Below are 57671 nucleotides of genomic sequence, written 5' to 3'. Positions count from 1 at the left end.
GACATCGCCGACGCCGCGGAGCTCACCGTCCGCGGGGTGCAGCTCGCGTTCCAGCGCGCCTTCGCGCAGACGCCGCGGCACTACCTGCGGGGCGTCCGCCTCGATCGCGCGCGCGAGGAGCTGCTCGCCGGCAGCCCCGGCACACTCGTCGTGAGTGACGTCGCCGCGCGCTGGGGCTTCGTCAGCGGCGGCCGCTTCGCCCAGCACTACGCGCGCCGCTTCGGCGAGCTCCCCCGCCAGACGCTGCGCGCCTGACGCCCGCCGCGGCGCAAGGGGGTGCCGCGAGGTCCGGCCCGGCGTAGGGTCCGAGGACGGCCTGCGGAACGACCTGCAGGCTCGCGTCGATGGAGCCGCGATGTTCGAACCCGAAGGATCCGTGCGCCCTGTGGCACGGATCAGCTATGTCACTGCCGCCCTGCTGGTCGGCGCGATCCTGGTCGGCGGTGCCGTGGGCGCCGCAGTGGCCCTCGTCCTCTACCTCCCCGGCGCACTGCGCGCGGGCGAGCTCGATCCGTCCGCCCTGGTGAGCTTCGGGATGCTGATGGGCATCGCCTCCGGAGCCGGGATCGGCGTGGCAGGAGGCGCCGGCGCCGTCGCCGGAATGGTCTCGGCCCGCGCCGTCAGCCGCAGCGACCGCGCCTTCGTCCTCGGCACCAGCCTGGGATCCGCGGCCGGCGTGCTGACCGCCTCCGCGAACCTGCTGGTCAGTCGCGACGCCTCGACGTGGCTGGCCGCCCTGCTCGCCACCGCGACCGCGTTCGTGCTGTGCCTGCTCGGGGCGCGACTGCTGACCCGCCACGAGCACTCGTGGGAGCGCGAGCACGCGACCCGGAGCCGCTCGGCCTGACCTCCGGCCCGCAGGAACGGGTTCGGCTCGCAGGAACACGCGATTCCCGCGAGCCGAACGCGATTCCACGAGCCGGAGCTCGACACTCAGCCCGCGTAGGACCCGACCAGGCGCACCGCGCCGCCGTCGACGCCCTTCGCGCCCTGCTCGAAGCCGTCGAGCCCGCGCTCGCCGACCGTCACGCGCCCCGAGACCCAGGAGGGGACGCCCGCGCGCTCGAAGCTCGCGATCACCGCGGGCGCCGAGTCGGCGTCGACGACCGCGAACATGCCGATGCCGAGGTTCCACGTGCCCTCGGTGCTCTCGAGCGACGCCCCCGACATCGCCGCGAGCGCGCGGAACACGTCGGCCGGGCTCCACGACGCGCGGTCGACCTCGACCCACGATCCCCGGGGCAGCACCCGCGCGAGGTTCGCCGCGATGCCGCCTCCGGTGACGTGGCTGATCGAGTGGATGCTCGCCCCGAGCGTCTCGTCGTCGAGCACGGTCAGCAGCGGCGCCGTGTAGAGGCGGGTCGGCTCGAGGAGCACCTCGCCGACGACCCCGCCCAGCTCCGCGGAGCGATCGGTGAAGCCGACGCCGCGATCGGCGAGGATGCGGCGCACGAGCGAGAAGCCGTTCGAGTGCAGTCCGGAGGAGGCCATCGCGATCACGAGGTCGCCGTCGCGCACCCGGTCGGCGCCGCGCACCGCGTCGGCCTCGACCGCGCCGACCGCGGCACCGGCCACGTCGTAGTCGTCGGGTCCGAGCAGCCCCGGGTGCTCGGCGGTCTCGCCGCCGACGAGGGCCGTGCCCGTGGCGGAGCAGGCGCGTGCGATCCCGGCGACGATGTCGGCGATGCGCGTGGGCACCACCTTGCCGCAGGCGATGTAGTCGGTCATGAAGAGCGGGCGCGCGCCGACCACGACGATGTCGTCGACGACCATGCCGACGAGGTCCTGGCCGATCGTGTCGTGCTTGTCGATCGCCTGCGCGATGGCGACCTTCGTCCCCACTCCGTCGGTCGACGTGGCGAGCAGCGGCGCTCGGAAGTCCTTGAGGAACGACACGTCGTACAGCCCCGCGAACCCGCCGACTCCGCCGAGCACGTTGCGGTCGTGGGTCGCCGACACCGCCGCCTTCATCAACTCGACCGCGAGATCTCCCGCCGCCGTGTCGACTCCGGCGCGGGCGTAGCTGCTCGTCTCATCACTCACGCGACGACCCTATCCAAGGGCCGCGCTGTGGAGGCGACGGTTCCCGCCGGGCTCCTGCCGCGACCGCGCTCGACGACAGACTGGTCGCCGTGCCTCTTGTCGCTGTCACCCCCGCCGACATCCACTCCCTCCGCGCCTTCCTCACCGAGGCCGATCTCACTCTCGCCGGACTGGACGACCCCGCGGTCCGCCTCTGGACGGACCGGGGCGCGGACGGTGCGATCGTCGGCAGCACGGGGTTCGAGCTCAGCGCCGACGGAGCGCACGCGCTGATCCGCAGCGTGGCGGTCGCCGGTGGTCGACGGGAGGCCGGCACCGGGTCCCGCCTGGCGACCCACGCCCTGGAGGCGGCGGCGGCCTCCGGAGCGACTCGAGCGTGGCTCTTCTCCCGCCGCTCGGGCCCCTTCTGGCAGAAGCTCGGCTTCGAGGCGGCCGATCGCGAAGCGCTGGCCGCCGCACTTCCCGACGCGCATCAGGTGCGCCTCTTCAGAGCGACCGGCCAGCTCGATCGCGAAGTCGCCTGGTCGCGGGGCTTGGACACCGCGATGGGCGACAACCCTGGGCTTGTACAACCCCTGACTGATACTATGCACTCGTGACCTGGCGGGTCCTGCAGAGCGACCAGGTCTCGGAGTGGCTGGACGGGCTGGACGACTCGACCTACGAGCAGGTCATCGCCGCCCTCCTCCTGCTCGCGCAGGAGGGTCCGCAGCTGGGCCGACCTCTGGTCGACACGATCACGGGCTCCGCTCTGAAGAACATGAAGGAGCTGCGTCCGGGATCGAGCGGACGCAGCGAGATCCGGATCCTCTTCGCCTTCGACCACCGGAGACAGGCGATCCTCCTCCTCGCTGGAGACAAGGCCGGCAATTGGAAGAAGTGGTACCGCACGAACATCCCGCTCGCCGAAGCGGAGTTCGACCGACACAGTGAAGGAGACATGCCGTGATGCGCACCCTCGAAGAACAGCTGCAGCGCCGACCGGTCGATCGCGAGCGGGTCGAGGGACTCGTCGACGACCTACGCCAGCGGGTACGCGCCGCGCGTCTCCGAGAACTCCGCGAGCGCCTCGACCTGACGCAGGTCGAGCTCGCGTCAGAGCTCCACATCTCCCAGAATCGCGTGTCGCAGATCGAACGGGGCGACATCGACAAGTCCCAGGTCGAGACTCTCCGTCGCTATGTCGAGGCTCTCGGAGGTTCTCTTGCCATCGAGGTCTCGTTCGGCGACGAGCGCTACATCCTTGCGTGAGCGCGACACCTGATCGCAGAAGAGTGGCGCGCTGGCCGATCCGCCCGCACATCGCACACCGGCGCCCCGCGGCCCGGCCGATCCGCCGACAGCGAACCATTAGGGCCAGCGTCGCACCCATGTCAGGATGGACCGTCATCCCCCCTCCATCCCCTTGGGAGCCCATCCGGCATGTGCGGAATCGTTGGAATCGTCTCCTCGGGACCCGTCAACCAGTCCATCTACGACAGCCTCTCGCTCCTGCAGCACCGCGGCCAGGACTCGACCGGCATCGCGACGGCCGACGGCAGCACGCTGCACATCAAGAAGGCGGCGGGGCAGGTCAGGGAGGCGTTCCGCACCCGCGACATGCGCTCGCTGCTCGGCACGATGGGCCTCGGCCACGTCCGCTACGCCACCAAGGGCAACGCGGAGCGCGAGGAGGAGGCGCAGCCGTTCTACGTGAACGCGCCGTACGGCATCATCCTCATCCACAACGGCAACCTGACGAACACGCGCGAGCTCACCGAGGAGCTTTTCCGCATCGATCGTCGCCACCTCAACACCACGTCCGACACCGAGCTGCTCGTCAACGTGCTCGCGAACGAGCTCCAGGCCTCCATGTCGGGCCGCGACCTCGACGCGGACGAGGTGTTCGACGCGGTCGCCCGCGTGCACGAGCGCGTCGAGGGCTCCTACGCGACCATCGCGCTCATCGCCGGCGTCGGGCTGCTCGCCTTCCGCGACCCGTTCGGCATCCGCCCGCTGATCGTCGGACGCAGGTCCACGGCGAACGGACCGGACGACTGGGTCGTCGCCTCCGAGTCGCTCGTGCTCGAGGCCCAGGGCTTCGAGATCGTGCGCGACGTCGCCCCCGGCGAGGCGATCTTCATCACCCCCGACGGCCGGATGACCAGCCGCCAGTGCGCGAAGGACCCGCGCCTCATCCCGTGCTCGTTCGAGTACGTCTACCTCGCCCGCCCCGACTCCGTGCTGTCGGGCATCTCGGTCTACGAGGCGCGCCTGCGCCTGGGCGACCGCCTCGCCGACACCATCGCGGCCTACACGCCGGGCGGAGCGATCGACGTCGTCATGCCGATCCCCGACTCCTCGCGCCCCGCCGCGATGCAGGTCGCGCAGAAGCTGGGCATCCCGTACCGCGAGGGCTTCTACAAGAACCGCTACGTCGGCCGGACGTTCATCATGCCCGGCCAGGCGGTCCGCAAGAAGTCGGTGCGGCAGAAGCTCAACGCGATGTCGAGCGAGTTCAAGGGCAAGAACGTGCTCATCGTCGACGACTCGATCGTGCGCGGCACGACCTCGAAGGAGATCGTCGAGATGGCCCGCACGGCCGGAGCGAACAGCGTCACCTTCGCCTCCGCCGCCCCGCCCGTGCGCTACCCGCACGTCTACGGCATCAACATGCCGTCGCGGAAGGAGCTCGTCGCCCACGACCGGCGCATCCCCGAGATCTCGGAGGCGATCGGCGCCGACTACCTGATCTACCAGGAGGTCGCCGACATGAAGGCCGCGATCCTCGAGGGATCCGACGTCACCGACCTCGAGACGAGCTGCTTCACCGGCGACTACGTGACCGGCACCGTGACTCCGGAGTACCTGGACTGGGTCGAGCGCACGCAGCTCAGCTGATCGGCGTTCAGAACCGAGGCTGAGACGCGCGACTCCGCGCTCCGGCGCGGCCTCGGAGCGCTGCTCCTCGGTTCTGTACGCGCATCCGCCCCGCACACCCCTCGCCGGCGCGCAAGCGGGTGCCCGAAGCACCGCCGGCGTCGGATGATCGAGGGCGCGCCTGTTCCCGGGCGCATCGAGACGAGGAGTCCCCGTGATCTACCGCCTGCTGCCGTTCCTTCTGACGTTCGTCGCGCGCCGCCTGAAGAAGTCGCAGAGGGCGAAGCGCGCCACGCAGACCCAGGCGCGCCGCACGGCACGCAAGGGCCGCTGACCCTGCTCTAGCGGGCGGAGGCGTCCGGGTCGTCGACGGACGCTCCGGCCTCGTCCTCGGCCGGCGTCTCGCGTGCCACCGTGCGCTCCGCCGTGACGCGGACCACGCGGCGCCCGACGAACCGGTCGAGGACCACGACGACGAGCCCCGCGAGGGCTCCGAAGAGCGTGATGAACAGCAGCAGGCTGAAGCCGAAGATCTGACCCTGCGAGAAGCCCTCGGTCTCGGGCAGCGCGAACGTCAGCACGAACGCGACGATCGCACCGAGGCCGGCACCGAGCGCCAGGATCCGCCACACCCTCGGCGAGCGCCGCATCTCGACCTCTTCGCGGGTGATCTCGACGTCGGCGGGGCGCGGCGAGGAGTCGAGCGGGTCGGTCATGACTCCATTCTCTCCCGCGGGCCCGGGTGGTCGCGACGACTTGCGCTAGCACCGGGTGTGCGCTGGAGGCGGGTCACATCGTGTGCACGATCCGGCCGGCCTGCGCCCGCAGCTCCCGGACGACGGTCCGGACCGAGAGCCGCTCCGCCCGGTCGGGGCGCATCAGCGCGACGATGTGCCGCTGCGAGGCGACCCCGCGCAGCGGCTTCACGACGATGCCCTCGGTGCCGGCCGTGTAGCGCGGGACGACCGCGATGCCCAGGCCCGCCGCCACGAACGCCTCCGTGACCCTGGTCGAGGCGAACCGCTGCTCGACGCGCACGGGCCCGCCGGACGCGGTCTCGATCTCCTGCATGACCCGTTCGAAGGGGAACCCGTCGGGCACGCCGATCCACGTCTCGCCGACGAGGTCGGCCGCCGTCACCGTCGCGCGGTCGGCGAGGCGGTGATCGAGCGGCAGCGCGATGTCGAGCGGCTCGACCATCAGCTCGGCCATCGCGAGCCCGCGGCCGGCCCAGGCGCTGCGTCCGTTCGGCGAGTGCCCGAGCACGATGTCGAAGTCGGCGGTCAGATCGGCGAACTCGTCCGTCCCCGGGTCCGCGTCCTCGCACTGCACGACCAGCCCGTCCACGCTCTGCAGCGCCACCAGCGCGTTCGGGAGGAGCATCTGCCCGGCCGTCGGGAACGTCGCGATGGTCACCTCGCCGATCGGGTTGTTCTTGAAGGTCTGCCAGACGGCGTCGGCGCGCTCGAGCGCGATCGCGATCTCGGTGGCGCTGCGGGCGAGCTCGCGGCCCGCGGCGGTGAGCACGACGCCGCGGCCCGAGCGCTCGATCAACGGCACGCCGGCCTCGCGCTCGAGCACCTTCAGCTGCTGCGACACCGCGGAGGGCGTGCGGTGCGTCGCCTCCGCCACCTCGGTGATCGAGCGCCGCATCGAGAGCTCTCTGAGCAGTTCCAGCCGTCGCACGTCCATGAAGCAACGCTACACGTCGGGCCAAGAACTGTTCGATTGTCCTTAGGAACGAAGCGAGCCACAGTAGACGTTGTACAGAACATCCGGGCGGATGGATCAGACTCCGCCACAACGAAAGGCAGAACAGTCATGAGCATCGCAATCCTCGTCGTCCTCAGCGCCATCGCCGCGTGGGGAACGGTGTCGACGGTGCTCGTCGCCAGCCGCGACGGCTACCGTCAGGTCCCCGCCCAGCACTGAGCCCCTCGCTCAGCGACAGCACCTCATCGCGTTCGAACGCCGTCTCCCAGGTGGGAGGCGGCGTTCCTGCGTTCGCGGGCACGCGGAAGGCCCCGCGGCGGGTGCCACGGGGCCTTGAGCGTTTCCTGAGCGGCAGTGCCGCCTCCCGGGACTACTTCGTGACGGTGCGGCGGCGCAGACGTGCCGCCGTCATGCCGAGGCCGAGGAGCAGCGCCGCGATGCCCGCTGCGAAGGCGGGAGTCGCGTCGATGCCGGTCGCCGCGAGGTGCTTCGTCGGCGTGGTCGGCGCGTGCACGGCGGGAGCCGGCGTCGACGGGGTGGTCGGGATGACGGTCTCGATCGGGGTGGGCGTGGGCGTCGGCGTGGTGCCTCCGTCAGCGGTCACCGTGAAGGTGTAGCTGAGGGTGACGCCGTTGACCGGGAGGCCGAAGGAGAACTCGTGCTCTCCCTCCGCCAGGTCGTCCGCGACCGGGACGGTCACCGACGCCTTGCCCTGCTCACCGTTGTCCGGCGCGAAGGTGTGATCGATCGGGGCGCGGGAGACCTCGACTCCGTCGACACTCACGACGACCTCAGGATCGAGCGTCGCGGGGTCGACGTTGTTCACGTCGAGCGAGGTGAGGTCGAAGGTGAACTCGTCGGCGCCCTCCACCGAGGTGTCGACGACGCCGATCCCGCGGGTGGCGGTGTCGGGCGAGACCGGGGAGTTCTCGGCGAAGAAGTCCTCGAGCACCTGGACGTCCCCGCGGCCCGAGTCGGCGACCGCGGTCGCCTCCGTGAAGCCGGTGAAGCCGTCACCGCCCGAGAAGAAGAAGCTCGGTCCCACGACCGTGAAGGAGTCCTCGGGGGCCACGGGCTCGCCCTGGTAGAACATCTCGCTGATCCGCTCGCCCCACGCCGCAGTCGGGTCGTAGGTGTAGGAGAAGCCGTCCGAGACGCCGAGGCGGAGGTCGGTGGCGCGGTCCGTGATGTCGGGGCGACCTGAGTAGGCCCACTGCTCCTCGAGAACCGTCTCGATCTGAGTGCCGGTCATCTCACCGGTGAACAGCGTGTTGCCGAAGGGCTGGAGCGTGTAGAGCTCGGCGACCGAGATGTTCCCCTCGGGATCCGTCGGCCCGCTGGAGGCGTACAGCAGGTCGGACCGGACTCCGCCGGGATTCATGAAGGCGATCTCGGTGCCGATGTCGGCGGTCTCGCTCAGCATCGCGTCGGCGAGGAGATTGCCTGCCGCAGACTGCGCGGCACGGTTCTCGTTGCCGTTGATCGGACCGTAGACCGTGTCGCTGCCTCGGAGGATGTCACCGGTGATGCTTCCCGCGGACGCTTCGCCCAGCGGAGCGGCTTCAGCCACCGCGGTGGCGACGGTCGCGGCGACCGCCGGGTCCTCGGGGTACACGAGTGCTCCGTCGACGACCAGGGGGATCATGTCGCCGGTGACGGTCGCCTCCGACGTCTCCTTGTCGTAGGTGACCGAGACGTGGCCGAGGTTCGAGCCGTAGACGCCGGTCTCGAGGACGGGGATCGTCTTGCCGTCGATCTCGACGCTCTTGTTGTAGAGGTCGTGGGTGTGTCCGGTGACGAAGGCGTCCACCCGGGCGCCGACTCCGTTCACGATCTTCGCGAGCACGGAGTCGTCGGAAGCGAAGTCGCTGAGGGCGCCGTCGATCGGGTCGGTGGACGGGGTGCCGTCAGCGTTGACGAAGCCGCTCGCCGAACCACCCTCGTGCATCACGAGCATCAGGACGTCGGCTTCGCCGTTGGCATCGTCGCCGTCAGTCAGCTCGTCGGCCACGGTGTTCACCGAGGCCACGATCGGTCGCACGTCGAGGGAGGCGATCCCGGCGGGGTCGACCAGCGTCGGCAGGGCCTCTGTCGTCGCTCCGATGAAACCGACCGTGACGTCATCGAACGTCTGCAGGTCGTACGGTGCGTACGCGTGCTCGTCGGTCCCCTTCTCGAAGAGGTTGGACGAGATGTAGTCCCAGTCGGAGGCCGGCACGATGCGGTCGTCCAGGTCGGCCCGGCCCTTGTCGAATTCGTGGTTCCCCACGGCGCTGGCGCTGAGGCCGATCTGGTTGAGCACATCGATCGTCGGCTGGTCGTCCGCGACCGCCGAGACGAAGGGCGACGCGCTCACGTTGTCGCCGGCCGACACGAGCGTCGATCCGCCCGGGTTCGCCGCGGCGAGAGTGGCGTACGCCGTCGCGATCGAGGCCGCTCCGGCCTCGCCGCCCTCGGCGTCCGACTCGATGTGGCCGTGGAAGTCGTTCATCGTGTAGACGTCGATGACGGTCTCGTCGGCGGCCGTCGCGGGCGCGGCGCCCAGCATGGCCGCTCCGGCGACGGCACTGACGGCCGCCACGGAGAGGAATCGGGAGAGGCCGCGTCGGCCGTTGTCGGGATTGCGCATCTGGCGGAGGACTCCAAGCATCGAGCGGCTTTCGGAGAGAACTCCTGCCGCATAGGGGGAACTTTCCCAGACAACCCGACGGCGGGGCTCCCGTCAAACGGCCCGGCGGAGGGGGCGGGTGCGTTTACGAGAAGTTAATGCGGCGTCGGTCGGGCGGCGATCAGACGACGCGGAGGACCGGCAGGTACGGGGTCAGGTCGGCCCGCACCCCCGAGGCGTGGATCCGGCCGCTGGCGAGCCCGTCCTGCCAGGGGAGCGCACCGGTCGCGAGCGGCAGCCAGGTCGCGGCGTCCATCTCGATCACGTTCGGCGGAGTGCCGCGGGTGTGGCCGGGGCCCTCGACGCACTGCGCCGCACCGAACGGGGGGACGCGCACCTCGACGCTGCGGCCGGGCACGTTCGTCTCGATGATCTGCAGGAGGAAGCGGACCGCGGTCGCCGTGGTGTTCCGGTCGGCGTCTCCGGCGAGCGCCGTGCGCACCGCCTCCTGGCCGCTCTTCTCGTCGATCCTGCCCTTGGCCATGGGTCCATCCTGCCGGTGCGCGAGGCAGGACCGGTTCCGCGAGACGACTTCGGGGCAGGCGCCTCCGCCGTCCGACCTCTCGGCCCCGACCTCTCGGCCCCGACCTCTCCGACTCAGACGCCGAACGACTCGCGCTCGACCTTGACGCGGGTGCCGGCCTGCTCGATCACCCTGATGCGCGTGCCCTCGGGGATCGGCTCCTCCGAGTAGGCGGGGCACCGCTCGACCTCGCCCGGACCGTCGAGGCTGACCTCGCCCCCGCGCACCGAGATCGACGCGGTCGCGATGCCATGCAGGCCGATGACCGCGACCGTACCGCCGTCGGAGCCGCCGACGATGCGCCGGGTGAGACGGAGCACGATGAGATAGGAGGCCACGGCCGCGACGAACGCGGCCGCGTACGCGACGGCCGTCGGCAGGGCGAGCGACATCGTGAGCACGCCCGCCGCGCCGAAGAGCGTCGCGGCGATGCCGAGAGCGGTGCCCGACAGCGCGCTGCCGCCGACCCTCTCGAGCACGTCGCCGACCACGACCGACACCAGCAGCATCAGCAGCCCGGCGACCCCGACCACGATGAAGGTGATCATCGCGGTACCCCCTGTCCCCTCGCGATGGGTCGATCCTGGCAGCAAGCGGGGCGGCGCGGCGTCCGCCGCGAGACGGGTAGTGGAGAGCCGGCGCGCGCCGTCGCGGTGGAGGAGACCCGGGGTCGGCGCTCCGCAGGCCGGGCCTATCCTGTCAGGGTGAAGATCCTCGTCCTCGGCTCGGGTGCCCGTGAGCACGCCATCATCACCGCTCTCCTCGCTGAGGAGGAGCAGCACGAGATCATCGCGGCGCCCGGCAACGCCGGCATCGCCCGCGATGTCGAGGTCATCCACTTCGACACCAACAGCCCGCGCCTGGTCACCGACTTCGCGCTCGAGCAGGGCATCGAGCTCGTCGTCATCGGTCCGGAGGCGCCGCTGGTCGCCGGAGTCGCGGACGCGCTGCGCCAGCGCCGCATCCCGACCTTCGGTCCCGATCGCGCCGCGGCCGCGCTCGAGGGGTCCAAGACCTTCGCGAAGCGGGTGATGGACATGGCGCGCGTGCCCACCGGGCGGGCCACCCGCGTCTCGACGCTCGTCGACGCGAACCGCGTCATCGACGAGTTCGGCGCGCCCTACGTCGTCAAGGCCGACGGCCTCGCCGCGGGCAAGGGCGTCCTCGTGACGGAGTCGCGGAGCGCGGCCGTCGCGCACGCCGAGTTCTGGCTGCAGTCGGGGGACGTGCTGATCGAGGAGTTCCTCGCCGGCCAGGAGGTCTCGCTCTTCCTCCTCTCCGACGGTCACGACGTCGTCCCGCTCTCCCCCGCGCAGGACTACAAGCGCCTCGGCGACGGCGACGAGGGCCCGAACACCGGCGGTATGGGCGCGTACTCGCCCCTCCCCTGGCTCGCCGACCGCTGGGCCGACGAGCGCGCCTTCGTCGACGAGGTCATCGACACCGTCGCGATCCCGACGATCCGCCAGCTCGAGCGCGAGCGCACCCCGTTCATCGGACTCCTCTACTGCGGCCTCATCGTCACCGACGCCGGCATCCGCGTGATCGAGTTCAACGCCCGCTTCGGCGACCCCGAGACGCAGGTCGTGCTCCCGCGCCTCGCCTCGCCGCTGTCGGCCCTGCTGCACGCCGCGGCGACCGGATCGCTCGCCTCCGTGCCGTGGCCCGCCTTCACCGACGAGGTCGCGGTCACCGTCGTGCTGGCCAGCGAGGGCTACCCCGAGAACGCCGTCACCGGCCGCGCGCTGAGCGGGCTGGAGGCCGCGGCCGCCGTCCCCGGAGTCACCATCGCGCACGCGGCGACGCAGCTCGTCGACGGCCGCTTCGTCGCCACGGGCGGGCGCGTGCTGAACGTGGTCGCGCGCGGCGCGGACTTCACCGAGGCGCGAGCACGGGCGTACCAGGCGCTCGATCTGATCCACCTCGACGGCGGGCAGTACCGCCGCGACATAGCTCTTCGAGTCGCGCAGTAGCGCGCCGCGAAGAGCTATGTCGTCTGAGCCGCTCCTCGCGCGGCTCAGCGCAGTCGGCTTCTCGAAGTGGTCGCGATTCGCAGAGCGTCCTGCGTACGGCCCGCCGAAAACGCTTGGCACGCGTTCTCGGCTTCGCCTTCGACGGCCAGGGTGGTCTGCAGGTGCGCCGGAGGGCCGGCCGCCAGCCGCCGTCCATGCTGGTCGAGCCCGCAGCCCCGCAGGGGCGTATCGAGACCCACCAGCGTCAGCGGTTCACGCTTCTGCCCCGGCCTCCTGGCGGAGGTGGATGCCAATAGCCCGCTGCGCGGGCTGCGGGCTCGATCAGCGTGCAGGGGACCGTGCGCTGCACGTGGCTTCTCCGCCGAGGGCGTTCGATCCGTCACAGAACACCCGTGTCATCGAGTAGCACGGTGCATCTGTGACGAATCGGACCGGCGAGGAGCACGGGATCCCGCACGCCCGCTGGTCGAACCCGCTATCCCGGAGAGGCGCGGCGAGCAGCGAAGCCGCTTCGCGTCTCGGCATTGAGGGAGAAGTATGCCTCCGCCGGCTCCCTCCATGCTGGTCGAGCCCGCAGCCCCGCAGGGGCGTATCGAGACCCACCAGCTACAGCGGATGAGGCGTCTGCGCTCATCTCCTGACGGACGTGGATCTCGATACGCCCGCTCCGCGGGCTACTCGATCAGCCAGGAGGGGGGCCGGGTCAGCCGCGGGTCGCGACGATGTCGCGCAGGGCCTCGGCGAGGTGGGGGTGGGCGAAGGCGAAGCCGGCGTCCTCGAGGCGGCCGGGGACGACCCAGCGGCTCTTGAGCAGGAGCTCGGGCTCGGTGCGGAGCAGCAGAGTCGCCGGCTCGAGGACGAAGCGGGGAGCCGGCAGGCCGAGGCGGCGGCCGACCGTCGCGCGCAGCAGCCGCGACAGCTCGGTGTTGTCGCTGGGGTTCGGCGAGGCGAGGTTCACGGGGCCCTCGAGCGCCGACTCCTCCAGGAACAGGATCGAGCGGAAGACGTCCTCGACGTGGATCCAGCTGAAGCGCTGACGCCCGTGCGTCGGCCGGTACTCGTGATGCACCCCGGCCTCGCGTCGCGCGCGCGTGCCCGGCCAGTGCCCGTCGAACTGGGGGCCGCCGAGCCCGAGGCGCGCCAGCCGCAGCAGGATCGCCGTCGCCGGCCCGTCGCCCAGCACGATCGTCATCCGCAGCGCGACGCGGCGCACGCCCTGCGTCACGCCCGCGAAGAACGCCGCCTCCCACGCCCGGGCGACGTCGACCGAGAAGCCCTCGCCGAGCACGCCGTCGCCCTCGGTGTGGGCGCGCTCCTCCTCGTGGCGGTAGATCGTGGCCGTGCTCGCGTTCATCCACGTCCGGGGAGGCGTGGCCGCGGCCTCGATCGCCCGGTGCAGCTCCCGGGTCGTCTCGACGCGCGAGCGGAGGATCTCGGCGCGGTTCGCCGCGGTGTAGCGGCAGTCGACGCTCTTCCCGGCGAGGTTCACGAGCAGCCGGGCCCCGTCGAGGGTCCGCGTGATGCCCGCCGTGTCGCCCCAGCGCGCGTCGGGGCCGGAGCGGCCGATGCGCCGCACCTCCCAGCCGCTGTCGGCGAAGCGCCGGGCGAGGTCGGTGCCGAGGAATCCGCTCGCTCCGGCGAGGACGACGACGGGGCGGTCTGTGGCGCTCATCGCCCCATCGTGCACTACGTCAGTGCGCGCGCTCCGGCGAGAGCGCCGCCGAGACGAGCGGCGAACCCCGGAGGCACCTCGTCGGGCAGCGCGTCGACCGGCCACCATGCCACGTCGTCGCTCTCGTCGCTCACCGCGACCGGCGCGTCGGGATCGGCCACCGCCGCGTACCCCACGTCCCAGTGCGTGCTGCAGCGGCCGAATCCCGAGCCCAGTCCGTGCCGGTCGATGTCGACGGGCAGGTGCCCGAGGAGTCGGAGGTCGGCGACTCCGCTCTCCTCGCGCGCCTCGCGCAGGGCGGCGTCGGCCAGGGAGGCGTCGCCGGGCTCGACGTGCCCGCCGAGCTGGACCCAGAAGCGGCCCTTGCGGTGGAAGCAGAGCAGCACCCGGTCGAGCCCCGGCGAGAGCACGAAGCAGCTCGCGGTGAGGTGCTCGGGTCCGCCGTCGCGCTCGAGCGCCGACGCCCCACGCGCCGCGAGGAAGCCGAGGTACTCGTCGCGGAGGTCCTCGAGCGAGCCCGGCCGCCACTCCCGCAGCTCGAGCGAGACCTGGTCAGCACGCACAGTCGTCACCCGGGAGAGCGTAGGCGAGTCTCCGCTCCGGGCCCCGGACGGAGACTCGCCGGAGGCGTCAGACGGCGAGACCCGCCAGACCCTCGCGGTCGACGCGGCGGTGGAAGCGCATGCCGGCGAGGCCGCCGAGCACGGCACCGATGAGCGAGACGACGACCGCGGCGAGCGCGGTGAGGATCGCCGCGACGGTGGCGTCACCGGCGTCGAGCGGGATGGTCGGGAAGCCGCTGACGGCGGAGAGGACCTCGTTGCCGCCTCCGGTGACCGCCGAGGCGATGCCCACGAGGATCGCGACGATGACGGCCCAGGCCCACACCGCGACGCCCTGCTTCGCTCCGTTGAAGCGGGCCATGCGACCGGCGACGTAGCCGCCGGAGTAGTAGGCGACGAGGAGGATCACCAGCAGCGCGATCGCACCGACCCAGCCGAAGGCGGCGGGGTCGGCGGCGAGATCGGCCGTGACGTCCTGCGTGCCGACGACGGCCGCTCCGATCGCTGTGACGAGGGCGGTGAGGATGACCGCGAGGCCGGTCGCCGCGAGCCAGCCGAAGAAGGCGCAGCCGATCTTGAGGCCGCCGAACCTCTCGCGCTCGCGCTGCTGGATGTCCTTGCGCGCGGCGGCGCGGGCCTGCTTCGCCTCGGCCGAGTCCTGATCGAGCGGCGCGCGGTGCTCGGGGGCGGAGCCGGCAGGGGTCGAGCCGGTCGCCGGCCGACTGGTCGCGGATCCCGCGGCGGTCGCACCGGTCGCGGGCCGGCTCGTCGTGGAACCGACTCCGTCGGGAAGCTGCTCGGTCCGGTTCGGGTCGGAGCCGTCGCGGTCGGTGGGCATGCTCATGGGGACCTCCTCGGATGGCCGCGGAGTAGCGGCACTGGACCCATTGAAGGGCCTCGGCGCCTCCGCAGTCTCGGGGTTGACGGAGCCGTCAAGCCCCTGCGGGCGAGCGGCGCGACCCGCTTGCATGGGACTTCGACGAGAGGACGTGACATGACTCCGGAATCCCCCGAGCAGACCCCGCCCGGCACCGAGGCCGAGCTGACTCCGCAGGCCGATCACGGCGAGACGAGCTACCGCGGCGCGAACCGTCTCAGCGGCAAGGTCGCCCTGGTCACCGGCGCCGACAGCGGCATCGGCAAGGCCGTCGCCATCGCCTTCGCCCGCGAGGGCGCCGACGTCGCGATCTCGTACCTCGACGAGCACGAGGACGCCGAGGACACCGCGAAGTGGGTGCGCGAGGCCGGACGCCAGGCGCTCCTGCTCCCCGGTGACCTGCGCGACGCCGCGCACTGCCGCGAGGTCGTCGCGACGACGGTCGAGACGCTCGGCCACCTCGAGGTGCTCGTCAGCAACGCGGCGTTCCAGATGAGCCGCGAGGAGGTCACCGACATCCCCGACGAGGAGTGGGACCGCACGCTGGCCACCAACCTCAGCGCCTACTTCCACCTGGTCAAGGCCGCGCTGCCGCACCTCAAGTCGGGCGCCTCGATCATCGCGACCAGCTCGGTGCAGTCGGACCAGCCGTCGTACCAGCTGCTCCCCTACGCCGCCACGAAGGCCGCGATGCTCAGCATGACCGCGTCGCTCGCCCAGGCGCTCGGCTCGAAGGGCATCCGCGCGAACAGCGTGGCGCCCGGCCCGATCTGGACGCCGCTGATCCCCTCCACGATGCCGCAGGAGGCCGTCGCCGAGTTCGGCGAGCAGGTCCCGCTCGGCCGCCCCGGCCAGCCCGCGGAGGTCGCGCACGCCTACGTGCTGCTCGCCTCGGACGACGCGAGCTACATGAGCGGCTCGACGATCGCCGTCACCGGCGGGAAGCCGATCCTCTGAGCTCCCTGATCTCCCACCGAGGTGCGGTAGGTTCCGGCGCGTGAGCGTGCACATCCGGAGCATCGAGACGGCCGTCCCTCCGACCGTGCTGCAGCAGTCCGGCATCCGCGATCTCTTCGCCGAGCAGCCCGGCGTCACCCGCCTGGCGTCGCGGCTGATCGGAGCGGCGTTCAACGCCTCCGGCATCGACACGCGCAACACGGTGGTCGACGAGCTCGACCGTAGCGAGTACGAGGGCGAGAGCGTCTTCTACGACCGCGAGTCGGGGCTGCTGCTCGACCCCGGCACGGCGGCCCGCAACGCCCTCTACACCGCCCGTGCTCCCGAGCTCTTCACGGAGGCGGCCCGCCGCGCCCTCGAGTCCGCCGAGTTCGGGCCGACCGACGTCACGCACGTCGTGACCGTCTCGTGCACCGGCTTCTACGCACCCGGACCCGACTACCAGCTCGTGCGCCGGCTCGGCCTCGCGCCGTCGACGCAGCGCTTCCACCTCGGCTTCATGGGCTGCTACGGCGCCTTCCCCGGCCTCCGCGCCGCCCAGGCGTTCTGCGAGGCCGACCCGGAGGCGGTCGTGCTCGTCGTCGCGGTCGAGCTGTGCAGCATCCACCTCACCGCCTCGAACGACCCCGAGCAGATCGTCGCGTCCTCCGTCTTCGCCGACGGAGGCGCCGCCGCCGTCGTCACGGCGCGCGAGCCCGCCCCCGGCACGGCGGTGCTCGAGATCGACTCCCTCGCCTCCACCCTCACCCCCGAGGGAGAGGACGAGATGGCGTGGACGATCGGCGACCACGGCTTCGCCATGAGGCTGAGCACCTACGTGCCGGCGATCATCGGCAAGAACATCACGGAGGCGCTCGCCGCACCGCTCGGCGAGGTCGGCCTGGGTGTCGGCGACATCGCCCGCTGGGCCGTGCACCCCGGCGGCCGCAGCATCCTCGACCGCGTGCAGAGCGCGCTCGAGCTCGACGACGAGCAGCTCGCCCCCTCGCGCGAGGTGCTGCGGACGAACGGCAACATGTCGAGCGCGACGGTGCTGTTCATCCTGCGCCGCCTCCTGCACGGCGAGGCGCGCGACGGCGAGCGGATCGGCGCGATGGCGTTCGGGCCGGGCCTCACCGTCGAGATGGCACTGCTCACCAAGCGGGGCGGAGCGTGAGCGTCCGCGCATCCCTCCGCCCGGACCTCCGGCAGCGCGAGACCGAGGCGCGCGAGCTGATGGACGACCCCGACTGCGATCGGGCGCTGCTCGACGCGACCTACGCGCGGTTCCCGAGGGTGAACCGGCTCGTCTCGGGGTGGCGCGGGCTGTACCGGGCGCGGGTGCGGCCCCTCCTCAGCGCCGGCGATCCCGTGCGACTGCTCGACATCGGCTCGGGCGGGGGCGACATCGCCCGCTCGCTCGCCGGCTGGGCCCGCGAGGACGGCCTGCGCCTGTCGATCACCGCAGCGGATCCGGACGAGCGCGCCTACGCCTACGCCACGTCGACTCCCGCACCGGCCGGGGTCGAGTTCCGTCGGGCGAGCAGCTCCGAGCTCGTCGCCGAGGGCGCGAGCTTCGACATCGTCGTGTCGAACCACCTGCTGCACCACCTCGATCCGGAGGCGCTCCAGTCGCTCCTCGCGGACAGCGAGCGGCTCGCCCCGCGCGCCCTGCACAACGACATCGAGCGCTCGCGGCTGGCCTACACGGCCTACGCGATGGCGACCCGGCCGATCGCGGCGGGCTCGTTCCTGCACTACGACGGGTCGCTGTCGGTGCGGCGCAGCTACACGGCGCCGGAGCTGCGCGCCGTGGCCCCCGAGGGCTGGCGGGTGGAGCGGGCGGCTCCGTACCGGCTGCTGCTGGTGCGCCAGGTGCCGTCGAGCTAGGGCTTCGGCGGCTCGTTCTGCGAGCGGAAGTACTGCCAGCCGGCGAGCGCCAGGATCAGCACGCCGCAGACGATGGTGATGATGTCGGGGACGGTCACGCCGTCGGCGGCGGAGGAGATGCCGGCACCGAGCAGCAGCACGCCTCCGATGAGGTAGAGGATGACCCTCGTCTTCACGGCACTTCGCTTTCGTCGGACGGCACGGACTCCTGGAGGGTATCCCGTCCGGCTGGCAGACCTTCGGCTCGTGGGACCGGGTTCGGCTCTCAGGAACGTGTTCGGCTCTCGGAATCACGTTCGGCTCGCTGGAACCGCCCGAATCGGCGAGCCGAACCGGATTCGACGAGCCGGAGGTGCCGCCCGCCCGGGTTCCTGAGCCCGACGGCCCTGCCTCTCAGCCTCGCGCTCGTCAAGCCCACCCCCCGTCTCAGGGTCAGGTCGTAGCGTCGTCCTCAGCGTCCCGACGGTGTCCCGCCGGACGCGCCGACGGACGGAGACGATGATGACCGAGACCGCGCGAGCAACCGGCCTGCCCACCTTCACGAGCCAGCAGGACGCGAGCACCACCAAGGAGCCGACCGAGGCGCGCCGAGCGCCCGACTCCGCGTCGACCTCGAGTCAGCAGGTCATCGGCTGCCGGATCGACGTGAGCGGCCGCACCTTCACCGTCGAGCTCGAGATGGCCGGCATCTTCCTCCGCCAGGTGCGCAGGAGCCTGCGCGACGGCACCGGCGCCTCCGTGCTGCTGCGGCACGTCGACGGCATCGAGATGATCCCTTTCACGCGTGCGACGCCCTTCGAGGTGACCGACATCGTCTGCCCCGAGGGCGTCGAGCCGGCCGAGGCGCGCGCCGCGGCCGGCCTGCGTGCTCGCTAGGGCCTGTTGAACACGAGACCGCCGTCTCGAGCACGGCCTGATCGTGCGATCTGCAAGGAGCGGATCGAAGGCCCATGCGGGCATGGGCCGAGATCCGCGACGCCGCAGATCGTGCGATCAGGCTGAGCGGAGCACGCGGGATCGTGTTCGACAGGCCCTAGGCGGGCAGCGACTGCTCGATGAGTCCGACGATCTTCGGGTCGTCGGGCTCGACGGTCGGGCGGAAGCGGTGCACGGTGCCGTCGGCGGTGACGAGGAACTTCTCGAAGTTCCACTTCACGCGGCCGGCCTTGCCGCTGTCGTCCTCGGTCTTCGTCAGCTCCGCGTAGAGCGGGTGGGCCGAGCGTCCGTTGACCTTGACCTTCTCGAACATCGGGAACGTCACGCCCCACGTCGTCGAGCAGTACTCCTTGATGCGGTCCTCGTCGCTCAACTCCTGCAGGAACTGGTTGCTCGGGAAGCCGAGGACCGTGAAGCCGCGGTCGCCGTACGTCTTCTGCAGGGCTTCGAGCTTCTCGTACTGCGGCGCGAGTCCGCAGCGGGAGGCGACGTTGACGATGAGCTTCACCGGCGCGTAGTCGGCGAGCGTGGACGGCGTGCCGTCGATCGTGGTGAGAGGGATGTCGGTGATCGTCACAGGATCTCCTTAGAAGGCGGGATCGCCAGGCTATCGATCGGAGCCGGGAGCGCGCCGCGAGTCCTCCACAGGCCCTCCCTGCCGGCCGATCTCGCCACCTCGGCGCAACTCCCTCCCACTGACGGCGCCGCGGCACCACCATGGAGCCATGGCCCCCTCGTCGCAGCAGCTCGTCTCGGTGGGTGGGCGGCGCCTCCGCCTGACCAACCTCGACAAGGTCGTCTATCCCGAGGCGGGGTTCACCAAGGCCGACGTCCTCGCGTACTACGCCTCGGTCGCCTCCGCGATGCTGCCGCACCTGGCCCGGCGGCCGGTGACCCGCAAGCGCTGGGTCGACGGCGTCGGCACGGCCGAGCACCCGGGCGAGGTCTTCTTCGAGAAGAACCTGCCCTCCTCCGCGCCCTACTGGATCAGCCGGGCGCGCCTCAGCCACTCGTCGCGCGACGTCGAGTACCCCCTCGTCGACGACGTGGCCGGCCTGACCTGGCTCGCCCAGCAGGCCGCCCTCGAGCTGCACGTGCCGCAGTGGCGGGTCGGCTCCGACGGCGAGCGCCGCCCGCCCGACCGGCTGGTGCTCGACCTCGACCCGGGCGAGGGGGCCGGGCTCGCCGAGTGCGCCGAGGTCGCCTTCCTCGCGCGCGACCTGCTCGAGGGGATGGGGCTCGAGCCGTATCCCGTGACGAGCGGCAGCAAGGGCATCCACCTCTACTGCCCGCTGGAGGCGTCGGCGACGAGCGACCAGATCTCGTCGGTCGCGCACGAGCTCGCGAAGGTGCTCGAGGCCGACCACCGCGATCTCGTGGTGTCCGACATGAAGAAGACGCTGCGCGACGGCAAGGTGCTCGTCGACTGGAGCCAGAACAGCGCAGCGAAGACGACGATCGCGCCGTACTCGCTCCGCGGGCGGCTGCTGCCGAGGGTGGCGGCCCCGCGCACGTGGGACGAGATCGGCGAGTCCGATCTGCGGCACCTCGCCCCCGACGAGGTGGTCGACCGGCTGCGCTCCGGCGGCGATCTGCTGCGCCCGGTGCTGGCCTCCCGCGGGGCGGGGCTCGAGCCCACTCCCGAGCGGTTGGCGGGGTTCGCGGCGACCGACGCCTCCGCCGATCGCCTCGCCGCCTACCGCAGCATGCGCGACGCGTCGAAGACCCCCGAGCCGGTGCCCGATCCCGGCGCCGGGATCTCGTCGTCCGGAGACACCTTCGTGATCCAGGAGCACCACGCACGGCGCCTGCACTACGACTTCCGCCTCGAGCACGACGGCGTGCTGGTGAGCTGGGCCGTGCCGAAGGGCCCGCCGCTCGTCGGCGACCCCAACCGGCTCGCGGTGCAGACGGAGGATCACCCGCTCGAGTACGCGACGTTCGAGGGCACCATCCCGGCGAAGGAGTACGGAGGCGGCGAGGTCCGCATCTGGGACGAGGGGACCTACGCGCTCGAGAAGTGGCGCGAGGGCGAGGAGGTGATCGCCGTTCTGACCGGTCGGCCCGACGGCGGGCTCGGCGGTGAGCCGCGCCGGTACGCGCTGCTGCACACGGGCGCGAAGGGCGGAACGGGCGACGAGAAGAACTGGCTGCTGCACCTGATGACGGGAGGCCCTGGCAAGCACGCGCCGCAGGGGCGAGGTGCCGCCACTCCGCGCGCCGCTCCTCGACAGCTCGTGGACCTCCGGCCCATGCTCGCGACCGCCGGCCGCGCCGGGGAGATCGACCCCGACGCCGCGATCGAGATGAAGTGGGACGGCTACCGCGCCCTGGTCCGAGTGAGCGGCGGAGTCGTCACCCTGACCAGCCGCAACGGCAACGACCTGACGCCGGCGTTCCCCGACCTCCTCGCGCCGATCGCCGAGGCCTGCGGCGACGCCGTGCTCGACGGCGAGATCGTCGCGCTCGACGCGCGAGGCCGACCCGACTTCGGGCTGCTGCAGACGCGCGGCGGGCTGACGAAGCCGCGCGAGATCGAGGCCGCGGTACGCGCGACTCCGGTGCACCTGATGGTGTTCGACGTGCTCGAGCTCGCGGGCTCGGCGGTCACCGGAGTCGCCTACGACGAGCGCCGCGCCGCCCTCGTCGACGCCGTGGTCGAGAACGAGCGGGTGCACGTCCCCTCGGTCTTCGAGGGCGACCTCGACGAGGCGATGGCCACGAGTCTCGCGCTGGGTCTGGAGGGCGTCGTCGCCAAGCGCCGCTCCTCCAAGTACCAGGCGGGCAGCCGCTCCCGGGACTGGATCAAGCTGACCCACCACCGCGTGCAGGAGGTGGTGATCGTCGGCTGGCGCCTCGGCGAGGGCGGACTGCAGGGCTCGGTGGGGTCGCTGCTGACGGCGATCCCCTCAGCCGACGGCCACCTCGAGTACTCGGGCCGCGTCGGCACCGGCTTCAGCGACCGCGAGCGGCGCGGCCTCGTCGACCGCCTCGCCGAGCACGCGACCGACGAGCCGGCGGTCTCGGTGCCGCCGGAGGAGTCGCGCGACGTGCGCTGGGTCGCGCCCGTGCTGGTCGGCGAGGTGCGGTACCGCGAGCGCACCGCCTCCGGAACCCTGCGCCACAGCGTCTGGCGCGGCTGGCGCGCCGACAAGTCGGCGAGCGAGGTGCGGGCGGAGTAGGCGGGCGCGGGCGGCGCCGCCTACGATTCGCCGCGGGGGTGTCGCATGCGGACAGGACGACGACCGCGGGCCGCGGCAGCAGCAGTCGGCGCGCTGCGGGTCGGAGCCGTCGCGGCCCGGCGACTGTGGGCGGTCGACGAGCGGCCGGACGACGGCGAGCCGACTCCGTGACCTGGGATCCGACGGCGTCGAGGAGGAAGGTCGCGCTGTCGATCGCCCTCGCGTCGGTCGGCGGGGTGGGGCTGGCGGTGACCGCGGTGCTCGCCGCTCTCTGCGTGCTCGCCTCGCTCGCCGCGGTCGGCCTCTGCGCCGCCACCTACCGGGGCGTGTTCGTCGAGGTCTACGACGAGCCGATCGACTGCCTCGCGGAGCCCGCCTGGGCCTTCTTCTGCTGGTTCTCGATGGTCGGCCTCGGGGCGCTGGCCTCGTTCGGAGCGCTCCTGATCGGATCGGGCCGACCGGCCGTCGGCCTCACGGTCGCCGCGGTGATCGCGCTGGCGACGATCACGGCCGGAGCGCTGACGAGCGAGCCGCTCGCCCCCTGGTGGCCCTGGGTCTGAGCCCGGCTCCCGAGACGCACCCCCTCAGTCCAGCCGCACCCCGCGCAGCAGCACCAGCGTCGACCCGACCACCACGCCGGTCCCGATCAGCACCCCGCCCGCGCCCGCTGCCGCGGCGATGACTCCGAGCAGCGACGGCAGCGCGATCAGACCGACCCGGTTGCCCGCGAGCCGCAGCGACAGCGCGCGCCCGTGGCGGTCGGCGGGCGTCCGCTCGATCAGCCACGACATCGTGATCGGCTGGCCGATGCCGAGTCCGAGGCCCATCAGCGCCACGGCCACGAACAGCAGGGCCGTCGGCGCCGGCAGCGCGACCAGCACCAGGCAGACCGCCGAGACGACGATCCCGGCGACCATCACGCGGGTGCGGCCGAGGCGCGCCGTCACCACTCCGAGCAGGAGGCGCGACGCCATCGACGCGAGCGCCCGCACGGTCAGCAGCGCCCCGACGACGCCCGCGGGCAGGCCGCGCTCAGCGCCGAGGGCCGGGAGGTAGACGATGGTCAGGTCGACGGCGGCCACCACGATCGCGCTCGTCGTGAGCGCCCGCGCGAGGCCGGGCATCCGCAGCAGGCTCAGCGTCGAGCCCTCGGACGGTGTCTCGGCGACTCGCCGCGGCGCAGACCGGATAGCGACCGTCACCACGAGCAGCATCACCGCCAGCACCCCGCCGACGACGAACAGCGGTGCCGGATCGGGCCGCACCGCGCCGCCCGCGAACAGCGGGATGAACGCCGGACCGATCGCCTGCCCGAGCGACGCGGCGAACGTGTAGTAGCCGAACCGGCTGTCGAGGCGCGTTCCCGCCGCGCCTCCCGCGACCACCGCCTGCTGGCCGACGACGCAGCCCAGGTGCCCTGCGCCGAGCAGGGCGATGCCGATGAGCAGGCCGGCGATCGTGCCGCCCGCGAGCAGCAGCACCACCGCGGAGGCGACCGTCACCGCCGAGCCGCCCGCCATCACGATTCGCGCGCCGACCCGGTCGACGAGCCCGCCGACGGGCAGGGCGATCAGCAGCGGCACTACCGCGAAGGAGGCGCCGAGCGCTCCGAGCGCGAACGCCGGCACATCGAGCTGGATCGCCTGGTAGACCGCAGCGGGCCGCAGCAGGAACGCGACGGCCTGGATCAGCGTCGCGTGCACGAGGAGCGCCGAGGTCGAGAGGGCTCGCACGGTGGCCTCCCTCTCGGCGGTCGAGGCGTGCGCAACCGAGGTCGAGAGCGCGCCTCGACCACGCTAACGGGCTGACGGCGATCCTCGACCTCGGTTCTGCACGTGGTCGCGCCGCCTCACTCCGCCCGGGCGTGCTCCGGCAGCGTCCCCACGCGGTGGCGCCCGCGCAGCCGGTACCAGCCGAGCCCCACGGCCACCACGACTCCGATCACCGCGAACGCGATGTACCGCAGGGGCCCGTCGCCGTAGACCTCGACGCGCGGCCAGGCGAGGTTCACCGTCATCGCCGCGCCCCACAGCACCGCGACGAGGTTCACCGGCAGCCCGAACCGGCCGAGCGAGAAGTACCCGCCGGAGGAAGGCGCCCACTGCCCTCGCAGCCGCTGGAGCAGCAGCGGCACCGTGACCAGCAGGTAGGCGACGTAGATCATGATCACGGCCACGCTCGTCACCGCCGTGAAGATCTCGGGGGTGCCGATGTTCACCGCGAGGATCAGCACGGCGAGCACCCCGACCACGACGGCGGGCAGCACCGGAGTGCCGTGGCGCGAGTCGATGCGGGCGAGTCGGGCGCTCCCGGGCAGCGCATTGTCGCGGGCCATGGCGAAGACCATCCGGATGCCCGCGGTGTGCACGGCCAGCGCGCAGACGGTGATCGCGACGACGACGCAGACCAGCAGCACGCGGCCGAGCGGGCCGCCCAGCACCTGCAGCACGATCAGCTGCAGCCCGCCCGTCGCCAGCGCCGGGTCGGAGAGGTCGGGCGCGGCCAGGATCCCGAACAGCAGGATCAGCCCGCCGATCACGAACGAGGCGACGACCGCGCGCAGGATCGCGGTCGGGGCGGTGCGACGCGGATCGACGGTCTCCTCGCTGAGCGAGCCGGCGGTGTCGAATCCGTACATCACGTAGGCGGAGGCGATCGCGGCGATGAGGAACGCGCCCGCGTAGCCTCCGGACGTGCCGCCGGGCACCTCGATCAGCACGGTCGGCGGATTCACGATGTTCACGGCCAGGAGGATCACGAGCAGCACGGCCGCGATCAGCTCGATCAGCACTCCGGTGCTGTTGATCCGCGCCATCAGCTTGACCCCGAAGGCGTTCACCACGGTCGTGAAGGTCACGAGGATCGCGCCCCAGATCACCGCGCTGACGCCGGCGCTCGCGCCCGTGCCGTCGCCGACCAGCTGGAAGCCGCTCCAGATCTGCGGCAGCGTCACCTGGTAGGCGAGCACCACCGCGGCGAGCGTGACGACGGAGGCGGTGGCCATCATCCACCCCGCGAGCCAGCTGACGGTCGGGCCCGCCACGCGCTTGCTCCAGTTGTAGACCGAGCCGGCCACCGGATAGCGCGCCGCGAGCTCGGCGAAGCAGAGCGCCACTGCGAACTGCCCGACGAACACCATCGGCCACGACCACCAGTACGCGGGGCCGCCGAAGCCGAACCCGAAGCCGAAGAGCTGGAACGTGCCGGTCAGGATCGAGAGGTAGCTGACCCCGGCGGCGAAGCTGCCGAAGCGCCCGATGCCGCGGGTCAGCGACTGCCGGTATCCGAACTCGGCCATCCCGTCATCGGCCACTCGACTGGTCACGCGGCCACACTGCCAGGTGAGTGACCCCGGCGGCCGCCCCGCGCACGTTCGGGGGTGAAGATCGCGACCTCCCGCTACCCTCGAATCCTGCGACGGGAGCTCTGAATGCTGGCGACGATCCTCGAGGTCCTCTCCCTCGTCGGCATCCCCCTCGGCCTCCTCGTGCTCGGCGCGAGCCTGATCGCCCTGGTCGCCGACGGGCGGTGGATCAGCACGACCGCCTATCTCGAGGACGGACCGCCGCGCGCGCTGCACTGGATCAGCGACGACGGCGAGGTCGGCTCGCGCGCGCTCCGCGACGACGACCCGCTGGCTCCGCGCGGCGACTCCGACCGCCGCTCCGTCTACTACCGCGAGGACGAGCCGGCGCGGATCCGGCTCCACCGCCGGAGCGAGGCGTTCCGCGTCCTGAAGCTCGTCGGCCTGCTCCTGACCGGGATCGGCGTCGCCTGCGGGATCGTCTCGACGGTGCTGCAGATCCTCGGGGTGTGACGCGCCAGGCGAGGTGACCCTTCCTCCGAGTTAGGTTAGGCTCCCCTCATGAATCGCATTCTGAGAAGTCGCACAGCCATGCCCGCCGGACTCGCCGCGGTCGCTCTCCTCCTCGCCGGCTGCTCCTCGTCCGCCTCCGACGCCGAACCGAGCGCGGACGCCACGGTCGTCGTCGAGAACGCGAAGCCGACCCTGACGCTCGTCGACGAGGACGGCGAGCAGTCGTACCAGGAGGACCGCACCGTCGCCCGCGACTCCGTCGAGGTGCCGCTGTCCCCCTCCGCCGTGGTGACCTTCGACATCGCGACCCTCGACACGCTGCACACGATCGGCGCGGGCGAGGCCGTCGTCGCGATCCCCGATGCGACGCTGCCCGACTACCTGTCGGAGTACGCCGATCTGCCGAAGGTCGGCACGCTGTTCGAGCCCGACTTCGAGGCCGTCGCCGAGCTCGACCCCGACCTGATCGTCACCGCCGCGCGCAGCACCGGCCAGTACGACGAGCTGTCCGAGATCGCCACCACCATCGACCTGACCGGCAGCTATGCCGGCACCTTCGATCCGGCCGCCGCGCTCGAGCGCGCCACCCAGCTCGGTGAGATCTTCGAGCGCGAGGACGAGGTCGCCGAGGCGGTCGCCGAGACGGAGGAGCTCGCCTCGACCATCAGCGGCAGCGCCTCGGGCACCGCCCTGGTTCTCTCGGTCTCGGGCGGCGAGTACAGCGCCTTCGGCGAGGGCTCGCGCTTCGGCTACTTCTTCGACGGCCTCGGCTTCACCCCCGCGGTCCCTGCGGCCGAGCTGCCCGGCACCGAGGGATCGCCGCACGGCGACACGGTGACCAACGAGTTCATCCTCACCGCGGCACCCGAGTGGATCTTCGCCTTCGACCGCGGCGCCGCCACGGGCGAGGCGAGCACCGCCGAGCAGACCCTCGACAACGCCCTGGTCGCCGAGACCCCCGCCGCGCAGGACGACCGCATCGTGCTGCTGCCCGCCAGCGAGCTCTACATCGTGATCAACGGGCTCACCTCGGTGCAGAACGTCCTCGAGTCGGTGCACGACGCGATGCAGAGCTGAGCGGCGACCGACTCCCCGTGACTCCCCGCTCGCTGATCGTCGCGGGGGTGGCCCTCGTGGCCGCCCTCGCGACGATCTCGCTGTTCCTCGGCGTCGCCGAGCTCGACGCCTTCGTCCTCGTCGAGAGCAGGCTGCCGCGCACCCTGGCCCTGCTGCTCGCCGGATCGGCCTTCGCCGTCATCGGGCTGATCATGCAGCTGCTGACCCGCAACCGTCTCGTCGAGCCCGGGACCACCGGCGCGACCGACGCGGCCACCCTGGCACTGCTCGCGATCCTCCTCCTCGCCCCCGATCTGCCGATGGGGGCGAAGGCGGCCCTCGCGTCGGTCGGCGCTCTCGCCGGGGTGCTCGGCTTCCTCGCCCTGGCGCGACGCATCCCCTCGCGCTCGAGCGTGCTCGTGCCCGTGGTCGGCATCCTCTACGCGGGGGTGATCGGAGCCGCCACCACGTTCATCGCGTACCGCACCGACGCGCAGCAGGAGCTGCTCAACTGGGGTGTCGGCGACTTCTCGGGCATCCTCCGCGGGCGCTACGAGATGCTCTACGTCGCGGCGGCCGCGGCGGCCGTCGCCTGGATCGCCGCCGACCGCTTCACCGTGGTCGCCCTGGGCGAGGACACCGCCCGCGGCCTCGGGCTCGACACCCGGGCCGTCATGCTGACCGGAGTCGTCATCATCGCCGTCGTCACGGGGGTCATGATCGTCGTGACCGGGGCGCTGCCCTTCCTCGGACTCATCGTGCCCAACCTGGTGAGCCGCATGGTCGGCGACAGCATGCGCCGCTCCGTGCCCCTCGTCGCCCTGCTCGGAGCAGCCCTGGTCCTGGCCTGCGACATCATCGGCCGCACCGTCCGGTTCCCCTTCGAGCTGCCGATCTCGCTGGTGATGGGGATCGTCGGCGGAGTCGTGTTCCTCCGCCTGCTGATCGGGCCGGCACGTCGACGGGCGGCCTCGTGACCCTGCGCTCCCCGTCGCTCCGCCTCCTCCTCCTCGCCACGGCGGCCGTGGCGGTCGTCGGCCTCTACCTCCTCACCGACCTCCCCGGGCGCTGGGAGTACGCTCTCGGGCTCCGCGGTCGCACCGTGCTCGGGATGGCGATCGCCGCCTCCGCCATCGGAGTCGCGACCGTGCTCTTCCAGACGATCACCGCGAACCGCATCCTGACGCCGGGGATCATGGGCTTCGACGCCGTCTTCCTGATGATGCAGGTGGTGGTCGCCTTCGCCGTCGGGCCGATGCTGCTGGTCGCCGCACCTCCCCTCGTGACGTGGCTCGCCGAGCTCGTGCTGATGACGGGAGTCGTCGTCGCGCTCTACTCCTGGCTCTTCGTGCGGCGCAGGCTCGATCTGCACGTGATCGTCCTGGCCGGCCTCGTCCTGGGGGTGCTGCTCCGCTCGATCACGGGGTTCCTGCAGAGGCTCCTCGACCCCGACACCTTCGCGATCGTGCAGAACCTCACCTTCGCGAGCTTCACCTCGGTCGACCGGGAGCTCCTGCTCCCGACGGGCGTCCTGGTCGTCGCGGCGATCGCCGCACTGTGGCCGATCCGCCGCGCGCTCGACGTGCTCGCGCTCGGCGAGGCGACCGCGGTGTCGCTGGGGGTCGAGCACCGCCGCACGGTGATGCACGTGGTCCTCGCGATCGCGGTGATGGTCGCGGCCTCGACGGCGCTCGTCGGCCCGGTCGCCTTCTTCGGGCTGATCGTCGCGAACGTCGCCTACGGAGTGGTCGGCCATCGCCATCTGCGCAGCATCCCGGCCGCGGTGCTGGTCGGAGTGGTCGCCCTGGTCGGCGGGCAGCTCGTCCTCGACCGCGTGCTCGGATTCGGCACCGAGCTCCCCGTCGTCATCGAGTTCGTCGGCGGCATCCTCTTCCTCCTCCTCGTCCTCACCGGAAGGGCCCGCTGACATGATCCGCACCACCTCCGTCATCAAGCGGCACGGCCCCCTGGTGGCCGTCGACGGCGTGACCCTCGAGATCGGAGTCGGCGTCACCGCGATCATCGGGCCCAACGGCTCGGGCAAGTCGACGCTGCTCTCCGCGATCGGCCGGCTGGTGAAGGCCGACGAGGGCACCGTCACCGTCGACGACCTCGACGTCGCGACCACCCGCTCGCGCGAGATCGCGACGCGCCTGGCGATCCTCCGCCAGGACAATCACCTCGCGATCCGACTGAGCGTGGAGGAGCTGGTCGCCTACGGTCGATTCCCGCACGGAGGCCGGGGCACCTCCCCGGAGGACCGCGCCCTCGTCGATGCGGCGATCGCTGCGCTGGACCTCTCGACGGTGCGCGACCGGTTCCTCGACGAGCTCTCGGGCGGCCAGCGCCAGCGCGCGTTCGTCGCGATGGCGCTCGCGCAGGACACCGACCACCTCCTCCTCGACGAGCCCCTCAACAACCTCGACCCGCGCCACGGCGTCGTGCTGATGAAGCTGCTGCGCCGCCTCGCCGACGAGCGGAGGATGACGATCGTCGTGGTGCTGCACGACATCAACGTCGCAGCGCAGTTCGCCGACCGCGTCATCGCCCTCCGGGACGGGCGGGTGGTGCACCACGGGTCGGTGGTGGAGGTGGTGACGGCGTCGCACCTCGAGGCGCTCTACGACACCCCCGTCGCGGTCGAGCGAGTGGCGGGTCGGCACGTCGTCCTGTGGCTGTGACCCGCTTCGTCGTCGCCGACGAAAGGCCGTTCTGTCGCTAGCCCCCGCCACCGCGCGCATGTTAACGTGAACACCAGCCGCCTCCACGTTCCCCGACGGCCCTGCACCTCCCCGATCCGAAAGGTCTCGACGATGAGACGACGCTCCCCGGAGCCCGCTGCCGCCGCGCCCAGGCGCCGCGCACGTTCCCTGTTCCTCGCAGCCCTCGCCTGCACGAGCGTCGCCCTCGGAGGCGCCCTCGTCCCCGTGAGCGCCCAGGCGGTCGACGTCCCCGCGCCCACCGCGCACTACGACATGTCGCACGCCGGCTCCGCCCTGCTCGACATCTCGGGCAACGGGCGCAACGCCACCCTCACCGGTCTCACCGACGCCTCGTTCGCCGACGCGGGCGGCGACCAGGTGGCCCGGTTCAAGAACAACGGCTACGCAGCCCTCCCCAAGGGGCTCGTCACCGGCACCGACAACGCCTTCGCCGTCGAGTACACGGTCAAGACGCAGACCTCGGCCAACCAGTTCGGCTGGGTCATCGGCGACGGAGTCGGCACCTGGAACACCACGCAGCTCGGCAACCACGTCTTCGTGAACCCGCGCAGCTCCGAGGGCGGCTACAGCAACCAGGTGCTCTCGGGCATCCGGGTGAAGGACACCGGCAACGGCGAGACCCGCCTGCCCGCGGGCGGCGGCCTCAACCCCGGCTTCACGACGCTCACGCTCGTGGGCTCGGGCACCGGATCGAGCACGACGCTCACGCTCTACCGCGACGGCACGCAGATCTCGACCGTCACGGCGAGCAAGTCGATGGCGAGCATCATCCCGACCGGGTCGACCCTCGGCTACCTCGGCCGCTCGCTCTACACCGGCGACGCACTGCTCACCGCCGACGTCACCGACGTCAAGTTCTGGGACACCGCGCTCACCGCCGACCAGGTCGCCTCGAGCATGCCGACCGCGGCCGCCAAGTCGGCGTCGACCTCGGCGCTGCTGCGCTCAGACGTCCTGCCGGTGCTGCTCGCGGACAACCCGTCGCTCACCACGGTCTCGTCGAACCTCACCCTGCCGGCCACCAGCAGCGGAGTCACGCTCACCTGGTCGTCGTCGAACCCCGCGGTCGTGTCGAGCACCGGAGTCGTCTCGCGCAGCATCGCGCAGGACACCCCGGTCACGCTCACCGCCACCACGAGCCTCGGCACCACGCTGACCTTCGACGTGATCGTGCTCGCTCCGAGCATCAACGACGACCTCGACGCCCTCGCCCTCGCGAGCCGCACCACCGAGAACCTGCCCCTCGTGGTCACCGGCGCCAAGAACGGCACCGCCATCACCTGGACCTCCTCCGACCCGGCGCTCGTCACTCCGACGAGCACCGGCTACGTCGCCCCGGCCGTCGGCGCCGCCGACCCGTACCGCGGCGGAGGAGTCGTCACCCGTCCCGCCTACGGCTCGGGCGACAAGACGGTCACCCTGACCGCGAACGCCACGCTCAACGGAGTCTCGGAGTCGCGCACCTTCACGCTCACGGTCGCCGAGCTCGGTCGCACGGCACCCGACGCGGGTTACGCCTCGGCGTACTTCAAGTCGGACGGCGACGAGAAGATCTACCAGGCGGCGACGTCGGGCAACGACTTCTTCACCTTCTCGCCGGTCAACAACGGTCAGGCCGTGATCACCTCGACCACCGACACGAGGGGTCTGCGCGACCCGTTCATCCTCCGCTCCCACAACGGCGACAAGTACTACATGGTCGCCACCGACCTCTGCATCTCGTGCGGCACCTCCTGGGGCGACGCGCAGTCGAAGGGCAGCCTCAAGATCGAGGTCTGGGAGTCGGTCGACCTGGTGAAGTGGACGCGCACCAACGGCGTCGACACCGGCATCACGGTCAACCAGCCGGCCGCCGGCATGACCTGGGCCCCGGAGGCGTACTGGGACGACGCGCTGCAGTCGTACGTCGTCTTCTTCTCCTCGCGCCTCTACTCCGACGCGACGAAGACGAACAGCGACAAGCTCTACTCCCGCGTCTTCTCGGTGATCACCCGCGACTTCCGCACCTTCACGTACCCGCCCGCCACCTGGCAGGACACCGGCTACGCGCGGATCGACTCGACGATCACCAGGATCGGCGACTACTACTACCGCTTCACCAAGAACGAGGAGGGCGGCGCGGCCGGCACCCTCGAGGCGGGCAAGGACATCTTCCTCGAGAAGTCGAAGGTGCTGACCGCGCCGACGACGTCGTCGAACTGGACCGCCGACCCGAACACGACGTGGCAGCTCACCGACACGAACATGACGCGGCTCGAGACCGGTCAGGAGGGTGAGGGCCCCGAGATCATCAAGCTGAACGCGGGCGACCCCAACGACACCACCGCGAACGGCGACGGCTACGCGTTCCTCGTCGACAACTACGGCAGCGGCGGCTACAAGGCGTTCGTCACCAGCGGCGCGGCGATCGCGGGGAGCACGCAGAGCGCGCGCCTCTCGAAGTCGGCGGACTGGACCGTCTCGACCAAGGGCGGCCTCCCGGCCAGCCCGCGCCACGGAGCGTTCGTGAGCGTCCCGCAGAGCGTCCTCACCGCGATGAAGACCTGGACGGGGATCGCCGCAGTCGACTCCACGACCACCCTCACCGCCCAGGGCCGCACCGTGACCGCGACGGTCGCCGCGGCCGACGAGGGCGAGGTCGCCGGCACCGTCACCTTCACCGGGGGCGCCTGGTCGAGCACCGTCCCGCTCGCGGGCGGCTCGGCGAGCGCCACCGTCCCGGCCGAGGTCGGCAGTGTCACTGCGACCTACAACGGCTACACGGACGAGCGGGTGAACACGTCGGCCTCGGCCGCGGTGTCGCTCGACACGCTCGAGCTCGCTCCGGTGGGCTCGACGCGCTGCGTGGCCGGCAAGGTCGTGCTCTCGGTGACCGTCAAGAACAACGACACCGCGGCGGCGACCGTGACGATCGCCTCCGACCACGGCACGAAGTCGTTCGCCTCGGTCGCTCCCGGCTCCTCGGCCTCGGCCGCGTTCACCACGCGCCTGAAGGCGATGCCGGCCGGCTCGGTGACGGTGACCGGTTCGGCGGCGAACCAGCCGCCGTACTCGACGAGCGTCCCCTACGCGGCGGCGACCTGCTGACGCGCTGAGCGCTGAAGGGCCCCCTCCCACCGCTCACCGCGGTCGGGCGGGGGCCCTCTCGGTCGGGGCGGCGGACGCATGGCGCAGCACCAGCCGCGCCGTGAGCCCGCCGCCGGGGGTGTCCACCAGCTCGATCGCGCCGTTGTCGTGCTCGACCAGCTGGCGAGCGATGGCGAGCCCCAGGCCGGAGCCGCCCGGCGCCGTGCTCCAGAAGCGGTCGAACGCGCGCTCCCGCTCCGCGGTGGTCATGCCCGGCCCGTCGTCGACGATCTCGACGATCACCCGGTGCTCCTCCGCTCGCGCCCGCAGCACGACCCGCCCGCCGCCAGCGCTCTCCCGCAGCGCGTTGTCGACCAGGTTGTCCACGGCCTGCTCGAGGTGCCCGGGAGTCACGAGAGCCTGCAGATCCGACGTGGGGACGAGGTCGAGCCGCGCACCGGCCTCCTCGGCCGACGCCTGCCAGAACGACCAGCGCGCCTCGAGCACGGCCGCGACGTCGACCGGCTCGCGGGGGCGCGACGACGCCCGGGTCTGCGCGAGGACCAGCAGGTCCGAGACGAGGCGGCTCAGCCGGCCCGCCTCGCCGAGGGCACGATCGACGGCCAGCCGGTCGGCCGGATCCCCGAGGCGGTCGCGGAGGTTGTCGAGACTCAGGCGCAGAGCGGTGAGGGGCGTCCGCAGCTGATGGGAGGCGTCGGCCGCGAACGACTGCTGCGCCGAGAGCAGCCCGTCGATCCGATGAGCACCGTCGTTGAGCGTCTCGGCGAGCCTCCGCGTCTCGGGCGGGCCCACCTCGGCGGGGTCCAGCCTCGCCCGGAAGTCGCCGCGCGACATCCGCCCCGCCATCCCGTCGAGCAACCGCAGCGGCCGGAGGAGCGAGGTCGCCACCAGGGCGCCGGCGAGACCCGAGAGCAGCAGCACGACCGCTCCGGCTCCGAGCCGGAACAGCCACACCCCGCGCAGCTGAGCGTCGACGGGCGCGGTCGGGAGGGTCAGCCGCACCGCACCGACGGCGGTTCCCTCCTCCGAAGCCGCGGGTACCGTCACCTGCAGGCCCCGCTCGCCGAGGACCGACTCCGGTACGACCCGCGCACGCTCCTCGCCCGCCAGGGCCGCGGCGAAGTCGGCGTCGTCGGCACCCGCCACCTCGCGGCCGAGCACCGGGCTGCGGTCGGCAGCGATCAGCTCGACCCGGCCGGCGGTCTGGCGCTCGACCTCCGCGCGGAGGCGCTCCACCGCCAGACGCGCGCCGCTCGAGGTCGCCTGGTCGGCGTCGGTGGCCGGCGCGAGGAGCACCGCGATCGTGCGCGCCTCGCGGAGGGCGACGTCCCGCTGGCCGCCGCGCAGCTGCTGATCGAGGTTGAAAGCGACCGGCACGGTGAACGCGATGAGCGCGAGCGCCACGATCAAGAGGTACGACGCGACGAGTCGGCGTCGCATCAGGGGCGCTCCAGGCGGAATCCGACGCCGCGGATCGTGGTGATCGCGGCGACCGACCCGAGCTTCTGCCGCAGGACGGAGATGTGGACGTCGAGCGTGCGGGTCGAGCCGAACCAGTGGCTGTCCCAGACCTCGTCGATGAGCGCCTCACGGGTGAGGACCGTGCCGGCCCCGCGGGCGAGTGCGACCAGCAGGTCGAACTCCTTGGGCGCCAGCGCGAGCTCCTCGCCGTCGGAGTGCACCCGGCGGGCCGCGACGTCGATGCCGAGCCGCCCGAGCACGAACGCGGGCGCGGCGGCGTCGCTCCGACCGGCATCGATCGCGCCCCGCCTCCTGGTCACCGCGCGGATCCGCGCGATGATCTCCCGCACGCCGAAGGGCTTCGCCACGTAGTCGTCGGCGCCGACCTCGAGGCCCGCGACCGTGTCGATCTCGTCGCCCCTGGCCGTGATGACGATGATCGGCACGTCGGAGTCGGCGCGGAGACGCCGGCAGACGTCCAGGCCGTCGATGTCGGGCAGCCCGAGATCGAGGAGGACGACGTCCGGCGCCTCGGCGTCGAGCGCCTCCTGGCCGGTGGTCACGCCCGTCACGTCGTAGCCGTAGCGCTCGAGCCCCTCGGTCAGCGAGTCCGCGATCGAGGGGTCGTCCTCCACGAGCAGGATGCGCACGGATCACTGTCCCATCGGTGTCAGGAGGAGGGCGTCGCGGTCACTCCGCGACCGGCTCCTTCGAGGAGTGGTGCTCGACGATCCTCCACTCGCCGTCGATGTCGGCGTAGACGAAGGTGAAGCGGGCCGGCACGACATCGCCGGAGGCGCCCATCGTGAACGTGTAGAGCCCCGAGTGCGAGGCGTAGCCCTCGCCGAGGTCGCGGACGACGCTCTCGGTGATCACTCCGGAGGGCTCGTTCTCGAGGAACGACTCGAAGTAGCCGAGCCGCTCCTCGGGAGTGTCGTGGATGCCGGGTGCGACGGTCGGCAGGAGGACGGCGTCCTCGGCGTAGTGCTCGTCGACCTGCTCGGGGTCGCCGGTGGCGAGGGAGGCGTTCCACTCGTCGAAGAGCGCCGTCACCTCGGCCTCCGTGGGGGCGGCCGTCACCGTGTCGTCCGAGGCGGCCTGCGCCGCTCCGGCGCTGCAGCCGGTGAGGGCGAGGACCGCCGCGGCGGGCAGGGCGAGCAGGGAGAGGGAGGTGCGGGTGCGGGGAGTCATCGTGGGGTCCTTCGCGTCGAGATCCGGGATGCCGGTCCGGCGATCGCCGGTGCATCCACTCTCTCGAGACCCCTGTCAGCGCCCCGTCAGCGCAGTGTCAGCGCTCGGTCAGCACTTCGCCGAGGCCCCCTGACGCCTCCCGCGTCAGCTCGTCGGCGCCAGCAGGTCGGCGTGGTGCACCTCGGCCACGTTCGGGTGCGCGCGGAGGCGGTACCGCAGCGCGTTCTCGCCGTAGGTCTCGAGGATCGGGCTGTTGGTCGGGTCGACCGACAGCCCCGACTTGAGCTCCTCCGGCAGCGGGAGGGACGGCATCGTCGAGTCGAGCGAGGGGTTGAAGAAGAACGGGATCGAGATGCGGTCGGTCCCGATCAGCGGCGAGATCACGCGGTGCAGCGTCGCCTTGAGGTAGCCGCCGGTCGCGAGCTCGAGCATCTCGCCGATGTTGACGACGAAGGCGCCGGGCATCGCGGGAGCCTCGATCCAGTCGCCGTCGTGCTCGACCTGCAGGCCGCCCTTGCCCTCCTCGACCAGCAGCAGCGTGAGCACGCCGCCGTCGCGGTGCGCGCCGACGCCCTGCTTGGGCTCGGGGTCGGAGGTGCCCGGGTAGCGGACGACCTTCACCAGCGAGAACGGCTTCTCGGCGAACGCCTCGTCGAACACGTCGGCCGGGGCGTCGAGCGCGACGGCCCAGGTGCGCAGCAGGCGGATCGCCACCGCGGCCAGCTCCTCGTGCCAGCGCTCGAACAGCGTGCGGAACTCCGGCAGCGCCTCGGGCCAGAGGTTCGGGCCCTCGAGGCGCTGGTAGTCGGGCACCTCCGGCCCCTGCGCGATGACGTCGCGGTCGATGCCGATGTCGACCTGCTCGCGGTAGTCGACGTCGCCGTTGGTCAGCTCGGCGCCGAAGCGCGTGTAGCCGCGGAACTGCGGGCTCAGCGTGTTCTCGATCGCGAGCTTGTCCGCCTCCGGCAGGTCGAAGAAGCGGCGGGACACGGCTACGACGTCGTCGAGCAGGTCCTGCGGCACTCCGTGGCCGACGAGGTAGAAGAAGCCCACGTCGTGGGTGGTCTCGCGGAGGTCGCGGCGGAAGGCGGCGGCCTCCTCCTCCCCCTGGTCGAGGCGGGACAGGTCGAGGATCGGCAGGGAATCAGTCATGGGGAAAGCCTTTCGCAGATCGGAATCTCCGGACCCATTGTTACGACAACTAAATGCGAGAACCCCGGCAGTGTGCGGGGACGCCGGATCTCCGGGCCTCCCGCGCACCACCGGGGTTCTGTGAGGCGCCGAGTGTTACGGCGTGGGCATCCCGCCGTTGACGTGCAGCGTCTCGCCGATCACGTAGCTCGACTCGGGCGACGCGAGGAACACGTAGGCCGAGGCGAGCTCGGACGGCTGTCCCCAGCGGCCGAGCGGCGTCTGCGAGCCGACCTCGGGCAGCGACTCCGGCGGCTGTCCGCCCGCAGTCTGCAGCGGGGTCCAGATCGGACCGGGCGCGACGACGTTCACGCGGATGCCCTTGGGGGCGAGCTGCTGCGAGAGCGCCTTCGAGAACGTGTTGATCGTCGCCTTGGTCGAGGCGTAGTCGACCAGCGTCGGCGACGGCGTGTAGGCCTGGATCGACGAGGTGCTGATGATCGCGGAGCCCGGCGCGAGGTGCGGCAGGGCGGCCTTGATCAGCCAGAACATCGCGTAGACGTTGGTCTTGAAGGTCTCGTCGAACTGCTCGTCCGAGAGCTCGAGCAGGTCTTCGACGAACTGCTGCTTGCCCGCGTTGTTGACGACGATGTCGAGGCCGCCGAGGCCCTCGACGGCCTTCGCGACGGCGCCGACGGTGAAGTCGTGGTCGGTGAGGTCGCCCGGGATGGCGACGGCGGTGCGGCCGGCCTCCTCGATCAGGGCGACGATCTGCTTCGCGTCCGACTCCTCCTCGGGGAGGTAGACGATGGCGACGTCGGCGCCCTCGCGGGCGTAGGCGATGGCGACGGCGGCACCGATACCGGAGTCGCCTCCGGTGACGAGCGCCTTGCGTCCGGCGAGGCGGCCGGAGCCGCGATAGGTGTCCTCGCCGCGGTCGGCGCGGTCGTCCATCTTCGAATCCAGGCCGGCACCCTCCTGGTACTGGGCCTCGGTGTCGATGTCGGCGAACATCTTCGACGGGTCCTCGAAGGTGTACTGGTCTTTCGCGGTGTTCTGGTCGTTCGGAGTCTCGGAAGTCATGGTCCGACGCTAGGCGCGGTGAGGCGACCACCGCGCGTGCTTGACAGCTCCCGGCAGGCGCCGCACGCGCGCACGGCGAACCAGGGACAATGGCCGGGTGACCCGCGACGACTCCCCCGCCTTCGACTCCGAGACGCCCCTGCCCGGCTGGCAGCACACCTACTCCGGCAAGGTCCGCGACCTCTACACGCCCGACGACGCCGACCCCGTCCTCGGTGCCGACCGCATGCTCGTGGTCGCGAGCGATCGCGTCAGCGCCTACGACAGCGTCCTCGAGCCCGGCATCCCCGGCAAGGGCGAGCTGCTGACCGAGCTGTCGCTCTGGTGGTTCGCGCAGCTGGCGGATGTGCCGAACCACCTGCTGCCCGGCGACGTCCCGGAGGCCGTGCGCGGCCGGGCGATGCTGGTGAAGACGCTCGACATGTTCCCGATCGAGTGCGTCGTGCGCGGCTACCTCTCGGGCAGCGGGTGGAAGGAGTACCGCTCGACCGGCTCCGTCTGCGGCGTCGCCCTCCCCGAGGGCCTGCAGGACGGCGACCGCCTGCCCGAGCCGATCTACACGCCCGCCTGGAAGGCTCCGCAGGGCGAGCACGACGAGAACATCACCTTCGAGCGCACCGTCGAGATCGTCGGCGACACGGCCGCGGAGGCGCTGCGCACCCTCTCGCTGCGCGTCTACGCGGAGGCGGCGGCGATCGCCCTCGCCCGCGGCGTCATCCTCGCCGACACCAAGTTCGAGTTCGGCGTCGAGCCGGCCTCGGGAGTCGTCACGCTCGCCGACGAGGTGCTCACCAGCGACTCCTCGCGCTACTGGGACGCCGAGGCGTACGACGCGGGCCGCCGCGGCGAGTCGTTCGACAAGCAGATCGTCCGCGACTGGCTCTCGAGCGAGTGGGACGGCCAGGGCACGCCGCCCGCCCTGCCGCACGAGATCGTCGAGCGCACCGCGGCCCGCTACCGCGAGCTGATCGACCGCCTGACCCGCTGACGGTCGGGGGAGCGCGTGCCGCTCAGCTCTCCGGCTGCTCCTCGAGGATCCGGCTGACCCCGTCGAGCAGCGCGCCGAAGCGCACCGCCTCCTCGTCGGGGATCCCGTCGGCGAGCGTCCGGATCGCACCGTAGGTCGGCGCGTCGGTCTCGCTGATCGCCCTCTGGGCGCTCTCGCTCAGGCAGAGGATGCGGCCCCGGCCGTCGGAGGGATCGGGCTCGCGGGCGACGTAGCCGGCCCGCACGAGGCGGTCGACCAGGAGCGAGACCGCGGCGGTCGTGATCTTGAGCGCGTTCGCGAGGTCGACGCCGCGCACGATCTCGTCGTCGGCCGCTCCCATCCCGATCAGACGCAGCGCAGCGAGGTCGGTGGTGCCGATCCCGAGACGGCGCTCCACCCGGCCGTCGTAGTCGCGTTCGGCCGAGCGCAGGCGGGTGAGCAGCGCGTACAGGTCGGGTCGATCGTCCATGGCATCGCGCCTTCCGAGGCGTCGGGGTGGCGCCCCGGTCGGGAACTCGCCTCCGCCATCGAACCACTTCTCCGCGATGCCGGCCCGCGTGTTCCGCAAACGCAGTGCGCCTTCCGGGACTTAGCTAAGGCGCTCAACCACTCCCTAGACTCGAAAAGAGCGAGCGCGCCGCGTTCTCGCGCAGCACGGAGGGATAGCAGAGCATGGGACGCCTCCTCTACGGTGCGCCGTCCAGCGCGCACCCCTTCGACGATCGTGCGCTCGCGCACCTGCAGCGCGTCATCACCTCGCGGTACCGCCGCGGCGAGGGCGTCCTCCTCGTGATCGACGACGAGCACGCCGCATGCCGCACCGAGCTCTGGATGCACCCGACGATCGCCACCCGCTACGAGTACGACTCCCGGGTCACCGAGCTCAACACCCAGTGGCTCCGCGCGCTGTCCGAGGCCGCCCACAGCAGGAGCGGACTCCATCTCATCCCCGAGCCCGACCGATCGGAGGCCTCCTCGTGAGCGACAACAACGGAACCCTCTTCCGCCGCGGAGGCACCGTGCGCTTCGTTCGCTGGGTCTCGTCCCGCGACGGCGGCTGGGCGCCCGAGATCGTGCAGGGCCGCTACCTCGAGCGCGACGACGCCGGCTGGGTCGTCGAGATCGACGGAGCACGCACCGTCCTCGCGAAGGACGACTGGGCCGTCTACCGCTGACCGCTCGGCGTAGTGTGGAGCGGGTGCGTTCCGACGATCGCCGCGGCATCACCTCGGCTCCCTTCCTCCTGACCACCGTCGGAACCACCAGCCTGGTGTTCCTCAGTGCGTTCGAGGCGCTGGCCGTGACGACGATCATGCCGATCGTCAGCGCCGACCTCGACGGCCGCGCACTCTACCCGCTCGCCTTCGCCGCGACACTGGCGGCGGCCGTCGTCGGGATGGTCGCCGCGGGCTCGTCCGCCGATCGGCGCGGACCCACGCCCGCGCTCGTCACCGCGATCCTGCTCTTCGCGATCGGCCTGATCGCGGCCGGCACCGCGACGTCGATGGGCGTGTTCGTCGCGGCACGACTGCTGCAGGGCCTGGGCAGCGGAGGCATCACCGTCACCCTCTACGTGCTCGTCGCCCGGGTGTTCCCCGCCGATCTGCACCCGAGGATCTTCGGCGCCTTCGCCGCCGCCTGGGTGATCCCCTCCCTCGTGGGTCCGCTCGCCGCCGGCCTCGTCGCCGAGCTGGCGAGCTGGCACTGGGTGTTCCTCGGAGTCGTCGTGCTGGTGGGGGTCGCGAGCGCGGTGATCGCTCCGACCCTCCGCGCGCTCGAACCGCAGGAGCTGCGCCCCTTCGATCGCGGCGCCGTCGGCCGGGTGGCCCGCGCCGTCGTCGTCGCAGCCGGAGTCGTCGTGCTCAGCACGAGCGCCGAGATCGCGCCCGCCTTGTCGACACTCCTCGCCGCCGGAGCGATCGTCGTGGTCGTGGTGGCGGTGCGGGCGCTCCTGCCCGCCGGGACCCTGCTGGCGCGCGGAGTGCTGCCGTCGACGGTGCTGCTCCGAGCGCTGGTCGCCGCCGCCTTCTTCGGGACCGAGGTCTACCTCCCGCTGCTGCTGAGCGAGCAGTACGGCCTGCCGCCGTGGCTCTCGGGCGCGACGCTGACGGCGGGCGCGGTCTCGTGGGCGCTCGGCTCGAACCTCCAGGGCCGCCCCGGCACCCGGCTGTCGCACGGGAACGCGATGCGACTGGGCACGGCGCTGCTGCTGGCGGGCATCCTGATCGTCGTGATCACGGTCGCGCTCACCCTCTCGCCGATCGTCGCGGGAGTCGGCTGGTTCGTCGCGGGCGGCGGGATGGGCGCGATGTTCCCGCGGATGGGCACGCTGACCCTCGCCCTGTCGGCGCCGGGGCGCGAGGGCTTCAACAGCTCGGCCCTGCAGATCGGCGACTCGACCGGCGGATCGGTCTCGCTCGCGCTGACCGGGCTGATCGCCGCGACCGTGACCGGTCTGATCGGAGGCGGGGCGGCCGTGTTCGGCGCGATCTTCGTCTACGGCGCCGTCGTCGCGCTGGGCGCGGTGCTGCTCGCCGGTCGCCTGAACGGGCTCCTCCTGCGCGGCGACGCGGAGGAGCCCGCGACTCAGCTGTAGAGCGACTCCGGGACGTCGAGCCCGTAGATCGCGCGACCCGAGCTCCAGATCACCGAGCAGGCGGCGCGGAGGAGATCGGTCGCGTCGTCGCCCGCGCTGACGATGACGACGGAGTCGCCCTCGAGTCGCACCTTCGCCGAGCGCACCGAGTGCGTGCCGTTCTTCGCGATCGTCGTCGCCGGGTAGGGCAGGTGCAGCTCGCGCAGGTCGCCGAGGATGTACTGCGGACGCAGCTTCGGCTCGGCGGCCAGCAGCTGCTTCGCGCGGTCGATGCCGGTGAGGACGTGGGCGCTGGCCATCTCGGCCGCGTTGGCACCCGCGATGTCGGTGTCGAGGCGGTCGCCGATGAAGAGCGGATTCGTCGAGCCGAACCGCGCGGTCGCGGCGTCGAAGATCGCGCGCTCCGGCTTGCCGGCGACGACGGGGAGGCGACCCACTGCGGTGTGCACGGCCGACACCAGGGTGCCGTTGCCGGGAGCGATGCCGCGGGCGACGGGGATCGTCCAGTCGGTGTTCGTCGCGACCCACGGGATCCCGGTGTGCAGCGCGAACGAGGCCTCGGCCAGCTGCTCCCAGCCGACGGTCGGCGCGAAGCCCTGGATCACGGCGGCGGGCGACTCCTCGGCGCTGCGCGTGACCGTGAATCCCGCGCGCTCGACCTCGGTGGTCAGTCCCTCGCCGCCGACGACGAGGACGGTCGAGCCGGCCGGCACGAGGTCGGCCAGCAGCACGACGGCCGCCTGCGGCGAGGTGACCACGTCCTCCGGGCGCACCACGAGCCCGAGGTCGGACAGGTGCCCGGCGACCGAGACATCGGTGCGGGAGGCGTTGTTGGTGATGTACCCGACGCGGAGCGACTCGCCGGCGCTGTTCAGGCTGTCCACGGCGTACGGGATCGCGTCGGCGCCCTTGTAGACGACGCCGTCGAGATCGGCGAGGACGGCGTCGCGCCCGTCGAGCGGGGTGGGGTCAGTCTTCGCGCTGCGGAACATCGTGCGCCTCCTCGGCGGTGTCGGGGATCTCGGGGTCCGGAGCGTCGGCGTCGGGGGTTCCGGCGTCGGGGGTCGCGCCATCGGGAGTCTCGGCGTCGGCGATCTCGGCGTCGGAGATCTCGATGTGCGCGCTGTCGGCCTCGGGGGTGACCGCGTCGTCGTCCGTGACGATCGCGTCGTCAGGCTCCTCCGTCGGCTGATCCTCGATGTCGGCCACCTCCTGTGCGGCCGGCTCGGGGAGCAGATCGTCGCTCTCCTCCTCGATGACCTCGATCGTCTCGTCGTCACCGCCACTCTCGGCGGCGAAGACCGCGCGTTCGGCGATGTCGGCGCGACGCTGCCAGGTGGCCGCCTCCTCGGTGCGCCCGAGCTCCTCGAGGACGAGTGCGTAGGCGGCGAACAGCGGCGGGCTGTACGAGAAGGCTCGATCCGGCTCGAGCTGCGGGATCTCGAGCTCCATCAGCGCGAGCTCGGTCTGACCGAGATCGAGGCGCGCCCCCGACATGGCGATCGCGAGCGAGACCTGCGCGCCGGGGCTGAGCGCGGTGCGGTCGATCGAGCGTCCGAGCTCGAGCGCCTTGTCGGGCCGGCCGACTCCACGCTCGCTGTCGACCATGAGCGGCACCTGCTCGTCCGACCCGGAGATCCGCCGATAGGTCCGCAGCTCACGCAGCGCGAGCGCGTAGTCGCCGATGGCGTAGGCCGAGATCGCGAGCGACTCGCGCACGATCGCGATCCGCCCGGCGCGACGGGCCGCCGAGAGGACGTGCCGGTGCGCGAGCTCAGGATCCTCCTCGAGCAGACGACCGGCCATCACCAGGTGCATGGCGACCCACTCGGCGTTCTCCTTCGTCAGCGTGCGCAGCTCGTTGCGCGCTCCGCGGTCGAGGTCCTTCGCCTGCACGTCGTCGGGCAGCTCGGGGTCGTCGTGGCGCGGGCGCACTGACTGCAGCGAACGGCGCTCGCGCTCCTCCTCCGAGATCTCCGGCTCCTCGCGCGGGCCGCCGCGGCCGGCGAATCCGCCGCGACCTGCTCCGCCCTGGCGGTCGCCGCCTCCGCGCCGGTCGTCCCAGCGGGGTGCCGAGTCGCCACGGCCTCCGCGCGAGTCGCCGTCGCGCGACGGCCTCGAGCCGGCATCGCCGCGCGGCCGCGAGTCTCCGTCGCGTCGGGGCGGGTAACCGCCCTCACGACGAGGAGCAGAATCACCATCGCGTCGGGGCGGGTAACCGCCCTCGCGACGGGGCCGCGAGTCACCGTCACGACGAGGAGCGGAGTCGCCGTCACGACGGGGCGGATAGCCACCCTCACGACGGGGCCGCGACTCACCGTCACGACGAGGAGCGGAGTCGCCGTCACGACGGGGCGGATAACCGCCCTCACGACGAGAAGAAGAGTCACCATCACGACGGGGCGGATAACCGCCCTCACGACGAGAAGAAGAGTCACCATCCCGACGGGGCGGATAACCGCCCTCACGACGCGGAGCAGAGTCGCCATCACGACGGGGCGGATAACCGCCCTCACGACGCGGAGCAGAGTCGCCATCACGACGGGGGCGCGAATCGCCGTCACGACGAGGAGCGGAGTCGCCGTCACGACGAGGGGGGTATCCACCCTCACGGCGGGGAGCCGCATCGCCGTCACGGCGCGGACGCGAGTCGCCATCACGGCGCGGACGCGAGTCGCCATCACGACGAGGAGCGGAGTCACCGTCACGTCGGGGACGGGAGTCTCCATCCCCGCGGGGACGGGAGGCACCATCACGGGCAGGACGGTCGTCGCCTCGCCGAGCCTGACCACCGGAGGCGGGTCGGTCGGAACGGCCGGCGCGCGGCGGGCGCTGGTCGCGCTCGTCGCCTCCGCGGTCCTTGCGGTCGGATCCTGAGTCGTCCATGCGTTCCTCGCCTGTCGTGGTGATGCGCTGCCGTCGTGCTGGGTGATGGTGCTCTGTGGAGTTGTCTCGCTCGAGGCGAGGGTGTGCGGCTCGACGCCGCACCGCCCCACCCTAGCTCGCGACCCGGCGCGAAGCACGGATCGTGCTCTCTGCAGAAGGAGAGCGGGGGTGGCGCAGCACGGTCGAACGGACTGGTTAAACAGCGATGGCCACCCATTTCTGGGTGGCCATCGTGAATGGTGTCCGGCGGTGTCCTACTCTCCCACAGGGTCCCCCCTGCAGTACCATCGGCGCTGAGAGTCTTAGCTTCCGGGTTCGGAATGTGACCGGGCGTTTCCCTCTCGCTATGGCCGCCGTAACCCTGGCGACCGACCCGCTCAGTGAGCGGATGGTCAAATCTTGGGGTCACACGTCATGCGTGTATTCAGTTGTGTTCCGCACCTTGCAGTGCAGGGGTGCCCGTATTCTGGGAACCACAAAGTGGACGCAAGCAATCTCTGACCACTCCTACCAGCCTTTACAACGGTATGAGTGTAGTGATTATCAAGTTATCGGCTTATTAGTACCGGTCAGCTCCGACAGTCTTTAGTCCTGTCTTCCACATCCGGCCTATCAACCCAGTCGTCTGGCTGGGAGCCTCTCCCCCGAAGGGATGGAAATCTCATCTCGAAGCCGGCTTCCCGCTTAGATGCTTTCAGCGGTTATCCGTTCCGAACGTAGCTAATCAGCGGTGCTCCTGGCGGAACAACTGACACACCAGAGGTTCGTCCATCCCGGTCCTCTCGTACTAGGGATAGATCTTCTCAAATTTCCTGCGCGCGCAGCGGATAGGGACCGAACTGTCTCACGACGTTCTAAACCCAGCTCGCGTACCGCTTTAATGGGCGAACAGCCCAACCCTTGGGACCTACTCCAGCCCCAGGATGCGACGAGCCGACATCGAGGTGCCAAACCATGCCGTCGATATGGACTCTTGGGCAAGATCAGCCTGTTATCCCCGAGGTACCTTTTATCCGTTGAGCGACAGCGCTTCCACAAGCCACTGCCGGATCACTAGTCCCGACTTTCGTCCCTGCTCGACTTGTCAGTCTCACAGTCAAGCTCCCTTGTGCACTTACACTCGCCACCTGATTGCCAACCAGGTTGAGGGAACCTTTGGGCGCCTCCGTTACTCTTTAGGAGGCAACCGCCCCAGTTAAACTACCCATCAGGCACTGTCCCTGAACCCGATCAGGGTTCGAAGTTAGATATCCAGAGTGACCAGAGTGGTATTTCAACAATGACTCCACGAACACTGGCGTGCCCGCTTCAACGTCTCCCACCTATCCTACACAAGCCACACCGAACACCAATACCAAACTATAGTAAAGGTCACGGGGTCTTTCCGTCCTGCTGCGCGTAACGAGCATCTTTACTCGTAATGCAATTTCGCCGAGTTCGCGGTTGAGACAGCTGGGAAGTCGTTACGCCATTCGTGCAGGTCGGAACTTACCCGACAAGGAATTTCGCTACCTTAGGATGGTTATAGTTACCACCGCCGTTTACTGGGGCTTAAATTCTCAGCTTCGCCTTGCGGCTAACCGTTCCTCTTAACCTTCCAGCACCGGGCAGGCGTCAGTCCGTATACATCGTCTTGCGACTTAGCACGGACCTGTGTTTTTAGTAAACAGTCGCTTCCCACTGGTCTCTGCGGCCATCGAACGCTCCCGGAGCAAGTCCGTTCACGCCTCAGGCCCCCCTTCTCCCGAAGTTACGGGGGCATTTTGCCGAGTTCCTTAACCACGATTCTCTCGATCTCCTTAGTATTCTCTACCTAACCACCTGAGTCGGTTTGGGGTACGGGCGGCTAGAACCTCGCGTCGATGCTTTTCTTGGCAGCATAGGATCACCGATTTCGACTTGCGTCTACCCATCAGATCTCAGGCTATGTGAACGACGGATTTGCCTATCGTTCGCCCTACATCCTTAGACCGGGACAACCATCGCCCGGCTCGGCTACCTTCCTGCGTCACACCTGTTAATACGCTAAACGCACCAGCATGGGGTCGTACGCTAGGCCCAACGCTTCACCCCGAAGGGATCCATCAAAGGGATTCAGATACTTAGCACTACTGGATTGTCTTGGGCGGTTCTTCGCCGGTACGGGAATATCAACCCGTTGTCCATCGACTACGCCTGTCGGCCTCGCCTTAGGTCCCGACTTACCCAGGGAAGATTAGCTTGACCCTGGAACCCTTGGTCTTCCGGAGGACGGGTTTCTCACCCGTCTTTCGCTACTCATGCCTGCATTCTCACTCGTGTGGCGTCCACGGCTGGTTCACACCGCCGCTTCACTCGCCACACGACGCTCTCCTACCCATCAACACGGCTGGACCACGAAGGCCTACCATTAATGTCAATGCCACAACTTCGGTGGCGTGCTTGAGCCCCGTTACATTGTCGGCGCGGAATCACTTGACCAGTGAGCTATTACGCACTCTTTCAAGGGTGGCTGCTTCTAAGCCAACCTCCTGGTTGTCTGTGCAACTCCACATCCTTTCCCACTTAGCACGCGCTTAGGGACCTTAGTTGGTGGTCTGGGTTGTTTCCCTCTCGACTATGAAGCTTATCCCCCACAGTCTCACTGCTGCGCTCTCACTTACCGGCATTCGGAGTTTGGCTGACGTCAGTAAGCTTTTGGGCCCCATCGGCCATCCAGTAGCTCTACCTCCAGCAAGAAACACGCAACGCTGCACCTAAATGCATTTCGGAGAGAACCAGCTATCACGAAGTTTGATTGGCCTTTCACCCCTATCCACAGCTCATCCCCTCCATTTTCAACTGAAGTGGGTTCGGTCCTCCACGACGTCTTACCGTCGCTTCAACCTGGCCATGGATAGATCACTTCGCTTCGGGTCTAGACCCTGCGACTGAATCGCCCTATTCGGACTCGCTTTCGCTACGGCTGCCCCACTCGGGTTAACCTCGCCACAGAGCACTAACTCGCAGGCTCATTCTTCAAAAGGCACGCCGTCACCCCAACAAGGAGGCTCCGACGGTTTGTAAGCAAACGGTTTCAGGTACTATTTCACTCCCCTCCCGGGGTACTTTTCACCTTTCCCTCACGGTACTTGTCCGCTATCGGTCATCTGGGAGTATTTAGGCTTATCAGGTGGTCCTGACGGATTCACACGGGATTTCTCGGGCCCCGTGCTACTTGGGATACTCTTCACGCCATAACACCATTTCGACTACGGGGCTCGCACCCGCTCTGGCCAGGCATTCAAACCTGTTCGTCTATGATGCGCTGTAACGTTCCGTGCTCGGCAGAACACGACGAAAAGTCCCACAACCCCGACCATGCAACCCCTGCCGGGTATCACACATGGCTCGGTTTAGCCTCTTCCGCGTTCGCTCGCCACTACTAACGGAATCACTGTTGTTTTCTCTTCCTGTGGGTACTGAGATGTTTCACTTCCCCACGTTCCCTCTACCCGCCCTATATATTCAGGCGGGAGTCACCAGGTCACCACAAGGGGCCTGGCGGGGTTTCCCCATTCGGAAATCCTCGGATCACAGCTCGTTTATCAGCTCCCCGAGGCTTATCGCAGATTACGACGTCCTTCTTCGGCTCCAGATGCCAAGGCATTCACCGTTTGCTCTTATGAACTTGCTAATCACATGAGTTAAGAAACTACAACTCGAAAAAGTTGCAGATCCAATGATTTGCATGACCGCAGCCCGAAAGCCGCGCCATACGAATCTTGTCGACCCGACACCTGCAAGGGTGACGGATCTAAGATGCTCGCGTCCACTGTGTAGTTCTCAAAATACGGGCGGTATCCCTCCCCCATGCACCCAGGCATGAGAAAAGGATCCAGAGGTTCGAGATCCGACCCGCTCCCGAAGAAGCCAGCCGGCCCGGTCCCTCAGGACCCAACAGCGTGCATGTGCTCAACTCCACCCGACCATGCGTTCCCAACCCGAAGGCCGTACTGACACGAGACGAATCTCATCGAGCACCCAGTTCAATGTTCCACCCATGAGCTACCAGCGAAGACATTCGCTTCGATCTGGCGCCTGGAACCGACACGCCCCTGAGGGCGCCGTGTCCAGATGCTCCTTAGAAAGGAGGTGATCCAGCCGCACCTTCCGGTACGGCTACCTTGTTACGACTTAGTCCTAATCACCGATCCCACCTTCGACAGCTCCCTCCTTGCGGTTAGGCCACTGGCTTCGGGTGTTACCGACTTTCATGACTTGACGGGCGGTGTGTACAAGGCCCGGGAACGTATTCACCGCAGCGTTGCTGATCTGCGATTACTAGCGACTCCGACTTCATGAGGTCGAGTTGCAGACCTCAATCCGAACTGAGACCGGCTTTTTGGGATTCGCTCCACCTTACGGTATCGCAGCCCTTTGTACCGGCCATTGTAGCATGCGTGAAGCCCAAGACATAAGGGGCATGATGATTTGACGTCATCCCCACCTTCCTCCGAGTTGACCCCGGCAGTCTCCTATGAGTTCCCACCATGACGTGCTGGCAACATAGAACGAGGGTTGCGCTCGTTGCGGGACTTAACCCAACATCTCACGACACGAGCTGACGACAACCATGCACCACCTGTATACCGACCTTGCGGGGCAACCATTTCTGGAAGTTTCCGGTATATGTCAAGCCTTGGTAAGGTTCTTCGCGTTGCATCGAATTAATCCGCATGCTCCGCCGCTTGTGCGGGCCCCCGTCAATTCCTTTGAGTTTTAGCCTTGCGGCCGTACTCCCCAGGCGGGGAACTTAATGCGTTAGCTGCGACACGGAGACCGTGGAAAGGTCCCCACATCTAGTTCCCAACGTTTACGGCATGGACTACCAGGGTATCTAATCCTGTTCGCTCCCCATGCTTTCGCTCCTCAGCGTCAGTAACGGCCCAGAGAACTGCCTTCGCCATCGGTGTTCCTCCTGATATCTGCGCATTCCACCGCTACACCAGGAATTCCATTCTCCCCTACCGCACTCTAGTCTGCCCGTACCCACTGCAGGCCCGAGGTTGAGCCTCGGGTTTTCACAGCAGACGCGACAAACCGCCTACGAGCTCTTTACGCCCAATAATTCCGGACAACGCTTGCACCCTACGTATTACCGCGGCTGCTGGCACGTAGTTAGCCGGTGCTTTTTCTGCAGGTACCGTCAAACCGAAGTCCTTCTTCCCTACTAAAAGAGGTTTACAACCCGAAGGCCGTCATCCCCCACGCGGCGTTGCTGCATCAGGCTTTCGCCCATTGTGCAATATTCCCCACTGCTGCCTCCCGTAGGAGTCTGGGCCGTGTCTCAGTCCCAGTGTGGCCGGTCACCCTCTCAGGCCGGCTACCCGTCGTCGCCTTGGTGAGCCATTACCTCACCAACAAGCTGATAGGCCGCGAGTCCATCCTTGACCGAAAAACTTTCCACCCGCACCCGATGCCGGGGCAGGTCGTATCCGGTATTAGACGCCGTTTCCAGCGCTTATCCCAGAGTCAAGGGCAGGTTACTCACGTGTTACTCACCCGTTCGCCACTAATCCACCCAGCAAGCTGGGCATCATCGTTCGACTTGCATGTGTTAAGCACGCCGCCAGCGTTCGTCCTGAGCCAGGATCAAACTCTCCGTAAAAAAATTACGACCACCCACCCCGAAGAGCAGGCAATCAAGTTTGACCAAGGCAAATACGACATCATTGCTGACATCAATTTCCAAAGGAACCCAACCAATCAACCGAAACCACCCGAAGGCAGAAACAGAATCAATGGCCGAGGTTATATATTATTTGGCATTGAACATAGTGCACGCTGTTGAGTTCTCAAGAATCGGACACACCCCGCCTCCACGCCCAAAGAAAGCGCTTCACAACGAAAGTGATCGAATTGTGTTGCAGTTGTTGGTTGTTATTCGCAAGCAACTCGACTAAGCTGGAGAAGTTATTCTCTCGGCCGCCGTGGCAACTTGTATAACTTAGCACACCCGCTGGCCTTGTCAAATCCGGCCTTTCCGCCATGTCCTCGCGCTCTAAGGCGCTCCGACGTTGTCCCGTGAAGGACTGCCCGATCCGAGACCGTGGTCTCTCGCCGGGCGGCGAAGTGGCTGGACCCGAGGGGTCCTGCGATGGCTTTACATCCGTCGCGAGGACGTGCTCCGAGGAGCTGTCTTCGGTGGGATGGTCCCGATTGAGGCCGGGACGTAGGAACTGCACTCCGTGAGGAGGCCCGTTCTTCCGTTTCCCTGCGGCCTTTGTGGCGACTCGGAATAAGTTACGCAGCGATCATCCCCGTGTCAAACGACGAGTCGGAATCGAGCATCCCGGGCGTGTCGCGGGGAGGTCCCCCTCCCCAGGCGCGGATCGCGCAGTCTCTCCACCGTTCACTCCTGCCGCCCCCTCCGCGTCCGACCGGATCGGGAGAATGAGCGCATGGATCCCGACTCCCCCGCCACCGGCTCCGCGCGTCCCGTTCTCCGCACCGTCGACCAGGCCGTCGCGCTCGTGGTCGACGCCGCGGTGGGCCATCGGCTGCTCGTCGTCGGCGTGACCGGTGCGCCCGGTGCGGGCAAGTCGACTCTCGCAGCCGAGTTGCGAGGACGGATTCCGGGGGCGCTCGTCCTGGGACTCGACGGGTACCACCTGTCCCAGGCCCGCCTGCGCGAGCTGGGCCGGCGGGAGCGCATGGGGGCTCCCGACACCTTCGACACCGCGGGCTTCGTGGCTGCCCTCCGACGCCTCCGTCGCGCGGAGCCCGGAGACGTGCTGAGGGTCGCGTCGTTCGACCGGTCCATCGAGGAGCCGATCCCCGAGGGCGCGGTCCTCCCGATCTCCGACGCGACCGTCGTCCTCGTCGAGGGCAACTACCTGCTGCTCGAGGAGGAGGGCTGGGGAGAGGTCGCTCCTCTCCTCGACCTCGCGCTGCACCTGCGCATCGATCCCGAGGTCAGGCGCCGTCGCCTCGTCGCTCGGCACCTCCGCTTCGGCAAGACCCTCGACGATGCGCTGGCGTGGAGCGCCGGACCGGACGAGCGCAACGCCGAGCGGATCGAGGCGGCCGCCGACCGAGCCGACGCGATCCTCCACCCGGCACCGGAGCGGCCCCTGCGGGTGCTCCATTTCTCGGACACCCATCTGCTCGGGGATCCGAGTGCCCGGTACAACCGCGTGATCGACACCCGAGAGAGTCTCGCCGCCGTGCTCGGGGCCCACTCCGCGGTGCCCGACCTCGACGCCGTGATCGTCTCGGGTGATCTGAGCGACGACGGCTCCCCCGAGTCCTATGCGGCACTCCGCGCGATGCTCTCGGACTGGTGTGCCGACCGGGAGGCGACTCTCATCCTCGCGCTCGGCAATCACGACGTCCGCGAGGGGTTCGGATCGACCGGCGCTCTGAACACCGAGACCGAGGTGCGCGGCGTCCGGATCCTCGCACTCGACTCCTCCGTTCCGGGCGGACCGTCATGGGGGCTGCTGACCGAGGCGACCCTCGCCTGGCTGCGGGAGCGCCTCCGCGCGGACCCTCTCCGACCGACCGTGCTCGTCCTGCACCACCCGCCGATCGAGGCGGTCACTCCCCTGCACCGACGGATGGGGCTCGCGAACCCCCACGATCTCTGGGAGGCGGTCGCCGGCGCGCGGATCCTCGCCGTGCTCTCGGGTCACTGGCACCACGCCTTCATCGACACGACGACTCCGGCGCCGGTCGTCGTCGCCCCCGGAGCCGCGAACCGCACCGACGTCCTCGCCGGGCCGGCGCACGAGAGGTCGGTGGCCGCCTCCGGAGCATCGATCGTCGAGGTGCTGTCGCACGGAGTCCGGGTGACGAGCACCGAGATCGACGCACCGCACCGGGGGACCGAGCTCTTCGACGTCAGCGGAGAGGTGCTGGCCGACTGGCGGCGACGGCTCGGCTTCCCCGGATGAGGGCGGTGCGGCATTATTAGTCAGTAGGCTGACTAATTCCACGCCCCGCCCCGAGGAGAACCATGTCCCCCCTCGCACTGCTCGTCCGCTCCCGGCGTCGCGCCTGGATCACCGTCCTCGCAGCGGTCGTCGCCGTCGGAGCCCTCCTCGCCCTGCTGCCCTCCGGTGGCGAGTCCGGCTTCCCGCAGTCGGGGCTGCCCGACTCGGCTCCGTCGGCGAAGGTCGCCGCGCTCCTCGAGGAGTTCCCCTCGGCCGATGCGACGGCGGGGGTCGTCCTCTGGAACCGCGACAGCGGCCTCACCGACGACGACACCGCGGCCATCGGCGAGCGCGCGGCCGAGCTCGCGACGCTGTCGACGACTCCGGAGGCGGTCCGACCGCAGTTCAGCGACGACGGTCGGGCCGCACTCGTCGCCGTCCCTCTGCCGGCGTCCGACGTCGAGGCCGACGTCGAGTCGATCGCCGACCGGCTGCGAGCGGCGGGCTCCGCCGACCTCCCGGCCGGCCTCGACAGCTACCTGACCGGAGCGGTCGGGTTCCAGGCCGACATCTCGAACGCCTTCGCGGGCGCCGACGTCCGCCTGCTGCTCGTCACCGTGATCGTCGTGGCGGTCCTGCTCATCGCGACCTACCGCAGCCCGATCCTCTGGATCGTCCCCCTCGCGGTGGTCGGCGTCGCCGACGGACTCGCCCGGATCGTGGTCTCCGCCCTGGCCGAGGCGGTCGGCGTGTCGATCGACGCGTCCGTGAGCGGCATCCTCTCGGTGCTCGTCTTCGGCGCAGGGACGAACTACGCCCTGCTGCTGGTCGCCCGCTACCGGGAGGAGCTGCTCCACGAGGAGGACCGGCACCGCGCGATGGCGACCGCCGTCCGCAGCGCCGGCCCGGCGATCGCGGCCAGCGGAGGGACGGTCGCGCTCAGCCTGCTCACCCTGCTGCTCGCCGAGCTCGCCGGCAACCGCGCCCTCGGCTTCGCGTGCGCCGTCGGCGTGGTGATCGCGATCGTGTTCGCGCTCGTAGTGCTCCCCAGTGCCCTGGTGCTCTGCGGGCGCGGACTCTTCTGGCCGTTCGTGCCGAGACCGCAGGGCGACGCCTCCGTCGGACGCACTCGGGAGGACGGGCTGTGGACCCGGCTCGGCCGGGCGGTGGCACGACGTCCGGGTCGCGTGGCGATCGTCGCCACCCTCGGTGTCGCACTGCTCTCGCTCGGACTCGTCGGCGCGAAGGTCGGGCTCTCGCAGACCGACCAGCTGCTCGGCGACCCCGAGTCGGTGCGCGCCCAGGTCGTGATCGACGAGTCCTTCGATGCCGGCCTCACCGCGCAGACCACTGTGCTGGCACCCGACGACGCCGTCGCCGAGGCGACCGCCCTCGCCGAGGACACCCCCGGGGTCGAGTCGGTCCGGCCCGGCGAGAGCGCGAACGGACTGACCTCGGTGAGCCTCGTCCTCGCCTCCGAACCCGAGAGCGCCGAGAGCTTCGCGACCATCACCGCCCTGCGGGCGGCCTACGCCGACGCGACCGGCCCGGTCTCGGAGACCCTCGTCGGCGGCAGCGACGCCACGGCGCTCGACACGCAGTCGGCGTCGGAGCGCGACCAGGGCCTGATCATCCCGATCATCCTGGCGATCGTGTTCCTGATCCTCGCGCTGCTGCTGCGCTCGCTCGTCGCACCGGTGCTGCTCATCGCGAGCGTGCTGGCGACGTTCTTCGCGAGTCTCGGAGCCGCGAACCTGCTCTTCCGCGGGCTGCTCGGATTCCCCGCGTTCGACGCGAACGTGGTGCTGTTCGCCTTCCTGTTCCTGGTGGCGCTGGGAGTCGACTACAACATCTTCCTCGTGACCCGGGCCCGCGAGGAGCGCTCCGCGCACGGCACCCGCGAGGGGATGGTGCGCGCGCTGTCGTCGACCGGCGGGGTCATCACGAGCGCGGGCATCCTGCTCGCGGCGGTGTTCGCCGTGCTCGGCGTGCTGCCGGTCGTGGCTCTCACGCAGATCGGCGTGATCGTCTGCATCGGCGTGCTGCTCGACACGCTGGTCGTGCGCACGGTCCTGGTGCCGGCACTCGTCTTCCTCACCGGCGACGCGTTCTGGTGGCCGAGCGCGCGAAGGGCCTCTCGGCACGCGGCGGGCGCCTGACCGGCCCACCGCCGCGAGGGCGGAGGGAAGCGGACGGTGCGGGGCCGCACGCGACAGCCCGCACCGTCCGCTGATCGTGGTCCGCGGACGCGGAGGTCAGGTCGAGGGCAGCGCCACCGCGCCGGTCGCCACCGCGTGCTCGCGCGACACCCGCGGGCGGGCGGGCTGCGCGTCGGTGTAGCGGCCGACCCGGTTCGGGATCACCGCGGTCGTCGTGACGTAGGAGCCCCACATCGGGGAGGGGACGTACTCTGAGGGTCGTTCGATGGACATGTCTCTTCTTTCACGGGAGGGGTTCGTCGGACTCGCGCGGTGCCGGGGTCCAGCCCGGCACCGCGCACTCTGTGCGTCGGGTCGACGACTCGCGGTCGGCGACCCGAGGTCATCGGCTCGGGATCAGGCCCCGATGCCGACCTCTTCGGGCGAGACGTCGGCGCCGGGAGCGGACGGCTCGAGTGCCTCGGCGACGCGCTGCGCCAGCGAGCTGTCGACGTTCGCCCAGTACTGGAGCACGCGCTGACGCAGCTCGGGACGGGTCACCTTCGAGACGTGACCGGCGATGTTCGAGACCAGACGGGCCTTCGCGGCGTCGTCGAGGACCTCGCGGTAGAGGGTCCCGGCCTGACCGAAGTCGTCGTCCTCGGGGTGGAGGGTCGCCGCGGCGCGCGTGAGCTCGCCGTCGCTCTCCCAGCCCGTCGACTCCGCGGCGCGCGCGGGATCGGCGTGCGCGCCTCCGGTGGTGTTGGGCGCGTAGACCGGGAGCTCGGCCTTCTGGAAGTCGAACCGCATGGGCCCGTCCTTCGAGTAGGAGTGCACCGGCGACTTCGGCGCGTTGACCGGCAGCTGGGCGTGGTTCGTCCCCACGCGGTAGCGGTGCGCGTCGGCGTAGCTGAAGATGCGGGCGAGCAGCATCTTGTCGGGGCTCGCCGCGATGCCGGGCACGAAGTTCGACGGCGCGAACGCGGCCTGCTCGATCTGCGCGAAGTAGTTCTCGGGGTTGCGGTCGAGGATCATCGAGCCGACCTCGATCAGCGGGTAGTCCGCGTGCGGCCAGACCTTGGTGAGGTCGAACGGGTTGAACCGGTAGCTCTTCGCGTCCTCGTACGGCATGACCTGGACGGAGAGGGTCCACGAGGGGAAGTCGCCGCGGTCGATCGCCGAGGACAGGTCGCGGATGTGGAAGTCGGCGTCCTCTCCGGCGATCTGGTCGGCCTGCTCCTGGCTGAGGATCTCGATGCCCTGGTCGGTCTTGAAGTGGTACTTGACCCAGAAGCGCTCACCGGCCGCGTTGATCCACTGGTAGGTGTGCGAGCCGAAGCCGTCCATGTGGCGCCACGAGCTCGGGAGACCGCGGTCGCCCATGAGCCAGGTGACCTGGTGGGCCGACTCGGGCGAGAGGGTCCAGAAGTCCCACTGCATGTCGTGGTCGCGCAGGTGCGAGCCGGGGAGGCGCTTCTGCGAGCGGATGAAGTCGGGGAACTTGATGCCGTCGCGGAGGAAGAAGACGGGGGTGTTGTTGCCGACGAGGTCGTAGTTTCCCTCGCTCGTGTAGAACTTCAGCGCGAAGCCGCGCGGGTCGCGCCAGGTGTCGGGCGAGCCCTGCTCGCCGGCGACGGTGGAGAAGCGCGCGAGCATCTCGGTCTCGACCCCGGGCTGGAAGAGCGCGGCGCGGGTGTACGCGCTGACGTCGCCGGTGGTGACGAAGCGACCGAACGCTCCGCCGCCCTTGGCGTGGACGACCCGCTCGGGGATGCGCTCGCGGTTGAACTGCGCGAGCTTCTCGAGGAGGTAGTGGTCGTGGAGCGCGAGGGGGCCGTCGGCTCCGACGCTCAGCGAGTGCTCGTCGCTGGCGACCGGTGCTCCGGAGTTGGTCGTCGTGAATCGTTCCTCGGTCATGGTCCTCCTGTCGGCGGCGGGCCGGGGCCCGTCGCTGCGGTGTTGGGCGATCGGTGTCAGTTCTGCGCTGCCGCGAGGCAGTCGGGGCAGGTGCCCCAGAACGTGACGTCGGCGGTGTCGATGGCGAAGCCGTTCGAGGACGCCGGGTGCAGGCACGGAGCCTGACCGACGACGCAGTCGACGTCGCCCACGGCGCCGCAGACGCGGCAGACGACGTGGTGGTGGTTGTCGCCGACGCGCAGCTCGAACCGGCGGGGGTGACCCTCCGGCTCGATCCGGCGGGTGAGGCCGGCCTCGGTGAAGGCCGAGAGGACCCCGTACACCGCCTGGGCGGAGGTGTCGGGGAGCTCGACGCGCACTCGGGCGAGGACGCCGTCGACGTCGGAGTGCGGGTGCCCCTCGAGGGCCCGCAGGACGGCCCGCCGGGTGGCGGTGGCCTTGAGCCCTGAGGCTCGGAGGCGCTCGTCCTGTGTCGTCATACCGGTCACGCTAGCGGAGTTGTGTTGATTGAGTCAAAACAACTGCGGCGTTTCTCAGAGGACGCGGGGCGGAGTGCCGGGGCAGGTGCGGTCCGCGGGAGGGGGGCGCGATCAGGCGACGGGGCCCTCGACCAGGGTGACCTGGGCCGAGTGCGAGGCGCCGGCGGAGTCGGTCCAGGTGAGGGTCACCGACTCGCCGGGCTCGCGCTGAGCGAGGTCGGCCGAGAGCGCGTCGGCCGAGGCGATCGCCGTGCCGTCCACCGCGGTGATGACGTCGCCCGCTGCGAGTCCCGCCCGGGCTGCGGGGCCGTCGGTGACGACTCCCGAGACCACGGCACCGGCGGCAGCCGAGACCGCCGAGCGGTAGGGCGAGGTCGAGGCGGTCGACGAGAGCGCGACTCCGAGGAAAGCGGGGTAGCCGATCTCTACCGTGGCGGTGTCGGCCCCGGCCTCGATCGTGGCGACGATGTCGAGCGCCGTCGAGATCGGGATGGCGAAGCCGGTGATGTCGGCGGATCCGCTCGAGGCGGCGGTGCTGATCCCGACCACTTCGCCCTCGGAGTCGACGAGCGGCCCGCCCGAGTCGCCCGAGACGATGTCGGCGTCGACCTGGATCAGCCCGGAGAGGGTCTCGCCCGAGATCCCGGCCTCGGACTGCGTGGTGATGGTCTGCGCGAGCGCCGTCACGGCACCGGACGCGGCGACCAGGTTGCCGGTCCCCTCCGCGTTGCCGACCGCGGTGACCGCGTCGCCGACGGCGACCCCGTCGGTGTCGAGCGTGGCGGGAGTGAGACCGGAGGCGTCCTCGAGCTGGAGGACGGCGATGTCGTCGGTCTTGTCGGTCCCGACGACGCGGGCCGTGTAGGTCTCGCCGGTCGACTCGACGGTGACCTGGATGCTGGTCGCGCCCTCGACGACGTGGTTGTTGGTGAGGATCGTGCCGTCGGAGGTGAGGATGATGCCGGTTCCTGCCGAGGTCGCGCTCTCGTAGGTGAGGTCGGAGGTGATCGTGACGACGCCGGCGGTCTGGGCAGCGGTCGCGGCGACGGCGTCGGTCGCGGTGCCGGAGCTCCCGGTGGCGGAGCCCGTGCCGCCGGAGTAGGGCGAGAGCGTCGTGCCGCCGGAGTAGGGCGAGAGCGTGGTCCCGCCGCCGAACCCGCCGCGCGAGCCGCCGGGGTAGACAGTGGTGCTCGCGCTGGAGGTGGAGGAGGCGGCGACCTCGGTGCTGCCGGCGTACGAGACGCCGCCCGCGGTGAGGCCGATCAGGACCGCGAGACCGGCTCCGCCGGCGATGAGTGCGCGGCGGCGTCGGCGGCGGTCGTCGGTGCGCAGGGCCAGGCGCTCGTCGAGGGCGGTCTGTTCGGCTGCGGTGTGGTCGGAGTGGGCGG

General features: G+C 70.2%; 51 protein-coding genes and 3 rRNA genes (2 of these 54 running past the window's edge). 25 read left to right on the top strand and 29 right to left on the bottom strand.

The window, feature by feature from the left end:
* Both GRS96_RS04215 and GRS96_RS04210 read left to right on the top strand, forming a co-directional pair.
* Positions 1-255, top strand: the final stretch of a protein-coding gene (locus tag GRS96_RS04215) for a helix-turn-helix domain-containing protein (protein WP_159987796.1). It extends 702 nt beyond the left edge of the window; the window shows 255 of its 957 coding nt (coding positions 703-957); its start codon lies beyond the left edge, outside the window; the stop codon is at positions 253-255.
* Between the two features lie 130 nt (positions 256-385).
* A complete protein-coding gene (locus GRS96_RS04210; protein WP_159987795.1) occupies positions 386-847 on the top strand; it encodes a hypothetical protein in 462 nt (153 codons plus the stop codon).
* Positions 848-933: 86 nt separating this feature from the next.
* Here the strand turns inward: GRS96_RS04210 and purM are convergent, their stop codons facing one another.
* Positions 934-2043, bottom strand: a complete 1110-nt coding sequence (gene purM, locus GRS96_RS04205; protein ID WP_159987794.1) for a phosphoribosylformylglycinamidine cyclo-ligase — start codon at positions 2041-2043, stop codon at positions 934-936.
* An 89-nt stretch (positions 2044-2132) separates the two neighbouring features.
* Here purM and GRS96_RS04200 point away from each other — a divergent pair, with 89 nt between their 5' ends.
* The 4 genes from GRS96_RS04200 (at position 2133) to purF (ending at position 4923) form a co-directional block, all read left to right on the top strand.
* Positions 2133-2642 (top strand): GNAT family N-acetyltransferase, encoded by a 510-nt coding sequence (locus GRS96_RS04200; RefSeq protein ID WP_327437450.1) that lies wholly within the window; start codon positions 2133-2135, stop codon positions 2640-2642.
* The gene (locus GRS96_RS04195; RefSeq protein ID WP_235022053.1) at positions 2639-2992 is read left to right on the top strand and encodes a type II toxin-antitoxin system RelE/ParE family toxin; all 354 of its coding nucleotides are present in this window, start codon (positions 2639-2641) and stop codon (positions 2990-2992) included. Before GRS96_RS04200 ends, GRS96_RS04195 begins: the two co-directional genes overlap by 4 nt.
* A complete protein-coding gene (locus GRS96_RS04190; protein ID WP_159857955.1) occupies positions 2992-3294 on the top strand; it encodes a helix-turn-helix domain-containing protein in 303 nt (100 codons plus the stop codon). Before GRS96_RS04195 ends, GRS96_RS04190 begins: the two co-directional genes overlap by 1 nt.
* A gap of 171 nt (positions 3295-3465) precedes the next feature.
* Positions 3466-4923 carry an amidophosphoribosyltransferase gene (gene purF / locus GRS96_RS04185; RefSeq protein WP_159857925.1) on the top strand — a complete coding sequence of 486 codons (1458 nt, stop codon included), beginning with the start codon at positions 3466-3468 and terminating at the stop codon, positions 4921-4923.
* A 320-nt stretch (positions 4924-5243) separates the two neighbouring features.
* Here purF and GRS96_RS04180 read toward each other — a convergent pair whose 3' ends face one another.
* The 5 genes from GRS96_RS04180 to GRS96_RS04160 form a co-directional block, all read right to left on the bottom strand.
* Positions 5244-5618 (bottom strand): hypothetical protein, encoded by a 375-nt coding sequence (locus tag GRS96_RS04180; RefSeq protein WP_159857927.1) that lies wholly within the window; start codon positions 5616-5618, stop codon positions 5244-5246.
* A 73-nt stretch (positions 5619-5691) separates the two neighbouring features.
* A complete protein-coding gene (locus GRS96_RS04175; RefSeq protein ID WP_159857929.1) occupies positions 5692-6594 on the bottom strand; it encodes a LysR family transcriptional regulator in 903 nt (300 codons plus the stop codon).
* Between the two features lie 391 nt (positions 6595-6985).
* Complete coding sequence (locus GRS96_RS04170) at positions 6986-9244, bottom strand: bifunctional metallophosphatase/5'-nucleotidase (RefSeq protein ID WP_236553559.1); 2259 nt, start codon at positions 9242-9244, stop codon at positions 6986-6988.
* A gap of 160 nt (positions 9245-9404) precedes the next feature.
* Positions 9405-9767: a sterol carrier family protein gene (locus tag GRS96_RS04165; protein WP_159857931.1), complete on the bottom strand. Its 363-nt coding sequence runs from the start codon at positions 9765-9767 to the stop codon at positions 9405-9407.
* Between the two features lie 113 nt (positions 9768-9880).
* The gene (locus GRS96_RS04160; RefSeq protein ID WP_159987793.1) at positions 9881-10354 is read right to left on the bottom strand and encodes an NfeD family protein; all 474 of its coding nucleotides are present in this window, start codon (positions 10352-10354) and stop codon (positions 9881-9883) included.
* 156 nt (positions 10355-10510) lie between these two features.
* Between GRS96_RS04160 and purD the strand changes: the two genes are divergently transcribed.
* Positions 10511-11779 carry a phosphoribosylamine--glycine ligase gene (gene purD / locus GRS96_RS04155; RefSeq protein ID WP_159987792.1) on the top strand — a complete coding sequence of 423 codons (1269 nt, stop codon included), beginning with the start codon at positions 10511-10513 and terminating at the stop codon, positions 11777-11779.
* A gap of 703 nt (positions 11780-12482) precedes the next feature.
* Here the strand turns inward: purD and GRS96_RS04150 are convergent.
* From GRS96_RS04150 to GRS96_RS04140, 3 genes are read right to left on the bottom strand one after another with little or no spacing between them, the layout of a single operon-like run.
* On the bottom strand, positions 12483-13451 hold the full coding sequence (locus GRS96_RS04150) for an epimerase (protein ID WP_159987791.1): 969 nt from the start codon (positions 13449-13451) through the stop codon (positions 12483-12485).
* A 14-nt stretch (positions 13452-13465) separates the two neighbouring features.
* Complete coding sequence (locus tag GRS96_RS04145) at positions 13466-14023, bottom strand: NUDIX hydrolase (RefSeq protein WP_236553558.1); 558 nt, start codon at positions 14021-14023, stop codon at positions 13466-13468.
* Between the two features lie 58 nt (positions 14024-14081).
* A complete protein-coding gene (locus GRS96_RS04140; protein WP_235022119.1) occupies positions 14082-14858 on the bottom strand; it encodes a hypothetical protein in 777 nt (258 codons plus the stop codon).
* A 150-nt stretch (positions 14859-15008) separates the two neighbouring features.
* Here GRS96_RS04140 and GRS96_RS04135 point away from each other — a divergent pair, with 150 nt between their 5' ends.
* From GRS96_RS04135 to GRS96_RS04125, 3 genes are read left to right on the top strand one after another with little or no spacing between them, the layout of a single operon-like run.
* On the top strand, positions 15009-15848 hold the full coding sequence (locus tag GRS96_RS04135) for an SDR family oxidoreductase (protein ID WP_159987790.1): 840 nt from the start codon (positions 15009-15011) through the stop codon (positions 15846-15848).
* Between the two features lie 40 nt (positions 15849-15888).
* Entirely contained in the window at positions 15889-17004 is a 1116-nt protein-coding gene (locus tag GRS96_RS04130; protein WP_159987789.1) for a type III polyketide synthase, read from the top strand.
* Complete coding sequence (locus GRS96_RS04125; protein WP_236553557.1) at positions 17001-17717, top strand: class I SAM-dependent methyltransferase; 717 nt, start codon at positions 17001-17003, stop codon at positions 17715-17717. The genes GRS96_RS04130 and GRS96_RS04125 overlap by 4 nt, the downstream gene beginning before the upstream one ends.
* Here GRS96_RS04125 and GRS96_RS04120 read toward each other — a convergent pair.
* Positions 17714-17893, bottom strand: a complete 180-nt coding sequence (locus GRS96_RS04120) for a hypothetical protein (protein ID WP_159859647.1) — start codon at positions 17891-17893, stop codon at positions 17714-17716. The two genes, GRS96_RS04125 and GRS96_RS04120, sit on opposite strands and share 4 nt — an antisense overlap.
* 322 nt (positions 17894-18215) lie before the next feature.
* Between GRS96_RS04120 and GRS96_RS04115 the strand changes: the two genes are divergently transcribed.
* Positions 18216-18593 (top strand): hypothetical protein, encoded by a 378-nt coding sequence (locus GRS96_RS04115; protein ID WP_159859650.1) that lies wholly within the window; start codon positions 18216-18218, stop codon positions 18591-18593.
* Positions 18594-18750: 157 nt separating this feature from the next.
* Here the strand turns inward: GRS96_RS04115 and GRS96_RS04110 are convergent, their stop codons facing one another.
* On the bottom strand, positions 18751-19230 hold the full coding sequence (locus GRS96_RS04110; protein ID WP_159859653.1) for a glutathione peroxidase: 480 nt from the start codon (positions 19228-19230) through the stop codon (positions 18751-18753).
* Between the two features lie 148 nt (positions 19231-19378).
* On the opposite strand from GRS96_RS04110, the gene GRS96_RS04105 reads away from it, so the two are divergent.
* The gene (locus GRS96_RS04105) at positions 19379-21835 is read left to right on the top strand and encodes an ATP-dependent DNA ligase (protein ID WP_159987788.1); all 2457 of its coding nucleotides are present in this window, start codon (positions 19379-19381) and stop codon (positions 21833-21835) included.
* Between the two features lie 167 nt (positions 21836-22002).
* Positions 22003-22395 (top strand): hypothetical protein, encoded by a 393-nt coding sequence (locus GRS96_RS04100; protein WP_159987787.1) that lies wholly within the window; start codon positions 22003-22005, stop codon positions 22393-22395.
* 24 nt (positions 22396-22419) lie between these two features.
* Here GRS96_RS04100 and GRS96_RS04095 read toward each other — a convergent pair whose 3' ends face one another.
* The gene (locus GRS96_RS04095) at positions 22420-23568 is read right to left on the bottom strand and encodes an MFS transporter (protein ID WP_159859662.1); all 1149 of its coding nucleotides are present in this window, start codon (positions 23566-23568) and stop codon (positions 22420-22422) included.
* A gap of 116 nt (positions 23569-23684) precedes the next feature.
* Positions 23685-25160: an APC family permease gene (locus GRS96_RS04090; protein ID WP_328612390.1), complete on the bottom strand. Its 1476-nt coding sequence runs from the start codon at positions 25158-25160 to the stop codon at positions 23685-23687.
* A 105-nt stretch (positions 25161-25265) separates the two neighbouring features.
* Between GRS96_RS04090 and GRS96_RS04085 the strand changes: the two genes are divergently transcribed.
* The 6 genes from GRS96_RS04085 to GRS96_RS04060 all read left to right on the top strand — a co-directional run bounded on the left by GRS96_RS04085 (position 25266) and on the right by GRS96_RS04060 (position 32518).
* Positions 25266-25652, top strand: coding sequence for a hypothetical protein (locus GRS96_RS04085; protein WP_159859665.1), 387 nt, complete (start codon positions 25266-25268; stop codon positions 25650-25652).
* 78 nt (positions 25653-25730) lie between these two features.
* Positions 25731-26729, top strand: a complete 999-nt coding sequence (locus GRS96_RS04080; RefSeq protein ID WP_159859668.1) for a siderophore ABC transporter substrate-binding protein — start codon at positions 25731-25733, stop codon at positions 26727-26729.
* 17 nt (positions 26730-26746) lie between these two features.
* Positions 26747-27685 carry an iron chelate uptake ABC transporter family permease subunit gene (locus tag GRS96_RS04075; RefSeq protein ID WP_236553556.1) on the top strand — a complete coding sequence of 313 codons (939 nt, stop codon included), beginning with the start codon at positions 26747-26749 and terminating at the stop codon, positions 27683-27685.
* Positions 27682-28635, top strand: a complete 954-nt coding sequence (locus GRS96_RS04070; protein ID WP_159859671.1) for an iron chelate uptake ABC transporter family permease subunit — start codon at positions 27682-27684, stop codon at positions 28633-28635. Before GRS96_RS04075 ends, GRS96_RS04070 begins: the two co-directional genes overlap by 4 nt.
* Position 28636: 1 nt before the next feature.
* Positions 28637-29389: an iron ABC transporter ATP-binding protein gene (locus GRS96_RS04065; protein WP_159987786.1), complete on the top strand. Its 753-nt coding sequence runs from the start codon at positions 28637-28639 to the stop codon at positions 29387-29389.
* 132 nt (positions 29390-29521) lie between these two features.
* Positions 29522-32518: an immunoglobulin-like domain-containing protein gene (locus GRS96_RS04060; protein WP_159987785.1), complete on the top strand. Its 2997-nt coding sequence runs from the start codon at positions 29522-29524 to the stop codon at positions 32516-32518.
* 33 nt (positions 32519-32551) lie between these two features.
* Here the strand turns inward: GRS96_RS04060 and GRS96_RS04055 are convergent, their stop codons facing one another.
* The 5 genes from GRS96_RS04055 to GRS96_RS04035 form a co-directional block, all read right to left on the bottom strand.
* Positions 32552-33958: a sensor histidine kinase gene (locus GRS96_RS04055; protein WP_159987784.1), complete on the bottom strand. Its 1407-nt coding sequence runs from the start codon at positions 33956-33958 to the stop codon at positions 32552-32554.
* Entirely contained in the window at positions 33958-34629 is a 672-nt protein-coding gene (locus tag GRS96_RS04050) for a response regulator transcription factor (RefSeq protein WP_159859683.1), read from the bottom strand. Before GRS96_RS04050 ends, GRS96_RS04055 begins: the two co-directional genes overlap by 1 nt.
* 40 nt (positions 34630-34669) lie before the next feature.
* Positions 34670-35170, bottom strand: coding sequence for an SgcJ/EcaC family oxidoreductase (locus tag GRS96_RS04045; protein WP_159859702.1), 501 nt, complete (start codon positions 35168-35170; stop codon positions 34670-34672).
* Between the two features lie 144 nt (positions 35171-35314).
* A complete protein-coding gene (locus tag GRS96_RS04040) occupies positions 35315-36322 on the bottom strand; it encodes an isopenicillin N synthase family dioxygenase (protein WP_159859705.1) in 1008 nt (335 codons plus the stop codon).
* Positions 36323-36457: 135 nt separating this feature from the next.
* Positions 36458-37384 carry an SDR family oxidoreductase gene (locus GRS96_RS04035; RefSeq protein ID WP_159859708.1) on the bottom strand — a complete coding sequence of 309 codons (927 nt, stop codon included), beginning with the start codon at positions 37382-37384 and terminating at the stop codon, positions 36458-36460.
* A 97-nt stretch (positions 37385-37481) separates the two neighbouring features.
* On the opposite strand from GRS96_RS04035, the gene GRS96_RS04030 reads away from it, so the two are divergent.
* The gene (locus GRS96_RS04030; RefSeq protein ID WP_159987783.1) at positions 37482-38372 is read left to right on the top strand and encodes a phosphoribosylaminoimidazolesuccinocarboxamide synthase; all 891 of its coding nucleotides are present in this window, start codon (positions 37482-37484) and stop codon (positions 38370-38372) included.
* Positions 38373-38394: 22 nt separating this feature from the next.
* Here the strand turns inward: GRS96_RS04030 and GRS96_RS04025 are convergent, their stop codons facing one another.
* On the bottom strand, positions 38395-38841 hold the full coding sequence (locus GRS96_RS04025) for a MarR family winged helix-turn-helix transcriptional regulator (RefSeq protein WP_159859714.1): 447 nt from the start codon (positions 38839-38841) through the stop codon (positions 38395-38397).
* A 203-nt stretch (positions 38842-39044) separates the two neighbouring features.
* On the opposite strand from GRS96_RS04025, the gene GRS96_RS04020 reads away from it, so the two are divergent.
* From GRS96_RS04020 to GRS96_RS04010, 3 genes are read left to right on the top strand one after another with little or no spacing between them, the layout of a single operon-like run.
* Positions 39045-39353 carry a DUF7882 family protein gene (locus tag GRS96_RS04020; protein WP_159859717.1) on the top strand — a complete coding sequence of 103 codons (309 nt, stop codon included), beginning with the start codon at positions 39045-39047 and terminating at the stop codon, positions 39351-39353.
* Positions 39350-39547 (top strand): hypothetical protein, encoded by a 198-nt coding sequence (locus GRS96_RS04015; protein WP_159859719.1) that lies wholly within the window; start codon positions 39350-39352, stop codon positions 39545-39547. Before GRS96_RS04020 ends, GRS96_RS04015 begins: the two co-directional genes overlap by 4 nt.
* A 23-nt stretch (positions 39548-39570) precedes the next feature.
* Entirely contained in the window at positions 39571-40968 is a 1398-nt protein-coding gene (locus GRS96_RS04010) for an MFS transporter (protein WP_236553555.1), read from the top strand.
* On the opposite strand, the gene GRS96_RS04005 is transcribed toward GRS96_RS04010, so the two are convergent.
* The 6 genes from GRS96_RS04005 to GRS96_RS03980 form a co-directional block, all read right to left on the bottom strand.
* Positions 40959-41960, bottom strand: a complete 1002-nt coding sequence (locus GRS96_RS04005) for an HAD-IIA family hydrolase (RefSeq protein WP_159859722.1) — start codon at positions 41958-41960, stop codon at positions 40959-40961. The two genes, GRS96_RS04010 and GRS96_RS04005, sit on opposite strands and share 10 nt — an antisense overlap.
* Positions 41938-42903: a hypothetical protein gene (locus GRS96_RS04000; protein ID WP_204162028.1), complete on the bottom strand. Its 966-nt coding sequence runs from the start codon at positions 42901-42903 to the stop codon at positions 41938-41940. Before GRS96_RS04000 ends, GRS96_RS04005 begins: the two co-directional genes overlap by 23 nt.
* Positions 42813-43760, bottom strand: coding sequence for a hypothetical protein (locus GRS96_RS03995; RefSeq protein ID WP_159987782.1), 948 nt, complete (start codon positions 43758-43760; stop codon positions 42813-42815). Before GRS96_RS03995 ends, GRS96_RS04000 begins: the two co-directional genes overlap by 91 nt.
* Before the next feature lie 335 nt (positions 43761-44095).
* Positions 44096-44212, bottom strand: a 5S ribosomal RNA gene (gene rrf / locus GRS96_RS03990).
* Between the two features lie 181 nt (positions 44213-44393).
* Positions 44394-47509: ribosomal RNA gene (locus tag GRS96_RS03985) — 23S ribosomal RNA — on the bottom strand.
* Between the two features lie 451 nt (positions 47510-47960).
* Positions 47961-49483, bottom strand: a 16S ribosomal RNA gene (locus GRS96_RS03980).
* Together the 16S, 23S and 5S rRNA genes form the textbook arrangement of a ribosomal RNA operon.
* Before the next feature lie 793 nt (positions 49484-50276).
* Here GRS96_RS03980 and GRS96_RS03975 point away from each other — a divergent pair.
* Together GRS96_RS03975 and GRS96_RS03970 are read left to right on the top strand one after the other, a co-directional pair.
* The gene (locus GRS96_RS03975) at positions 50277-51770 is read left to right on the top strand and encodes a metallophosphoesterase (protein ID WP_159987781.1); all 1494 of its coding nucleotides are present in this window, start codon (positions 50277-50279) and stop codon (positions 51768-51770) included.
* A 62-nt stretch (positions 51771-51832) separates the two neighbouring features.
* Positions 51833-53908, top strand: a complete 2076-nt coding sequence (locus tag GRS96_RS03970) for an MMPL family transporter (protein ID WP_159987780.1) — start codon at positions 51833-51835, stop codon at positions 53906-53908.
* A 96-nt stretch (positions 53909-54004) separates the two neighbouring features.
* On the opposite strand, the gene GRS96_RS03965 is transcribed toward GRS96_RS03970, so the two are convergent.
* The 4 genes from GRS96_RS03965 to GRS96_RS03950 all read right to left on the bottom strand — a co-directional run.
* Entirely contained in the window at positions 54005-54181 is a 177-nt protein-coding gene (locus GRS96_RS03965) for a hypothetical protein (RefSeq protein WP_159855639.1), read from the bottom strand.
* A gap of 123 nt (positions 54182-54304) precedes the next feature.
* Entirely contained in the window at positions 54305-55804 is a 1500-nt protein-coding gene (locus GRS96_RS03960) for a catalase (RefSeq protein ID WP_159987779.1), read from the bottom strand.
* A gap of 56 nt (positions 55805-55860) precedes the next feature.
* Entirely contained in the window at positions 55861-56283 is a 423-nt protein-coding gene (locus GRS96_RS03955) for a Fur family transcriptional regulator (RefSeq protein ID WP_159987778.1), read from the bottom strand.
* Between the two features lie 111 nt (positions 56284-56394).
* Positions 56395-57671 carry the 3' portion of a S1C family serine protease gene (locus GRS96_RS03950; protein ID WP_159855644.1) on the bottom strand. Its footprint extends 31 nt past the window's final position, so the window shows 1277 of its 1308 coding nt (coding positions 32-1308); its start codon lies off the right edge, out of view; it ends in the stop codon at positions 56395-56397.

The sequence above is a fragment of the Rathayibacter sp. VKM Ac-2803 genome, assembly GCF_009807175.1.
GTDB lineage: Bacteria > Actinomycetota > Actinomycetes > Actinomycetales > Microbacteriaceae > Rathayibacter.
The sequence above is the reverse complement of the archived record's forward strand: the minus strand, read 5'-3'. Positions and strand labels throughout refer to the sequence as shown.

Coding starts and splice junctions, on each gene's coding strand:
- GRS96_RS04190 (WP_159857955.1), top strand. CDS start 2,992: ATGCGCACCCTCGAAGAACAGCTGCAGCGCCGACCGGTCGATCGCGAG.
- purF (WP_159857925.1), top strand. CDS start 3,466: ATGTGCGGAATCGTTGGAATCGTCTCCTCGGGACCCGTCAACCAGTCC.
- GRS96_RS04180 (WP_159857927.1), bottom strand. CDS start 5,618: ATGACCGACCCGCTCGACTCCTCGCCGCGCCCCGCCGACGTCGAGATC.
- GRS96_RS04175 (WP_159857929.1), bottom strand. CDS start 6,594: ATGGACGTGCGACGGCTGGAACTGCTCAGAGAGCTCTCGATGCGGCGC.
- GRS96_RS04170 (WP_236553559.1), bottom strand. CDS start 9,244: ATGCGCAATCCCGACAACGGCCGACGCGGCCTCTCCCGATTCCTCTCC.
- GRS96_RS04165 (WP_159857931.1), bottom strand. CDS start 9,767: ATGGCCAAGGGCAGGATCGACGAGAAGAGCGGCCAGGAGGCGGTGCGC.
- GRS96_RS04160 (WP_159987793.1), bottom strand. CDS start 10,354: ATGATCACCTTCATCGTGGTCGGGGTCGCCGGGCTGCTGATGCTGCTG.
- GRS96_RS04150 (WP_159987791.1), bottom strand. CDS start 13,451: ATGAGCGCCACAGACCGCCCCGTCGTCGTCCTCGCCGGAGCGAGCGGA.
- GRS96_RS04140 (WP_235022119.1), bottom strand. CDS start 14,858: ATGAGCATGCCCACCGACCGCGACGGCTCCGACCCGAACCGGACCGAG.
- GRS96_RS04135 (WP_159987790.1), top strand. CDS start 15,009: ATGACTCCGGAATCCCCCGAGCAGACCCCGCCCGGCACCGAGGCCGAG.
- GRS96_RS04115 (WP_159859650.1), top strand. CDS start 18,216: ATGATGACCGAGACCGCGCGAGCAACCGGCCTGCCCACCTTCACGAGC.
- GRS96_RS04105 (WP_159987788.1), top strand. CDS start 19,379: ATGGCCCCCTCGTCGCAGCAGCTCGTCTCGGTGGGTGGGCGGCGCCTC.
- GRS96_RS04085 (WP_159859665.1), top strand. CDS start 25,266: ATGCTGGCGACGATCCTCGAGGTCCTCTCCCTCGTCGGCATCCCCCTC.
- GRS96_RS04080 (WP_159859668.1), top strand. CDS start 25,731: ATGCCCGCCGGACTCGCCGCGGTCGCTCTCCTCCTCGCCGGCTGCTCC.
- GRS96_RS04065 (WP_159987786.1), top strand. CDS start 28,637: ATGATCCGCACCACCTCCGTCATCAAGCGGCACGGCCCCCTGGTGGCC.
- GRS96_RS04060 (WP_159987785.1), top strand. CDS start 29,522: ATGAGACGACGCTCCCCGGAGCCCGCTGCCGCCGCGCCCAGGCGCCGC.
- GRS96_RS04055 (WP_159987784.1), bottom strand. CDS start 33,958: ATGCGACGCCGACTCGTCGCGTCGTACCTCTTGATCGTGGCGCTCGCG.
- GRS96_RS04045 (WP_159859702.1), bottom strand. CDS start 35,170: ATGACTCCCCGCACCCGCACCTCCCTCTCCCTGCTCGCCCTGCCCGCC.
- GRS96_RS04040 (WP_159859705.1), bottom strand. CDS start 36,322: ATGACTGATTCCCTGCCGATCCTCGACCTGTCCCGCCTCGACCAGGGG.
- GRS96_RS04035 (WP_159859708.1), bottom strand. CDS start 37,384: ATGACTTCCGAGACTCCGAACGACCAGAACACCGCGAAAGACCAGTAC.
- GRS96_RS04025 (WP_159859714.1), bottom strand. CDS start 38,841: ATGGACGATCGACCCGACCTGTACGCGCTGCTCACCCGCCTGCGCTCG.
- GRS96_RS04020 (WP_159859717.1), top strand. CDS start 39,045: ATGGGACGCCTCCTCTACGGTGCGCCGTCCAGCGCGCACCCCTTCGAC.
- GRS96_RS04005 (WP_159859722.1), bottom strand. CDS start 41,960: ATGTTCCGCAGCGCGAAGACTGACCCCACCCCGCTCGACGGGCGCGAC.
- GRS96_RS03975 (WP_159987781.1), top strand. CDS start 50,277: ATGGATCCCGACTCCCCCGCCACCGGCTCCGCGCGTCCCGTTCTCCGC.
- GRS96_RS03970 (WP_159987780.1), top strand. CDS start 51,833: ATGTCCCCCCTCGCACTGCTCGTCCGCTCCCGGCGTCGCGCCTGGATC.
- GRS96_RS03965 (WP_159855639.1), bottom strand. CDS start 54,181: ATGTCCATCGAACGACCCTCAGAGTACGTCCCCTCCCCGATGTGGGGC.
- GRS96_RS03960 (WP_159987779.1), bottom strand. CDS start 55,804: ATGACCGAGGAACGATTCACGACGACCAACTCCGGAGCACCGGTCGCC.
- GRS96_RS03955 (WP_159987778.1), bottom strand. CDS start 56,283: ATGACGACACAGGACGAGCGCCTCCGAGCCTCAGGGCTCAAGGCCACC.